The sequence below is a fragment of the Albibacillus kandeliae genome (genome assembly GCF_003116585.1).
Lineage (GTDB): Bacteria > Pseudomonadota > Alphaproteobacteria > Rhodobacterales > Rhodobacteraceae > Albibacillus > Albibacillus kandeliae.
Genome location: NZ_QEHM01000003.1, coordinates 111,084 through 168,272, shown reverse-complemented (window position 1 = coordinate 168,272; position 57,189 = coordinate 111,084). Strand labels below are relative to the sequence as shown.

The following is a 57,189-nucleotide window of genomic DNA, read 5'->3' as shown; positions in this document are numbered from 1 at the left end:
ACCGGTGGCCGGGGCCTTGGGCTGGGCCAGCGGGCCGCAGTCGGCGAATTCGCTCAGCGTCCGGTCCACCTGCGCGGCGGCAAGGAACACCGGGACAAAGTCGATCTTGGCGCCGCCTTCCAGCGCGCCGGGCAGGTCGGACCCGATGGCGGCCATGATCCGCTTCTGCTGGTCCTCATCCGGGGTCGAGCCGGTGACCTGCGCGCGGTTGCCCCGGATCGAGAGGCGCCATTCCGGCAGTTCGTCGATCTGGTCCACCGTCTGCATGACGTCATCGGCCCAGCTGTCGGCGATCTCGCCCGAGGCGAGCGTCAGGTCGGCCTCGCCGGACTGGCCAGTGATCAGGTCGCCCAACTGCTTCTGCATCGCTTCGCTCGGCACGTTGCCGAGCGCGCTCGGCGCGCCGCCCTCGGGCTTGGCGATCAGCAGGGTATAGGGCTCGGCGACCGGCAGGGCCGGACCCAGCACCGTGTCGAATGCGCCGGAGAAGTAGCCGCCGGCACCGGCTGCCGCCAGCAGCACCACCGCGACCCCGGCAAGCAGCGGCGTCCGCGACTTGCGCTGGGGCTCCTGCGCCACCGGCGCCGCCGCAGGCTGCGGTTGGGGCTTGGGCGGTACCGAGGACTGGGGTGCAGGCACCTCGGTCTCGGGTTTGCGCGGGGCCAGCGAGATGACGGTACGGTCATCGTCGAAGTCGTCGTCCGCCCCGGCGGCCCGGGGATTGTCGAGAAAGGCCAGAACATCGGCCGCGCTGGCCAGCCGGTTGTCCGGGTTCGGCTCGGTCATGCGGTCGATCAGCGTCTTCAGCGGCTCCGGCACGCCCTCGGTGTCCAACGGCAGGCTCTTGCGCTGGACCACTTCCATCGGGTTCTTGCCGATGTTGGGCGGCGCGCCCCGGAAGTTGGCCAGCAGCAGCGCCCCCAGCGCGTAGATGTCCGAGCGCGCGTCGGTCTGGCCGTTCAGCTGCTCGGGCGCGGCATAGGCGTATTTGCCCGCGAACTCGTTGCCGACGATCGTCTCGGCCCCGGGGTTGGTATCCTTGGCGATGCCGAAGTCGATGATCACCGCCTGCGCCGGGTCGCCATTGCGCAGGATGATGTTGTCGGGAGAGAGGTCGCGGTGGACGATGTTGCGCTTGTGCGCCGCCTGCAACCCGCCCGCCACGCGACGGCAGACGGTCATCAGGTCATCGGCCGACATCGGCCCTTCCTTCAGCCGCTGGTCCAGCCCCGGACCCTCGACATAGTCCATCATCAAATAGACCTGCCCGGTGGGCGTGCGGCTGCACTCGGAATAGCGCACCACCGCCTCGTGGCGGATGTCGCGGATTTCCTCTTCGCGGGTCAGGAGGACAAGGTAGTCGTCGTTGCCGGTGAACTCGGACTTCAGCACCTTCAGAGCCATCAGGCGCCCGGAGATCTCGCTCCGGGCCTTGTAGACGTCCGAGGTGCCGCCGCGGCCCAGCAAGGCCTCGATCCGGTAAGTATTGTTCAACAGCTCACCGGGCTGAAAGGCGTCGCCGGGGCGCGATTCAATCATGCGGATGCTCCAGCGGTCGTTTCATCCCGGGCAGGCCCGGAGCTTAGCCCAGGGCCTGGAATTCGACGCGGCGGTTCACATCTGCCCGCGGGTCGGTTGCGTCGAAGGGCGCGGATTCACCAAGGCCGACGGCTTCCAGCCGGTTGGCATCGATGCCGCAGTCGCTGACCATGTGACGCTTGACCTCTTCGGCGCGCAGCAGCGACAGGCGCTGGTTGTACTCGGCGCTGCCCGAGCTGTCGGTGTGGCCGATGATCTGGAACACCGAGACGTCGACGTCCTGCATCACCTGGCAGAGCGTCGCCAGCTTTTCCTTCTGGTCGTCGCGCAGCGTGGCGCTGTCGAAATCGAATTTGATCTGCACGTTGACTTGGTCGGCCTGGTCGACGGCGTTGTAAGCGGCCGGGGTGGTCGGTGCCACGGTGGTCGCGGCGGCTGTGTCGGAACTGGCCTGCTGCGACGACGGAACGATGACCAGCCCGCGGGTCTTCTGCTTCTTGAACGCCTCGGTAATCTGTTCGGCGGTCATCTGATCGGCAGTCTGGGACATTGCACCGGCGGGCAGGGCAACCACAAGAGCGACGGTCAGAGAATTGGCGATGAGCCTGGTAAAACGGACCATGGTTCGCTTTCCCCTTTTATCCATTTGGGTTACGTATCAAGTCTATACCCTCAGTGTATACGTCACAACGGAATTTGATTCAGTGAACTGCGTCACAAACCCCAAAATTTCGAGCTGAGCCGTTTGGGCCACTCACCGGGGTCCGGGGCGACCGGAACGCGAAACAATCCGGGGGCTGGGGGAGAGAAAGGGCAGAGAATGCGATTTGTACCGGCCATCATCATCGCCGTCGCGCTGGTTCTGGCACCCGTGATCTGGGTGCTGCTCAGCTATTTCCTGGCAGAAGAGGACTTTCAGGGGTCGGCAGTCGATTCTGGGGCCCGTATCGAGATCGAGGTTCTGCGCCAGCAGGTCGAGGACCTGCAGGAACGCCTGTCATCGCTGGAGACAGAGGTCGCCCGCCTGCCTTCGGGCGGTGCGGGCGGCGGGTTTCAGGTAGACCCCAACGACGAGGACGCGGTGCTGAACAGCGGCCCGAACAGCATCCTGAATGCCTATGCGCAGGTCGTGCTGATCGCCGGGCGGACCGAGGTGAACCGCGGGCTGGAGGTGGCCGGCCCCGACTACCTCGAAGCGAAGCTGGGGCGCCCCCGCGAGGTGCTGACCGATACCTGCGAGCCGATGACCAACGAGGCGCTGAAATCCAAGCTGGTGCTGACCCAGGTCGGCCCGATCATGGTGAACATGCTGGAACCGGCGGTCGAGTCGCTGCGCCGAGTCTTTGCCAATGTCGAGCGCGCCGACCCCGACCTCTACGCCCGCATCAACACCTCCGGCTCGCTCTGCGTCCGCCGCATCCGGGGTACGGTGGACCGGCTCTCGACCCACAGCTACGGGCTGGCGGTGGATCTCAACATCGACGGGCAGCTCGACAACTTCACCGATGGCAAGACGCAGCTGGGCCTGACCATCCTCGCCGACTTCTTCCACGCCGAGGGCTGGGTCTGGGGCGCGGGGTTCCGGCGCGAGGACAGCATGCATTTCGAGATCAGCCGCCGCCAGTTGGACGAATGGCTGGCCGCCGGCCTGCTCTGAGCGGCGGCGAGTGGGTGTAGTTCAACCGAGATTAACAGCGCCTCCTGCCCGGAGCGCAGGCAGTGGCGCTCGGCACTAGGTGGCAGTCTGGCCTTGGCACGAATACGGGGCTTGCAGGGGGCGCTGCCCCCTCTTGGCCCTGTGGGCCAATTCACCCCCGGGATATTTCGGACCCAAAGAAGGACGGCGGTTGTCTATTCGGTCAGGCCGTAGGCGAGGCGGATGCTCTTCTTGGTGCCGGGGCCGAAATCACCGTCGATGGCGCCGGCGTAGAGCTCGTGGGTCTTGAGCTGTTCCTGCAGCGCCTTGCGGGTCTCTGCGGTGAACATGTTGGGCCGGTCGCTGAGCAGGTTCAGCACGTCGGAACTGCCCGAGCGCAGAGCCTCGTAGAGGTAGCGCGCGGCGTCCTGCGGGCCCTTGGAGGGCACCAGCCCATCGTCGATCAGGGCGGCGAAGTTGAACTGGGCTTGGGGATGGCGCAGGTCGGCGGCGCGCTCGAAGAACTCCAGCGCGACCTTGGGATCGGCGGGGAGGCCGAGGCCGCCCTGGTAGTGCAGGAAGCCGAGGTCGTTGATCGCGTCGGCGAAGTCCTGGGTGGCCGCGGCCCGGTAGAGGGCGAGCGCGCGGGGTTCGTCTCGAGGGACGCCGGTGCCGCGCTCGTAGAGCTTGGCCAGTTCGAACTGGGCCTCGGGCGAGCCGGCATCCGAGGCGCGCTGGAGGAACTTCACCGCCTCCTGCGGGTCGAACCGGCCCTCGTTGGGGTTGAGGCGCATGTAGGCGAGACCCAGCATCGAGCGGGTGTCGCCGAGGTCGGCGAGGGCGAGGAGCTGTTCCTCCTGGTCGGGCTTGATCGCCGCCCAGGCGTCCGGGGCGTCCTTGCCGGTGACGCTGTCCTGCCCCTCGGCCGGGCCGGCGAGGTAGAAGGGCACGCCGGTCAGCGAGCCGTAGGTGTGCGGCTCCTGCAGGTTGTTGGTCATCTTGAGCACGCGGTCCCGGACCTGGCGGAACATCAGCGAGATCTCGAGCCCCGGTTGCACCATGGTTTCCATCAGGGCGGTGGCGAAGGGGCTGTTCTGGCCGGTGCCGTCGAGCGCGACCTGCCCGTCCTTGGCGGCAAAGGCCACCAGCGTGCCGCGGTCGGGGTCGGCGGCGGCCAGGCCGCCTGCGCCCTCGGTGTTGCGGGCGATGTTGCCGGACTGGTCGAGCTGGATCAGGTCGCCCAGCGGGTTGTCACGGCAGCTGTCGAGGATCACGATGCGCATCTTGCGGGCGTGTTCGACGGCGGTGAGCAGCTGCTTGAGCGAGATCGACTGGCGCTGGACGTCCTGGTTGGACGAGACCTTGGCGTCGACCGGGATCAGGAAGTTCTCGCCCTGCACCTCGACCCCGTGACCGGCGAAGTAGATCAGCGCGAGATCGGCGGTTTCCGAGCGGAAGGCGAAGTCGTCGAGCAGCTGGTGCATCTGCTCGGAGGTGGCGTCGAGCGAGAGGGTGACGTCGAAGCCGATGCTTGACAGGGTATCGGCCATGGCGGCGGCATCATGGCGCGTGTTCTCGAGCGGTTCGATGGTCTGGTAGGCGCCTTGGCCCAACACCAGCGCGACCCGGTCGGAGGCCGCCGAGGCCGCGCCGGAAACGACGCAGAATGCCAGAAGGGCGATGAGTCTTACCGCCGTACCCATGTTGGTATCCTGATTGCAAACGCCTGAATTTTCTTGGTCCATTCTAGCCAAGCCACATGCGAAACAAAACACACGAAATCGGGCGTGTCTGTGACCTGGATCGCTCTTGCAGGGGGGCGGAACCCGCCTTCGTCACATGCCGTCGACGTTGGCGCGCATGGTCCGCATCACCTTGAGGAACACCTCGAGGTCCTGCGGGGCGACCCCTTCGACCAGCCGGGATTCACGTTCGAGCGCGACGTCCAGCAGCTTGTCGTGGAGGGCCCATCCGGCTTCGTTCAGTTCCAGCGACTTGCGTCGCGGGTCGCTGGGCGAGGGGGTGGCGATGAGCAGGTCAAGCTGGTCGAGCTTGTTGATCGCCCGGCTGACCGCGCCCTTGTCGAGCGCGATGATCTCGCAGATGCGCGAGGCCGGGACGCCTGGTTCGGTCGCGATCCATGACAGGACGCGCCACTCGGTGACCCCGATGCCGAACTCGTTGAGGTACTGGGCCGAGGCGCCGCGGGACAGGGCGCTGTTCACCGAGGCGAAGTAGTAGGGCGCGTAGCCCCGGATGTCGATCACGGTGCGTCCGTCAGGGTTCTTCTGGACGGGTTCGGAGTGGCGCCGGGCCGGGCCTGCGCCGGAGGGATGGGGCATGCGCTGGTTCATCTCGGTTCAATCTGGGTCGGGTCGGTCGAATAATCCTGCCTTGACCCGTGCAAGTATGCGCCGGGCCGCCCGATAATTGCGGGCCAGGGGAAAATACGCCGAGAGCGGGCAGATTGAAAACCCCCTCGCACCGATCCTGTCGGGGACTGGTGCAAGGCTGCGCCAGCCCTAGTAGGGCAGGCCGACGTAGTTGCGGGCCAGCGCCGCCTGCGCCACGTCGCTTTCGCTCAGGTACGCGATCTCGGCCTGCTGCATCTTGAGGTCGAACTCGGTCTGTTCGGGGAAGCGGTGCAGCAGCGAGGTCATCCACCAGCTGAAGCGTTCGACCTTCCAGACCCGGGCCAGCGCCTTCTCGGAATAGCGCTCGATCCCCTCGTCGTCCTTGTCTTGGTAGTGCGAGAGCAGGCCGTGGTAGAGGTAGTGCACGTCCGAGGCGGCCGAGTTCAGACCCTTGGCGCCGGTCGGCGGCACGATATGGGCCGCGTCACCGCAGAGGAACAGGCGGCCCCAGCGCATCGGCTCGGTCACGAAGGAGCGCAGCGGGGCGATGGATTTCTCGATCGAGGGGCCGGTGACCAGCGCCTCGGCGGCTTCCTGCGGGATGCGGCGGCGCAGTTCGTCCCAGAAGGCCTCGTCGGACCAGGACTCAACCTTGTCGCTCAGGCTGCACTGGAGGTAGTAGCGGCTGAGATGTGGGTTGCGCATCGAACACAGCGCGAAGCCGCGGGACGAACTCGCGTAGATCAGCTCGTGGTTCACCGGCGGCGTTTCGGACAGGATGCCGAGCCAGCCGAAGGGATAGACCTTTTCGTACTCGGTCCGGACGGACTCGGGGATGGTCTTACGGCTGACCCCGTGGAACCCGTCGCAACCGGCGACGAAATCGCAGTCGAGGCGCTGCTCGCTGCCGTCCTTGACGTAGGTGACATAGGGCGCATCGCTGTCGGCGCCGTGAATTTCGACCCCTTCGACCTGGAAGATGGTCTGGGCACCGGCGGCTTCGCGGGCCTCGTAGAGGTCGCGGGTCACCTCGGTCTGGCCGTAGACGGTGACCGCGCTGCCCGCGTGCTTGCGGAAGTCGATGTGAACCTGGTCGTTGTCGTAGGACAGGATCGTACCGTCATGCAGCAGTGCCTCGCGCTCGAGGCGCGCGGAGACGCCCGCCTCGCGCATCAGGTCGACGAGGCCCTGTTCCAGCACGCCGGCGCGGATCCGGGACAGCACATGCGCCTTGGTCTGGCGTTCGAGGATCACCGCGTCGATGCCCTTGCGGTGCAGCAACTGGCCCAGCAGCAGGCCGGAGGGGCCCCCGCCGATGATGGCAACCTGAGTTCGCATGTCGTCCTCCCACTCGAATGCCGCCGGGCGACTCCGCCGGGGCGCCGCAAATCTGGCGGAAATGAGTTGACGTGTCAACTCTTTAGTTGTGAGAGAAGCCTGCTCCTGGCGCGATGGCCACCGCCGGAATGGGCCAAGCCCCTGCGCACAAAAGAAAAGGACGGCCCGAGGGACCGTCCTGAATTCTGCTGGATAAGCTGTCCGCCTGCGGCGATCTCAGCTCCAGGTGCCGGTGCCGAAGACCAGCTGGCCGAGATCCTTGCGCTTGAGACCGCGCTTGTCGAGCTCGGCGTCGCTCAGCGACATCAGGGCGTCAAGCTGGCTCAGCTTGGAGTCGGTGGTGAAGAAGTCGCGCAGGGAGGCGAAGGCGCCTTCGAGGAAGCTTTCGGTATGCGGTTCGGTCAGTGTAAATGCCATGTCATCCATCCTCGGTCGTCGTGATGCTGTCTTGTTCCGAATCTATGCTGCAGGTGCAGCATGATCCAGATGCGAAGACGCATATCGGCCTTGCGATCCGTGCAGGTCAGGCGCGGCGGCCCGGGTCATCCGAGCGTCGCACCAAACCGGATCACAGGTGCATCTGGTCCGCGAAAACGTGGTGCACGATCTCGTCGCGCTTCAGGCCACGGGCGGCCAGCTGTTCGTCGGAGAGCGCCTGGAGAGCGCGCACCTGGCGCAGTTTCGGGTTGTTTTCCGAGATGTTTGCCAACCAGGTCAGAACGCGGTCGAAGGTGCGGGAGATCGAGCCTGCTGCGGGAGCGGCGGCGGTGTGATGCGAAGTCGTGTAAGCCATTTTCATCTATCCGTATGGGGTCGGTTGTTCCGTCTTGCTGACATACCTAGGATGCTGCAGGTGCGAAGACCAGAGACGCATGGGAATAGCCGCACTGCAGCATTCGCAACGCTCCAGCGCCTGTTTTTCGTGCAATTGCGCCGGGCGGCGGCGCGCCCTAGGGTGGGGCAACAAGACCGGGGAGAGGCGATGGGCGGACAGACGGAAACGGTAGTGGCGGCGGTGCTCGATGCGATCGACCGGGGTGTCCTGAACCCCGGCGACGTGATCGAGGAGGGGGCGCTGATGGAGGCCCACGCGGTTTCGCGCACCCCGGTCCGGGAGTGCCTGATCCAGCTCGAGGCCGCCGGGCTCATCCGTCGCCTGCCGCGCAAGGGGGCGGTGCTGTTCAAGCCGACGCTTGAGGAATTCCTCGGCATTCTCGAAGTGCATTGCAGGCTGGAAGGGCAGGCCGCCGGGCTGGCGTCGCGGCGGCTGTCGCCCGAAGGCGCGCGCCGGATGGAGGCCGCCGTCCTCGCCTGCGAGGCCCATGCGGCCAAACATGGCGACAGCGACCCTGACGGCTATTACCAGTTGAACCTGCGTTTCCACGAGGCGGTGGGGCTCGGGGCCGGAAACCCCTTCCTGCTCGACATGATCAAGACCAACGCGCGCAAGCTGATGGCCTATTACCGTGTCGCCTATCGCTATCCCGGCGCCATCGCGAAATCGGCCGCCGAACACCGCGAGATCGCAACGCTGATCACCGGGCACCAGCGGGACGCGGCCGAGGCATTGATGGAGCGCCACATGGGGTTTGACCGTTCCGAGGTGATGGATTTGCTGTCGGCGCTTGGCTGAGAGCGGCACGCGGTCCCGATCAGGCGCGTCCCAAAACCATGTCCTGAAACGCGAATCTTGCAATGCTTGCCCTCTTGGCGTGGAATCCGTGAAATCCGGCCTTTTCAGAGCAAGTTCTTTCAATGACCCTGTCGCGACCCCAAAGGCGCCTCGCCGCGATCATGTCGATCGACGTGGTGGGGTATTCGCGCCTGATGGGCGCCGACGAGGAAGGTACGCTCACCAATCTGAACAGGCTGTTCCGGCAGGTCGTATCGCCCGAACTGGCCGCGCATCGCGGGCGGGTCGTCAAGCTGCTGGGCGACGGGGCAATCGTGGAGTTCAAGAGCGTAGTGGACGCGGTCTCGGCGGGAATCGCGATCCAGAAGCGCGGGCCCGCCTTCAACGAGAACCTTGCGCCGGATTCGGCGCTGATGCTCCGGATCGGCATCAACCTCGGTGACGTCATTCCCGAGGGAAAGGACATCTTCGGTGACGGCGTCAACGTGGCGGCCCGGCTTCAGTCGATCTGCACCCCCGGCGCGCTGGCTATCAGCGGCTCGGCACACGAGCACGTGTCGGGGCGGCTCGATGAATGCTTTCAGGATGCGGGAGAGCGGGAGCTGAAGAACATCGCCCGCAAGGTGCGGGTGTTCCGTTGGCCCGATGGCGAGACGCAGGCGGACAAACCCGCGCTCAGTCTGCCGGATAAGCCCTCGGTGGCCATCCTGCCCTTCGACAACATGTCCGGCGATCCGGCGCAGGAGTATTTTGCCGACGGCGTGGTGGAATCCATGACCGCCGCGCTGTCGCGGATCAGATCCTTCTTCGTGATCGCCCGCAACTCGGCCTTTGCCTACAAGGGCCGCCACATGAACGTGGTCGAGATCGGCCGCGAGCTGGGCGTGGCCTACGTGGTCGAAGGCTCGGTGCAGCGCGCGGGCGGGCGCATCCGGATCACCGTGCAGCTGATCGAGACTGCGGGCGGCGCGCATATCTGGGCCGACCGCTACGACGGCACCGACGAGGATCTGTTCGAGCTGCAAGACCGGATCACCGAGAAGGTGGCCGGGGCGCTGCAACCCTCCATCCAATGGGCCGAGATCGAGCGCACCGGTCGCAAGCCGCCGCAGGATATGGGTGCCTATGACCACGCGATGCAGGCTATGCGCCATGTCTGGATGCTGGAAAAGGACGAGGCCACGCGGGCGCTAGAGATTCTCGACGTGGCGCTGGCGGCGGACCCGGACTATCCGCTGGCGCTGGCTTTGGCGGCGTGGTGCTGGGCGCAGAGGTCCGTCTACAACTGGACCGAGGATTTCGAAGGTGCGCAAGGCACCGCACTGAAGATGGCGGAACGGGCGGCGGCCCTCTCCTCGGACGATCCGCTGATCCTCGCGGTTCTCGGCGCCGTGCATACTTTTGCCCGGAACTACGGAACCGCGCGGGTGCTGCTGGAGCGGGCAATCATGCTGGATCCCAATGCCGCCTGGGCGCTGAGCCGGCTCGGGTGGCTGGAGGTCTACACGGATCGCCCCGAAGTCGCCTTCGAGTACTTCGAGCACGCCATCCGGCTAAGTCCGCTGGACCCGCTGAACTTCAGCAACATGGTTGGCATCGCCCACGCGCACCAGATCGCGGGCGATTACGAACTGGCCGTGCGCAAGATGCAGCGCGCGCTGGAGGAACGGCCAAGCGCCTATTGGATCCATCGCCACCTCTGCGTCTCGCTCCTCGCCTGCGGGCGGCTGGAGGAGGCGAAGGCGTCGCGCGACATGCTGATGAAGGCCTATCCCAACGCCAGCATCACCTTGTTCCGCAGGGCGATGGTGTTCTCGCCGGACACCCTCGAAAAGATGCTGGGGCAGATGCGGGAACTCGGGATCCCCGAGTAGCGGTCAGCTTGCGGCCTGCTCGAAGAAGCGCGCGACGCTTTCGGCAAAGGGCTGTCCGTCTGCCGGGCTGTCCAGCGACCGAAGCGCGGCGTCGGTTGCCTCGGGCCCCAGCGTGTCCACCATTTCGCCGGTCAGGGCGGCGATGAAGTCGCGTGACATCTCGGGGTGGTGCTGGGTGGTGTAGACTTTGGTCCCGATGGCCATGCCGGTGACCGGGGCCGCCTCCGACCGGGTGAGAATGCGCGCCTCGGCGGGCGGAACCGTCACCTGTTCCTTGTGGCTGGCGTAGAGATGCAGATTGTCGGGCAAGCCATCCATCCACGGCATGCGGTTGATGACGTCGTTGCGGTCCAGCCCGTGCACGAAGCCGCCGGCGTTCGCCCCGACGCTGCCACCAAGGGCCTTGGCGACCGCCTGGTGGCCATAGCAGGCACCGAAGATCGGCACGCCCTCTGCGACCATCGCGCGGATCAAGTCGAGCAACCGCGCGGTCCAGGCGTCGCCATCGTTCACCGAGGCCGGGCTGCCGGTGATCATCACGCCGTCGAAGCGCGCCAGATCGCCGGGAAAGATGCCGTCCTTGACCGCGAAGACCTCGGTCGTCCAGTCCGGGCGCACCGAGCGGATCATGTCCGTGAACTTGGCCCCGTCGCGCGGATGGGCGTCGGCAAAGGCGCTTTCGTCCGTGTTCGTCATAAGGATCGCAAGGTGCATGAGGTTTTCCGCCGTCTCGGTGAGATTTTTATATACATATTTATAGATGCCATTAATATACAAATCAACGAGCCCGAAAACGGGCCGACATGCGTCTGACGCAGGTGAGGTAACATGACGATCTGGACCCCGACCGATGACGGCCATGCCGATCTGACGAGCCATGACACCTTCATGGCCGGTGCGCCGCTGAACACCTTCAAGCGGCTGCGCGACGAGGATCCGCTGCACTGGACCGAGTACGCCGACGGGCAGGATTTCTGGTCGGTCACCCGCTACGCGGACATCGCCGAGATGAACAAGCAGCCGAATATCTTCTCTTCGGCGCGGGGCATTCGCATGGAGGATCAGAGCTACGAGGAATACCTCGCGCGGCGGACCTTTCAGGAGACCGACCCGCCGGAGCACTCGCAGTCGCGGATGAAGCTGTTCAAGGCCTTCTCGCGCACCACGATGGAGCAATACGAGGACACCATCCGCGAGCTCTGTGTCGATATCCTCGACGAAACTCTCGACAAGGGCACCTTCGACGCGACCAAGGAGATCGCGCGGCAATTGCCGATGCGGATGCTGGGGCGGATCATCGGCACCCCGGACGAAGACCTGCCCTGGCTGGTCGAAAAGGGCGACGCACTGATCGCCAACACCGATCCGGATTTCACCACCCACGTCCTCGACAAGATGACGACGGACGAATTCCGCATGATGCCCTTCAACTCGCCCGCCGGGGCAGAGCTTTACCAGTACGCCAAGGAGTTGATGGACAAGAAGGCCGCGGCGAATGACACCTCGGGCGTGCTGAACCTGATCCTGCAACCGTCGAAGGACGGTTCGGTGATCTCCGAGACCGAGTTCCGCAACTTCTTCTGCCTCGTGGTGGCGGCGGGCAACGACACCACCCGCTATTCCATCGCCGCCGGGATACAGGCGATGCTGCACCAGCCGGAATTGCTGGCGCAGATGCAGGCGGGCGGTGACATCTGGGAGACCGCGCCGGACGAGATCGTGCGCTGGGCCTCGCCCGCGCTCTATTTCCGGCGCACGGCCACCGAGGACTACGACCTGCACGGCAAGACCATCCGCGCGGGCGACAAGGTGCTGCTGTGGTGGATCTCGGCCAACCGGGACGAAACCTACTTTGGCGATCCGTTGCGCGTGAACCTCTTCCGCACCCCGAACAAGCACATGGCCTTTGGCCAGGGCGGGCCGCATGTCTGCCTTGGCATGTGGCTGGCCCGGCTCGAGGTGCGCGTCCTGTTCCAGGAACTTGCCAAGCGACTGAAATCCATCGAACCTGCGGGCGATCACAAATTCCTGCGGTCCAACTTCGTCGGCGGGATCAAGGAGCTTCCCGTCACTGTCACCCGCGCCTGAAGGAGCCGACATGAAGACCCGCCTGCGTGCCCTGTTCTGCGATCACCTCTCGATCATGCGGGGCAAGTACCTGCCGCATTCCAAGATCGGCGACGGCAATACCCGGTTCTGCATGTCCGTCTTCGGGACCCACTACGACCGCGACCTGCTGGATGCGCCGGGTTCCAAGGTAAAGCAGGGCCTGCCGGACATGGAGTTGGTCTGGCGTCACGACGACATCCGCGATGGCTGGGAGCGCGATACCAAGGTGGTGCTGGGCGACCTGCTGGACGAGGAGGGGAAGCCGCTGGCGCTCTGCCCGCGAGGGGCGCTGAAACGCGCCGTGGCCGACTGGCAGAAGCTGGGGCTGACGCCCAAGGTCGGGATCGAGCTGGAAGCCTTTGCCCTGCAGGCGGACGAACAGGGGCGGCTGCGCCCCTACGACGCGCCGGGCGGTGTGGTCTATGGCACTGGCCCCTTTGCCGACCCGTTGCGGTTCAACGACCGGATCTGGGAGATGGCGGACGACCTCGGGTTCTCGCTCGACATGATCACGGCCGAGTTCGACACGCCGCAGTTCGAATACACGCTGACCTTCGACAACGCGGTGAAGGCGGTGGATGACATCGTGCTGTTCCGCCTGATGGCGCGCGAAATCGCGCTGGAATACGGGATCGTCCTGACCTTCATGCCGAAACCGGTGGCCGAGGCTGGCGGGTCGGGCATGCACATCAACTTTTCCTTCCTCGACCAGTCGGGCGGCAACGCGCTGTCGTCGGGGCCTAAGGGCGGGCCGGATCATCTGAACGACCTCGCGCGCGGCTGCCTCGCCGGGCTGGTGCATCACCACAAGGGACTTGCCGGGCTGATCGCGCCGACCGCCAACAGCTACATGCGGCTGCAGCCGGGCTCGCTCTCGGGCTACTGGCAGAACTGGGGCGGCGACCACCGCAACGTGACCACCCGGGTCAGCGGCGAGGGCGGGGCCAAGGCGCGGCTGGAGCACCGGATGGCGGATGCCTCGGCCAACCCCTACACCGCCGTGGCCGCCGTGCTGCAGGCGGCGCGGCTGGGGGTCGAGGGCAACCTGCAGCTGCCGCCGATCGAGACCGGCGACGGCTTCGACCGGACCGATGCCAGGGAGGGGACGGCGACGAACCTCAGGGGCGCGGTCGCGGATCTCGAGAAGGACGTGGCGCTGAGTGAGGCGGTGGGGGCGGGACTGGTCGCCAACCACGTCTACATGAAGCAGAAGGAAGTGAAGAAGACGCGCGACCTGGAAGGGGACGCGATGCGGGACTTCTACGTCTACTTCGTCTGAAGGCGGGCGAGGGGCGCTGCCCCTCGCGCTCCCCGAGATATTTTCAACCCAAAGAAGCGCGAGGGCGCGGGTACGTCAGGCGGTGGCGGCGGCCAGCCCCGCGTCGAGCGCATCGAGGATCACCTGGGCGTCCGCCTCGGTCAGGACCAGCGGCGGCGAGAGGATGATGTTGGGACCCGAGACCCGCACCATTGCGCCGGACCGGTAGGCGACCTCCTGCACGGTGTTGATGGTCTTCTTGTCGATGGCGGCCTTGGTGGCCCGGTCGCTGACCAACTCCAGCGCCAGCATCAGGCCGTGCCCGCCACGCACGTCGCCAATCACCTCGTACTTGTCCTGAAGCTTCAGCAGGCCCTGGTGCAACTGCTTGCCACGGGCGGCAGCGTTCTGGGGCACGTTCAGCTTGAGTGTCTCGGTCAGGCAGGCTAGCGCCGCCGCCGCACCGACCGGGTGGCCGGAGTAGGTATAGCCGTGGCCGATGGCCGCGCGGCCGCTCTCGTCACTCTCGAACACCTCCGCGACGTGCTCGGCGATCATCACCGCGCCGAAGGGGAAGTAGCCGTTGGTGATCGCCTTGGCGGTGCACATCAGGTCGGGCTGGACGCCCCAGTGCCGCGATCCGGTCCAGCTGCCGGTGCGCCCGAAGGCGGTGATCACCTCGTCGGCGATCAGCAGGATGCCATGCTTGGAGCAGATCTCGCGCACGCCCGGCATGAAGCTCTCGTGCGGGGGGATGACCCCGCCGGCGCCAAGGGTCGGCTCCATGATGAAGGCGGCAATGGTGCCCGCGCCCTGGAAGGCGATCTCGTCCTCGAGTGCCGAGAGGCATTTCTGGGCGAGCTTCGCCGGGTCCGTCTCGTCGAAGGGGTTGCGATAGGTGTAGGGGGCCGGGATGTGGTGGCAGCCCGCCAGCAGCGGTTCGTACTGAGTGCGGAAGTTGGCGTTGCCGTTGACGCTGGCGCCGCCGAAATGGGTGCCGTGGTAGCCTTTCTTGAGGCTCAGGAACTTGGTCCGCGCGGCCTCGCCCCGGACCTTGTGATACTGACGGGCAAGGCGCAGCGCGGTCTCGACCGAGTCCGACCCGCCCGAGGTGTAGAAGGCCCGGGTCAGCCCGTCAGGCTCGAAGAAGTCGCGCAGCTCCTCGGCCAGCTGGATCACCGCGTCGTTCGTGGTGCCGCGGAAGATCGAGTAGTAGGGCAGCCGGTCGAGCTGGGCCGCGATGGCGTCCTTGATCGGCTGGCAGGAGAACCCGAGGTTCACGTTCCAGAGGCCGCCGACTCCGTCGACCACCTCGTGACCGTCCACGTCGGTGATCCGCACGCCCTTGGCGCCGGTGACGATGGTCGGCGGATTGGCGAGGCTGTCGGCCGGGTGCGCCATCGGGTGCCAGAGCGAGCGGGCGTTCATTTCCTTGAGGTAGTTCGAGTCCTTCATGGCAGGCTCCATTCGGTCAGGCCGCGCAGGCGGCGGGAAAGGTGGGCGGGAGCAACCCGCCGATGGCTTCGGTCATGGCGCGGGCGCAGGCCGCCAGTTCGGTGCGGATCACCTGCTTCTGCTCCTCGGTGACCCGTGCGACCGGGGCGGCGACGGCGAGGGCGCCGATGGGGAGGCCTTCCGGGCCGAAGACGGGGGCGGCGTGCGAATGCACGTCGGCTTCGAACCCGCCGACGGATTCGGCCCAGCCGATTTCACGGATCGCGGGCAGCGCGGCGCGGATCTCGTCCGGGTCGATCTCGGTCTCGGGGGTGAAGCGGCGCAGCGGTTGCGACAGGATCCGGTCGACGAAGGCGTCGTCGGAGAAGGCGAGGATGGCAAGGCCCGAGCCGGTGGCATGGAACGACAGCACCTCGGCGTCCTCCATCATCACGCGGGTGGCGTGGCGCGGGCTGTAGGTGTGGCTCAGGGCGTTCAGGTTGTCGCCGCGCACCAGCGACATGTGCGCGGTTTCGCCCGTCGCATCCGCCAGCCGGTCGAGAATCCCGCGCGATACCGAGAGGATCGGCACCGTCGCCTCGCGCAGCGCGGCCAGGCGCAGAACCTCGGGGCCAAGGCGATAGGCCCGCTCGGTGCCGACCTGTTCAACGAATCCCTGCTCCTGCAGTTCGCTCAGCAGCCGATAGGTCGTGGCCTTGTTCAGGCCCGACATCCGCGTCAGCTCGCTCAGCCCGATGACCGGCTTCAGCTGCGTGAAAAGTCCCAGCAGGGACAAGGCTTTGCTGACGGTGCCCATGAGGCTGCAGGTGCTCCTTTCGGGGTCTCTCCCGCCGGGGCGGCGGGGTTTCTCGCGGGGTGCGGATGCAAAATTGTTGACAGACGGAACAGGGGGGTGTCAATCTATTTCAAACCAATGGTTCAAATAATGAACCGACACAACTGCCTTCAACAGGGGAGCCACCATGACCAAATCGACAATCCTCAAGGGTGTTCTGGCCTCGGCCATGATCGCCGCAAGCGCGGGGGCGGCCCTGGCCGAGTACCCGGAAAAGCCCGTGAACTTCATCGTGCCCTGGCCGCCGGGTGATCTCGAGGACGTGCTGACCCGGATGATCGCCGAGGACTTTCAGGAGAAGTACGGGATCGCGGCGGCAGTTGTGAACAAGCCGGGCGGCGGTGGCGGTCCCTTCCCGGGGGCCATCGAGGTGGCGAATGCCCCGGCCGACGGATACACCATCGGCTCCTTCGTGATCGGCGTTCCGGTGATCGGGCACCAGATCGACATCGCGCCGCTGACGCCTGCCAAGTTCGACCCGCTGGGCATCTTCCTGACCTATCCCTTTGTGATCGCGACCAGCAAGGACGCGCCCTATTCCTCGATGGAGGAACTGGCCGCCTACGCCAAGGAGCACGACGTGGCGCTGGGCCACTTCGGCGACGTCCTGACGCCGACACAGGTGACCAAGGCCTTCGCCGTGAACGCCGGGTTCTCCTATGCCTCCGACGCGGCCTTCGACGCGCTGGATTGCAACACGCTCGCCTCGGGCGATGCCGACGTGATCAACACCACGCTGCAACTGATCCTGCCCTGCCTGAACGACGTGAAGGTTCTGGTCTCGATCACCGACCAGCGGATCCCGATCATCCCCGACACGCCGACCATCGGCGAACTGGACCCCTCGCTGAACATTGCGCTGTGGAACGGGCTCTTCGTGACCAAGGACACCCCGCAGGACGTGCGCGACAAGATCATCGCCGTCGCCAAGGAAACCGCGCTGGGCGAGCGGGCCCAGAAGGTTGCCGCCGAAACCGGCGCGCTGGTCTACTGGCAGGACGCGGACGAGAGCGCCAAGCGGATCGAGACCGATATCGAGACCGTCGCGCGCATCGGCGAATTGCTGAAATGATCAGATCGCGGGCCGCCCTGCCGGGCGGCCCGTTTCGCATCCAGCGGATCCTCTCATCATGACAACTGAACGAGAACGCCGGTTCGTCGGCCCCCGACGGGGACAGCTGATCTTTGCGCTCGGCTTCCTCGCCGTCTCGGCGCTGCTGCTGTCGCAGATCACCGGCCAGACGACCTGGGTCGACAAGACCGCCTTCTTCGCGCAGCCCCGGTTCTGGCCGGCCATCGGGCTGGGCGGCATGGTGCTGCTGGGGGCGCTTCACCTGCGAAAGATGCCCTGGCGCCGGTTCACCGCGCAGGACCGCGACGAACTGATGAAATGGGCCCGCGTGATCGAGTTCGCGGGCTGGTTCATGGCCTACGTGCTGCTTGTCCCCGTGCTGGGCTACCTGCCGGCCACGCTGATCTTCGTGCCCCTGCTGACCCGCCGCATGGGCTATCGCGGCCCCCGCATGTTCTGGCTCAGCATCGCCTTTGCCCTCGTCGTCGTCGTGGTCTTCAAGACCTTCCTCTCGGTCAAGATCCCCGGCGGCATGATCTATGAATACCTGCCCGGCGGTCTGCGCGGCTTCTTCATCCTGTATCTCTGATGGATCTCCTTCTCTCCTCCCTCCACATCCTCATGCGCTGGGACGTGGTCTTTGCGCTTCTCGCCGGCTCGGTCGGCGGCGTCCTGATCGGCGCGATCCCCGGGGTCGGCCCGGCGGTGGCCATCGCCATCCTGCTGCCCGCCACCTTCTCGATGGACCCCATCGTCGGCCTCACCGTCCTGCTCGGGATCTATGGCAGTTCGATGTACGGCGGCGCGATCCCCGCCATCCTGATCAACACCCCGGGCACCGCGGTCAACGCGCTGACGACCTACGACGGCTATCCCATGACTGCGCGGGGCGAGCCGAGGCGCGCGCTGAGCCTCGCCTATTCGTCGAGCTTCTTCGGCGGCATCTTCTCGGTGCTCTGCCTGATCCTCTTTGCCCCGGTGCTGGCCAAGGTCGCGCCGATGTTCGGCAGCCGCGAGATCTTTCTCGCCGCGCTCCTCGGCATCATCCTCGTGATCGTCGCGCACAAGGGGCAGAGCCTGATCGCCGGGGCGCTCGCCGCGCTGGGCATCTTCATCCAGACCATCGGCATGGAACCGGTGAAGTACACCCAGCGCTACACCTACGACCAGCCGTTCCTGCAGAGCGGGGTGAACCTGATCGTGGTGGTCCTCGGGCTCTTCGCGCTGTCGCAGGCCTTTGTCCTGCTGACCAGCGAGGACGAGAAGATCCGCACAACCAAGCTGCGCGGCGGGTTGTTCCAGGGCCTGCGCGAACTGGGGCGCCATCCGCGCGTCGCCACGGTCTCGGCCAGCTTCGGCGTGCTGATGGGGATGATCCCCGGGGTCGGCGAGTTCACCGCGCAGTTCATGTCCTACACCTATGCGCAGCGCACCTCGAAACGGCCCGAGGATTTCGGCCACGGCTCCTCCGAGGGGCTGATCGCGGCGGAAACCTCGAATAACGCCGTGCCTGCTGCCGCCATGGTGCCGCTGCTCGCCCTCGGGATTCCGGGCGAGGCGCTGACCGCGATGATGCTGTCGGTCTTCTACGTGCACAACGTGGTGCCGGGGCCGGGGCTGTTCCAGAACCAGATGGACTTCGTCGTCGCGCTCTACATCGCGCTGCTGGTGCTGAACGTGCTGGTGCTCGTCTTCCTGCTGTTCGCCACGCGCCCGCTGATCCAGGTGGTGAAGATCCCCAACCGGTTCCTGGGCGTCTGCGTCCTCACGCTCAGCTTCGTGGGCGTCTACTCGCTGCGCAACTCGGCATCGGACTGCATGATCGCGGCCGGGTTCGGGGTGCTGGGTTACATCCTCAAACGGCTGGACGCGCCGGTGGTGCCGATCATCCTTGGCATGGTGCTGGGCAACATCATGGAGGTGAAGCTGCGCGCGGGCATGGCTCGGGTCAAGACGCCGTGGGATTTCATCGACCGGCCCATCGCCTTCATCCTTTTCATCGTCATCATCATCGTGCTCGTGAGCCACGTCCGCCGTATCTGGCTGGACCGGCGCGAGCTGAAGGAGGCCGAATGGCAGACCAAGACCAGATCGACACGCTTCGGCGGATTGCTGTCCCGCCGCAAAAACTCTTTGTTGAAGGCGCGTGGCAAGACGGTTCGGGGACGCCACTCGCTGTCACATCGCCAATCGACGGATCAGAACTGACAACACTGCAGGGCGCGTCCGAAGCGGACGTCGCCCGCGCGGTCGCGGCGGCGCGGCGGGCCTTCGACGACGGGCGCTGGTCGCGGGCTGCCCCGGCGCAGCGTAAGAAGGTGCTGCACGCCATCGCCGACCGGATCGAGGCCGAGGCGCTGGAACTGGCGGTGCTCGGCGTGCGCGACAACGGCACCGAACTCGCCATGGCGCTGAAGGCCGAGCCGGGTTCGGCGGCGGGCACCTTCCGCTACTACGCCGAAGCGCTCGACAAGGTGGCGGGAGAGATCGCGCCGACCGCGCCCGATGTGCTGGGCCTCGTTCACCGGATGCCGGTGGGCGTAGTCGGGGCCATCGTGCCGTGGAACTTCCCGCTGATGATCGGTGCGTGGAAGCTGGCGCCCGCGCTGGCGATGGGCAATTCCGTGGTGCTTAAGCCCGCCGAGACCGCCTCGCTGTCGCTGCTGCGGCTCGCCCAGATCTGCGCCGAATGCGGTTTGCCCGACGGGGTGCTGAACGTGGTCACCGGCTCGGGCGCCGAGACCGGCAACGCGCTGGCGCATTCGATGGACGTGGACGTGCTGGCCTTCACCGGCTCGGGGCCGACGGGGCGGCGCCTGCTGGAGGCCTCGGCGCGGTCGAATCTCAAGCGGGTCTATCTCGAACTCGGGGGCAAATCGCCCAACATCGTCTTCGCCGACGCGCCAGACCTCGCCCATGCGGCCAAGGTCTCGGCCATGGGCATCTTCCGCAACTCCGGTCAGGTCTGCGTCGCGGGTTCGCGCCTGCTGGTCGAGAGGTCGATCCACGACGAATTCGTCGCGCTGCTGCAGCGCGAGGCCGAGGCGCTGCGGGTCGGCGATCCGCTCGCTGCCGGCACCCAGATCGGGGCGGTGAACTCCGAGGCGCAGATGGCGCGTAACCTCTCCTTCATGGCAGGCGCCGAGGCGGAGGGCGGCGAGATCGTCACCGGCGGCGGGCGCATCCTCGAACACACCGGCGGCACCTACATGGCGCCGACCCTTGTCACCGGTGTCCGCCCCGAGGCGGCGCTGTTCCGCGAGGAAGTCTTCGGCCCGGTGCTGGCGGTGACCCCCTTCGACACCGAGGCCGAGGCGCTGGCGCTGGCCAATGCCACCGACTTCGGTCTCGCCTCGGCGGTCTGGACCTCCAACCTCTCGCGTGCGCACCGCATGGTGGCGGGCATCCGGGCCGGATTGGTGCACGTGAACACCTACGGCGGGGCCGACAACACCGTGCCGCTGGGCGGTGTCGGGCAGTCCGGCAACGGGCATGACAAGTCGCTGCACGCGCTGGAGAAATACGTCGACCTCAAGACGGCGTGGATCCAGCTTTGAGGTCGGGCCGCCTCCGGCGGGAGTATTTGAGAAGAAAAGATGCAGGGCGGCGCGCCGCCACGGGGAGTGATGCATGAAGACGATCCTGGTTGCCGGAACCTATGACACCAAGGACGACGAACTGGGCTATCTCGCCGGGGTGATCCGGGCGCAGGGCGGCGGCGTGCTGTCGATGGACGTGAGCGTGCTGGGCGACCCTTCGCAGCCGACCGACGTGAGCAAGCACGAGGTGGCCGAAGCCGGGGGCAGCTCGATCCGGGCGGCCATCGACTCGGGCGACGAGAATCACGCCATGCAGATCATGGCGGCGGGGGCGGCGGCCAAGGCGCTGGAGCTTTACCGCGCGGGGCGGATCGACGGCGTCATCGTGCTGGGCGGCACCATGGGCACCGACCTGGCGCTCGACCTCTGCGCGGCGCTGCCGGTGGGGGTGCCGAAATACGTGGTCTCGACGGTCGCCTTTTCGCCGCTGCTGCCGCCGGAACGGCTGGCGGCGGATATCCAGATGATCCTCTGGGCCGGCGGGCTCTACGGGCTCAACTCGGTCTGCAAGGCCTCGCTCAGCCAGGCGGCGGGCGCGGTGCTGGGCGCGGCCAAGGCGGTGGAGCCACCGAAGCGCGACCGTCCGCTGATCGGCATGACCTCCTTCGGCAAGACCGTGCTGCGCTACATGGTAAGCCTGAAACCGGCGCTGGAGGCGCGCGGTTACGAGGTCGCGGTGTTCCATGCCACCGGCATGGGCGGGCGCGCCTTCGAGTCGCTCGCCGCCGAGGGGGCCTTTGCCGCGGTGATGGATTTCGCGCCGCAAGAGGTCACCAACCATCTGTTCGACGGGCTCTCGGCCGGGGCGGACCGGATGACCAACGCGGGCCGCTCTGGAACCCCGCAGATCGTGGCACCGGGGTGTTACGACCTCGTCGACTTCATCGGCTGGAAACCGGCGCCCGCGCGGCTGGCCGAGCGGCCCACCCATGCCCACAACCGGCTCCTGACCTCGGCTGTGCTGGAGGCGGAAGAGCGCCGCGAGGTCGCCCGCGCGATCTGTGGCAAGCTGGCCCTTGCCACCGCCCCGGCGGCGCTGGTGCTGCCCGAGGGAGGCTGCAACGAGTGGGACCGGCCGGGCGCGGACCTGCACGATGCCGAGGGGCTCGCGGCCTTCTGCGCCGAGATCGGGGAGGGGTGCCCGGACAACGTGGACCTGCACCGGCTGGCGGCGCATATCAACGACCCGGCCTTCAGCGAGAAGGTGCTGGAGGTCTTCGATGGCTGGGTCGCCGCGGGGATCGTGCCGCCGGGCCGTCCGGGCTGACCTCTCACTCCTTCCCCTTCCCGTTCCATAACGCGCCGGCTGCCCGCGACGCGAGGTAGCAGGATTGTCCTGTTGTCGCCCTCCGAGATTTGTGGAATAGAGTTTCGCACGTCGGAATGGAGGGTGCGGTTGGGTTCTTGCAAACCCGGCGCGCGGCGTTAGGGTCTGGCGCGCCGGTGTCGCGGAGGTTACCGCCGGGGCCGGACAAGGAATCGCCCGTCGCGCGACGGGCTTATGTGGTGTCGCTGCGGCCGGTCGGCCCGCGCGCGCCGACTGGAGAGGAGAGACCGATGCCAGAGGCCATTTCTTACGAACGCGTTGGCGATATCGCCGTTCTCAAGGCGCAGAACCCGCCGGTGAACGCGCTTGGCTATGACGTTCGGGTCGGGCTGGTCGAGGGCATCGAGCGGGCCGAGAAGGACGAGGGCGTGCGCGCCGTGCTGATCTACGGCGACGGCAGCACCTACTTCGCCGGGGCGGATATCCGCGAATTCGGCAAGCCGCCGCGCCAGCCGCACCTGACCGAGGTCTGCAATCGCATCGAGTCGTCTCCGCTGCTGGTGGTCTCGTCGATCCACGGCACTGCGCTTGGTGGCGGGCTCGAGGTCGCGATGTCGACCCATTACCGGATCGCCGTGCCGTCGGCCAAGGTGGGCCTGCCCGAGGTGCTGCTGGGCGTGCTGCCCGGCGCCGGGGGCACCCAGCGTCTGCCGCGCCTGACCGGGTTGGATGCCGCGCTGGACATCATCACCACCGGCCGCCACGTGAAGGCGAAGGAGGCGCTGGACCTCGGGGTCATCGACAAGCTGGAAGAGGGCGAGCCGCGCGAGATCGGTCTGGCCTACGTGCAGGAACTGCTCGACAGCGGCGCGCCGCGCCGCGTGGTCAGCGAGCTGCCGGCTCCGGCGCCGATCGACTTCGACGCGGTCTACGAGTCCGTACTGAAGCGGGGCCGCGGTCAGATCTCCCCGGCGACCGCCGTGCGCGCGGTGCAGGGCTCGGTCGAGAAGCCCTTTGCCGAGGGCCTGAAGTACGAGCGCGAGCTGTTCATGGAACTGATGGGCACCGACCAGCGCCAGGGTCTGATCCATGCCTTCTTCTCCGAGCGGCAGGTCAGCAAGCTGCCCGAGCTGAAGGGTGTCGAGCCGCGTCCGCTGAACTCCATCGGCGTGATCGGGGGCGGCACCATGGGTGCGGGCATCGCGACCTCGGCACTGCTGGCCGGTCTGCCGGTGGTGTTGCTGGAGATGACGCCGGAAGCCGCGGCCGCCGCGCAGGGCCGGATCGAGGGCAACCTCTCGGGTGCGCTGAAGCGGGGCAAGATCAGCCAGGCCAAGTTCGAGGACATGACCCAGAAGGCACTGACGGTGTCGACCGACTATGCCGCGCTGTCGGACGTCGACCTCGTGGTCGAGGCTGTTTTCGAGGAGATGGGCGTCAAGAAGACCGTCTTCGGCAAGCTGGATGAGGTCTGCAAGAAGGGCGCGATCCTGGCGTCGAACACCTCCTACCTGGACGTGGACGAGATCGCTGCATCCACCTCGCGCCCCGAGGACGTGATCGGGCTGCACTTCTTCTCGCCCGCGCATGTGATGAAGCTGCTCGAGGTCGTGGTGGCCGACAAGACCGCCATCGACGTGGTGGCGACCGGGTTTGCGCTGGGCAAGAAGCTGGGCAAGATCTCGGTCCGTGCCGGGGTCTGCGACGGCTTCATCGGCAACCGCATCCTCAAGACCTACCGCACCGCCGCCGACCACATGGTGCTGGACGGGGCGAGCCCCTATCAGATCGACAAGGCGCTGACCGATTTCGGTTTCGCCATGGGCCCCTATGCCGTGGGCGACCTCGCCGGGCTCGACATCGGCTGGGCCACGCGCAAGCGGCTGGCAGGCAGCCGTGACCCGCGCGAGCGGATCTCGATCTACCCGGACAAGATGTGCGAGGCCGGCAACTTCGGTCAGAAGACCGGCAAGGGCTACTACATCTACGAGGCCGGCAAGCGCGCCGGCGTGCCGAACCCCGAGGTCATGGAACTGATTGAGGCGGAGCGGGCCGAGAAGGGGATCACCCCGCGCGCGTTCTCGGACGAGGAAATCGTGCGCCGCTACATGGCAGCGATGGTGAACGAGGGCGCCAAGGTGCTGGAAGAGGGCATCGCGCGGCGTCCGCTCGACATCGATATGGTCTTCCTCTTCGGCTACGGCTTCCCGCGCTACTACGGCGGCCCGATGAAGTGGGCCGACCTGCAGGGCCTGCCGGGCCTGCTGGAAGACATCAAGACCTATGCCAAGGAGGATGATTTCTTCTGGCAGCCCGCGAAGCTGCTGGAAGACCTCGTGGCCGAAGGCAAGACCTTCGACGATCTGAACCAGGCGGCCGGCTGAGGAGGGCCACCGCCATGAGAACCATTACCGGAGTGAGCTGATGGATCTGAACTACACCGCCGAGGAAGTCGCCTTCCGCGAGGAAGTGCGGGAGTTCCTGAAGGAGAAGCTGCCCAAGGAGCTGTCCGCCAAGGTCAAGGCGCGCAAGCACCTGAGCAAGGACGACATGGAGCGCTGGCACGCCATCCTGAACGAGAAGGGATGGCTTGCGCCCAACTGGCCGAAGGAATTCGGCGGCGCCGAGTGGAACGCCGTGCAAAAGCATATCTTCGAGGAAGAGACGGCTCGCGCCGGTTCGCCGCGCATCGTGCCGTTCGGCCTGTCGATGCTGGCGCCCGTGCTGCAGAAGTTCGGATCGAAGGAGCAGCAGGACTACTACCTGCCGCGCATCCTAAACGGCGACGACTGGTGGTGCCAGGGCTACTCCGAGCCGGGCGCCGGGTCTGACCTCGCCTCGCTGAAAACCCGCGCCGTGCGCGAGGGCGACCACTATATCGTCAACGGGCAGAAGACCTGGACCACGCTGGGCCAGTACGCGAACATGATCTTCTGCCTGGTGCGGACCGATACCGAGGTCAAGCAGCAGGAAGGCATCTCGTTCCTCTTGATCGACATGAACACCCCCGGCATCGAAGTGCGTCCGATCATCCTTCTGGATGGCGTGCACGAGGTGAACGAGGTGTTCTTCGACAACGTCAAGGTTCCGGTCGAGAACCTCGTCGGCGAGGAGAACAAGGGCTGGACCTATGCCAAGTACCTGCTGACCCACGAGCGCACCAACATCGCGGGCGTCGGTTACAGCCAGGCGGGGCTCGAGTCGGTCAAGCGGATCGCCCGCGCCGAGAGCGCCAACGGCAAGCCGCTGATCGAGAACCCCTATTTCGCCGCGCGCCTTGCGCAGGTGGAAATCGACCTGATGGCGATGGCGACCTCGAACATGCGCATCATCTCCAAGGCCGCCGCCGGTCAGGCGCCGGGCGTCGAGAGCTCGATGCTCAAGGTCAAGGGCACCATCATCCGGCAGGAACTGAACGACCTCGCCCGTCGCGCGGTCGGCCCCTACGCGATGCCGTTCCCGTCGGAATCTGTCGAAGGCGACAACGACCCGATCGGGCCCGACTACGCGGCGCCGGTTTCGGCGGCCTATTTCAACAACCGGAAACTGTCGATCTTCGGCGGCTCCAACGAGATCCAGCGTGGGATCATCGCCAAGGTAAAGATGGGAGGCTGAGGCGTGAACTTCGACCTGACTGAAGAACGGCAGATGCTGCAGGACACCCTGCGGCGCTACCTGTCCGACAAGTACGACACCGCGTCGCGCAACAAGATCATCGACAGCGACGCAGGCATGAGCGCCGAGGTCTGGGCCCAACTGGCCGAGCTGGGCGTGATCGGCGCGCTGTTCACCGAGGAAGACGGCGGCTTCGGCGGCAAGGGCTTCGACATCTCGACCGTGTTCGAGGAACTGGGCCGCGCGGGCGTGGTCGAACCGTTCCTGGATACCGCCATTCTCGGCGGCGGCCTGCTGGCCGCGATCGGCTCGGACGACCAGAAGGCGCTGGTGGAAGAGGTCATCGGCGGCGGTCTGCACCTTGCGCTGGCGCATGGCGAACCGGCCTCGCGCTTTGACCTCAGCCGTGTCGAGACCACGGCCAAGGCCGATGGCGGCGATATCGTCCTGAACGGCCGCAAGGCCGTGGTGGTGAATGCCGAAGCGGCAGATCACCTGATCGTCTCGGCCCGAGAGAGCGGATCGGCGGCAGACAAGGATGGCATCTCGCTGTTCCTCGTCGAGAAGGACGCGGCCGGGTTGACCATGCGTGGCTACCCGATGCTGGCCGGTGGCCGCGCGGCCGAAGTCACGCTGGATGGCGTCAAGGTTCCGGCCTCTGCCCGTCTGGGTGAGGCAGGCAAGGGCTTTGCCCCGCTGATGGACGTGATCGCAAAGGCCAACGTGGCTCTGGCCGCCGAGGCGCTGGGCGCGATGCACTCCGCCGTCGAGCTGACCCGCGAGTACCTGACGACCCGCAAGCAGTTCGGCCGCCCCATCGGTACCTTCCAGGCGCTGGCGCACCGTTACTCCGACCTGCTGATCGAGATGGAACAGGCGACCTCCGCCGTCATCAACGCAGCGGGCCATCTCGAGGTGGACGCAGCCGAACGTGACCGCCAGATCGCCTCGACCCGCAACCTGATCGGCCGCGTCGGCCGGCTGGTGGCCGAGGAGTCGATCCAGATGCATGGCGGGATCGCCATGACCAAGGAGTATGAACTCGCCCATATCGCCAAGCGCATCGTGATGACGGATCACCGCTTTGGCGATACCGACTATCACCTGGAGCGGTTCATTGAGCTCAGCGCGGCCTGAGATCGACGAGGCCGGTCTCATCCACGGCGAGACCGGCGCCCAACGCCTGATCGGCTGGACCACGGACGTGGGCCAGCCGGACGGGCGGGCGCGGCTCAGCCTCGACGTGGGACCGCAGCATTCCAACCGCCACGGCGTCCTGCACGGCGGGATCCAGGCGATGATGCTCGACAGTGCCTGCGGCTACACCGGCGCGCTCCACATGGACCGCGAGACGATGCCGCAGATGATGTCGCTTTCCTTCACCACCCAGTTCCTCGCCTCGGCCAAGCCCGGCCGGGTGATGGCGATCGGGCGGGTGACGGGCGGCGGCCGACGCACGCTCTTCATCGAGGGCGAGCTCTACGACGGCGAGGGCGATCTCGTCGCGACCAGCACCGGGGTCTACCGGCCGGTGCCTCAGAAAGGCTGAAGGAGGAGGGGCGCATGGCATTGGCCCGGGTGGAGGACAAGGGCGACCGCCTTGTCGTGGTGAACATGAACGCGTCCCGCCGGGGCGCGCTGACGCCGGAATTCTACGAAACCGTCATGGCGGCGATGGCGCAGGCCGCCGAGCCCCGTATCCGCGCGGTGATCATCACCGCCGAGGGCGGCTTCTTCTGCGCCGGGGGCGATCTGAACGTGCTGATCTCGCGGCGGGACCTGCCCGAGATGGAGCGGCGCGAGAAGGTCGACATGCTGCATGACATGATCCGCGCGATCCGGGGCTGCAAGGTACCGGTGATCGCCGCCGTCGAAGGCGGTGCCGCCGGGGCCGGGGCCTCGCTGGCGCTGGCCTGTGACTTCATCGTTGCCGACGAGGGCGCAAACTTCACCGCCTCCTACGTAAAGGCGGGTCTGGTGCCCGATGGCGGGCTGACCTCGGCCCTCTCGCGCCTGCTGCCGCGTGCGCTGGCGATGGAAATGTGCCTGCTGGCCCGCCCGGTCAGTGCGGCCCGGATGGCCGCCCTGGGCGCCATCACCGCGGCGGTTCCCGCAGGCACCGCCGATGCCGAGGCGATGGCGCTGGCCGACGCGCTGGCAAAGGGCCCGCGCGAGGCGCTCGGCGTCACCCGTCAGATGGTGGCCGGGGCCTACGAGGCGACCGAGGCCGCCCAGCTCGACCGCGAGCGCGACGCCATGGCCGCGGCGCAGGGCGGGGCGGAGGCGGCGGAAGGCATCGCCGCCTTCCTCGAGAAACGGAAACCGGACTTCACCAAGTGAGCGGCGCGGTGGACACGGGCCGCTGGCACGCTTTCCTCGACGCCCGCGTCGCCGACCGGGGCGACGCCCCGGCGGTTTCGGACTCGACCGGCGTCCGCTGGACCTACAGCGCGCTCGACGCCGCCTGCGAGGCAGTGCGCGCCCGGCTGGAGGAGGCGGGTGTCCGCGCGGGCGACCGGGTGCTCCTGCTCTCCGAGAACTGCGCCGCCGCCATGGCGGCGCTCTTCGCCTGCTCGCGGATGGGCGCCATCGTCTCGCCCGCCAACGCGCGGCAGTCGCCCTCCGAGATCGACCGCATCATCGCCCATGCCCGCCCCGCGGCGATCCTGTTCACCACCGGCGCCTCGCGTGACGCCCTGACCCATGCCGAGCGTCTGGGTGGCCAGCCGATCAGCGGTGCCTTCGGCGAGATGCATCTGGTGACGCCCTTCGACAGCAACCCGGACGACCTGCCGGACGTGGCCGTGCTGCTCTACACCACAGGCACGACGGGCGATCCCAAGGGCGTGATGCTGACCCACGGCAACCTGCGCTTCGGCGGGCAGAGCTCGGCGGCACAGCGCAACATGGTTGCCGAAGACCTGATCTACGGCGTGCTGCCGATCACCCATGTCTTCGGCCTGACCTCGATCACCACCGCCGCCACCGTGGCCGGTGCCCCGATCCATTTCGAGGCGCGCTTCTCCGCCGCCCGCCTTTACGAGGCGCTGATCTCCGGGGTCACGCTGTTCTCGGGCGTGCCCCAGATGCATGCGCTGTTGATGCAGTATGCCAAGGAGCAGGGGCACGACCGCCTGCCGGAGAACCGGCTGCGCTATGTCTCCTCCGGCGCCGCGCCGCTGGACCCGGCATGGAAGCGCAGGGCAGAGGCCTTCTACGGCGTCGCACTGCAGAACGGTTATGGCATGACCGAGACCACGGCGGGCGCGACCCTGACCCACAGCACGCTGGGCGACCCCGACGTGTCCTGCGGTCCGGCGCTGCCGGGCACCGGCCTGCGCATCGACGAGACGGTGCCGGGCGGGGGCGACGGTGTCGGCGAGGTGCTGGCCTGGGGCCCCAACATCATGAAGGGCTACTATCGCAACCCCGAAGCGACCGCCGCCGTGCTGGACGCCGAGGGCTGGCTGCGCACCGGTGACCTCGGCAAGATCGACGCCGAGGGCCGCCTGCACATCGTGGGCCGGTCGAAGGAGCTGATCATCCACGGCGGTTTCAACGTCTACCCGCCCGAAGTCGAGGCTGCGCTGAACGACCACCCGCAGGTGATCCAATGCGCGGTGATCGGGCGGCGGGTCGACGGGGACGAGGAAGTGCTGGCCTTCGTCCAGGCCGCGCCCGGAGATCTGCCGGAGGTCGCGGACCTGCGCGCCTTCGCGGCCGAGCGGCTGGCGGGCTACAAGCGCCCGTCGAGGATCATCGTGGCGACGGACCTGCCCGCCGCCCCGACGGGGAAGATCCTCAAGCATCGCCTGCTGGAGGCCTTCAGGGACCAGCTCTGACCGCGCCGCCGGGCGCGGCGGGGCTTCAGGCGTAGACGCCCTCGGCCGCCGCGCGGATGGCGCGGATGTTCTCGCCATAGGGCGCGGGGTCCTTCACCGATCCGCCCTTGAACACGGCGGAACCGGCCACCAGCACATCGGCCCCGGCCTGCGCCACCAGCGGCGCGGTCTTGGGATCGACGCCGCCATCGATCTCGATATGCACCGGACGATCGCCGATCATCGCCCGCAGTTCCCTGATCTTGGACGACATGTCGATGAACTTCTGCCCGCCGAAGCCGGGGTTCACCGTCATCACGCAGATCAGGTCGGTCAGGTCCAGCAGGTGCTCGACCGCCGAGGCCGGGGTGCCCGGGTTCAGCGCCACGCCCGCCTTGGCGCCCGCCGCGCGGATCGCCTGAAGCGTGCGGTGGATGTGCGGCCCTGCCTCGACGTGGGCGGAGATCACGTCGGCGCCCGCCTGCGCGAAGGCGTCGATGTAGGGATCGACCGGCGCGATCATCAGGTGGACGTCCATCACGCCCTTGATATGCGGCCGGATCGCCGCGCACATGGCCGGGCCGAAGGTGATGTTCGGCACGAAATGCCCGTCCATCACGTCGACATGCACCCAGTCGGCGCCCTGCGCCTCGATGGCCTCGCATTCCGCGCCGAAGTTGGCGAAATCGGCGGCGAGGATGGACGGGGCGATCTTGATCTTGCGGTCGAAGGACATGGCGGCACCTCTCTGGCTCGGGTCAGCGCTGCATATACGCATCGGGGCGCCCCTTGCCCAGAGGCAGTTCAGCGAACCCCGCGTCGTACGGGTGGCGCATGGCGCGCATTGAGTATTTTCAGAGAAAAGATGGGCTGCTCCGTTCATCTTTTCTCTTCAAATACTCGAACCCGAACCTCTCGGCGCGCGCGGCCTCAGGCAGACGGCAGCCCCGCCAACCGGCGCCCTTCCTCGGTCTTCAGCGAGAAATCGGTGCCGAGGAAGGCATCGCCGCCCGGCGTGCAGAGGAAGGCGAGGCCCTTGGCCACGTATTCGGGCGGGATGTGGACCGAGAAGTCGAGCTGGCTGACCGGGTTCACGCCGGAGGCCTTGATCTGAACCTGCATCTCGGTGGCAACGGTGCCCGGGCTGAGGCCCATGACGCGGATGCCGTGATCGCGGTACTCGGTGTCGGTGCATCTGGTCAGCGAGAGCACGGCGGCCTTGGTGGCGCAGTAGTGGCTCCAGCCCTCCAGCGCGCCGGTGGCGGCGCCGGAGCTGATGTTGATGATGGTGCCGCCGCCCTGACCCAGCATCACCGGCAGTGCGGCGCGAATGCCGTGGTAGACGCCCTTGAGGTTGATGTCGACGACCTTGCCCCATTCGGCCGGATCGCTCTCGTCGAGGCGAGCAATGGGTTCGATCACCCCGGCGTTGTTGATCAGGACATCCACCGTGGCAAAGGCCTCGCGCGTGCGCGCGACAAGGGCCGAGACCGAGGCCCAGTCGGCCACGTCGCAAGGCACGGCAAGGGCCCGGCCGCCGGCCGCGTTGATCTCGTCGGCGATGGCTTCGATCGCGGTTGCACCGCGGGCCGCGAGGACCACGCGGGCCCCGGCCTCGGCGAAGTGGCGCGCCGTGGCGGCGCCGATCCCGCGGCTGGCGCCGGTGATGATGACGGTCTTTTCCGAGAGGGTCATTGGGTGGTCCTTTCGATCAGGTGGGGTCAGCCGCCTAGCGGGAAGCGGCGGATCAGGTGAAAGCGCCCGTCCGGCGCCTCGCCGGCGAGGGCGATGTCGTGGATGGGGAACGGGGCGGGCAGCATCGGCGAGAGGGCGTGGTCCAGTGCTGCCTGCACGGCGGCGAGATCGCCCTTGCCGAGGCGGCCCGAGAGGGTGACGTGGAAGCGGAAGCTCTCCATGACATAGGGATAGCCCCAGCGCGCGAGGTTGTCTTCCTGCGCCGCCGAGAGCCCCGCGGCGCGGCGGCGTTCCAGCTCCTCCGGCGGGGCCGGGGCGCGGAAGGCGTCGAGCGCCTCGACGCAGGTCGCCGCCAGCGCGTTCATCGGGGCCGCGTCCCCCTCGATCTGCAGCGCGAGAAAGCTGCCGAGGCGCTGAAGCGACAGGCCGTCGAGGTCGAAGGGCGAGAGACCCGCCGCCATCGTGGCGCAGGCCGTCTCCAAGGCCGCCGCGTCCTGCCCTTCGGCCAGCCGGAACGGCGGTTTCAGCGTTGCGTGCAGCCCGTACTTGCGCGGGGTCTTGGTGATCTCCTCGACCGGCAGCGGCAGGCCGGACAGCTCCGGATGCGGCGCGGGGGCGGCGGCTATCATGTCCCAGCCGAGCCAGGAGGTGCAGAAGCGCGCCCAGTCCGCGCCCTCGTCGGGGACGTAGTAGATGGCGTAGCGTGTCGGGGTCATGGGAACCTCAAATTCGCGCCCCCTCAGGCGCGGTAGAACATGTAGCGTTGCGAGGGGATGCCGGGCGGGCCGACGATCTCGGTGAAGCCGACCAGCGGCTGGCCCGAGACCAGCAGGCCGCCCGGCACCATGAGTTTCGCGATCAGCGGCGAGAGGCGCGCGGATTCGGCCCAGTCGACGGCGTTTACCCCGTGGCCGAAGTCGTAGTGGGCGAGGGCGAATTTCACCCCCTTCGCGATCAGGATTTCCATCATCGCGTCGGCCTCACCCCGCAGGAAGTTCTCTTCGGGCGGAATGCAGGAGGGGTGGCAGTTCTGCTCGCGGTCGAAGACCCAGATGGTGCGGTCGGGCATCAGCTCGCGGATGTGGTCGTAGGTGCGCCCGTTGCCGAGGCCGTACTCGCCGATGTCGCCGGGGAGGTCGCCGAGTTGTCCGGCGACCCAGTTCAGGCCGTCGCGCTGTGCGGTCAGGCGGCGCAGAACGCTGTCCAGTCGGCTCATCGCGGGGTGTCCTCCAGTGTCAGGGCCGACCAAGGCGTGACGGGGCCGTCCATCAGGCGTGTCAGCAGGGCGTCGACAAACCCCCAGATCGCCTCGTCGTGGACGAGGTGGTGAGTCAGCAGACCGTAGGGTTCGCCATTGTCGTGGCGCCCCGCGCGCCGCGCGCAGAGGTCGGCGACGAGCTGAGCGAGGAGGTCTGCGGCCGGTCGCAGCGAGCGGGTGCCGTGCCAGTCGATGGGATCAAGATGGGTGTTGACCGCCAGCACCCCGGGCGCCACCTCGGGCGTGCTGCGCGGGCCGAAGGTCGAGAGCGCGGCATAGCCCGCCTCGGGCAGCGCGGCGGCCATGTCGGCTCCGATGCGGTTCCAAGGCGGCACGAAGAGCGGTGCCGGGGCCATGCCCAGCACCTCGGTCAGCCGCGCCATGCCCCGGCGCGCCTCGGCAAGGCGTTCGGGCAGCGGGCGGTGCGGGCGGAACTCGGATTTCTTTTCCCCGGCCGGGGCGTGGTTGGCATGGGCCCAGCCGTGCACGAGGGGGATCATCCGGTGGGCGCGGAGCGGGGCGGCGAGGCCCGGTTGCGCGCCCGCCGGGATGATGGCGAGGTGCACCGGCAGGCCGTGCCGGATCGACAGGGAACCAAGCCGGTCGAGCGCCGCCGTGTCTTGCACCGCGTCGTCGTCGCGCCACCACAGCGGCAACGTGAGCCCCGCGTCGCGCCAGAGGGCGAGTTCGGTGTCCAGCGCCTGCCAGTCGAGGGTCATTGCCGTCCTTCCGCCATGTCCACCGCGATTGCCACGGATCGCGCCGCGCCGTCAAACTGGCCGAGGTCGACCGGGCGGCGCGGTGCCTGCCGCACCAGCTCCACTGCGCGCAGCAGCGTATCGGGGCTCAGGTCTGCCGAGGCGAGCACGCTGAACCCCGGGAGGCGGGCGAGAGAGTGCGCCCTCAGCCCCTGTTCCACCTCGTTCCCCGCGTCGAAGGGCACCAGTACCGCCGGGGTGCCCGCCATCAGCAGGTCGATCGCGGTGTTGTAGCCGCACATGCTGACCGAGGCCGCGGCGCGCGGCAGCAGCTGCCGGAAGTCGCTGCGCGCAGGTTCGACGATGCTCGCCGTTCCTTCGACGAGGGCGCGCAATTCGACCACCAGCGCGCCGTGATCGGCACCGCCCACGAGGATGCGCCACGTTTGGTCGGGCTGCTCTACGGCGGCCCGCGCGGCGGCGCGGAACAGGGTCTCTCCAACGGCACCGCCGCCCGCGCTGACCACGATCTCGCCCGTGCCCGTCCCCTCGGGGTGAGGCTTGGCCGGGGCCGGGGCGACATAGCCGGTGTAGCGCAGCAGAGGCCGGACAGTCTCGCTCACCGGCCAGCTTGCCTCTAGCGGCATGGTCGCGGCGTCGGAGTGCACCAGGACGCCGTCGTACAGGTTGGCGAGGATCTCGGCGGCGCGTTCGGCGCGCGCGGGCTTGGACGGCGGGGCAAGGATGTCACGGACCGAGGACAGCACCAGCGGCGGCTTGGTCAGCGCTGCGGCGCTCTCCAGCAGGGCGAGGAACTCGTCGGTCAGGATGCGGCGGCCAAAGGGGAAGAGCTCGGTGATCAGGATGTCGGGCTGAAACGCCAGCACCGTCACCGCGAGGGCATCGCGGCGGGCGGTCAGCAGGTCGGGGCCGGCGACGGCGCTCTCGGCGTCAAGCAGGCGGCTGAAGTCGGTCCCGTCCGAGCGCAGCGGGGGGAGCTGCTCCAGTTCGATGCCGTCCGAGACGAGCTGCGGCGCAGGCATCCCGCCCGAGACGACGCGAGCCCGGTGCCCCGCTGCCACGAAAGCGCGCGCAAGGGTCAGGGCCCGCGACAGGTGCCCCGTCCCGAGGAGGTGGGTGACGACGATCAGGACCTTCACCCGGCGTCCTCCCTCGTGACCAGCCGCACGGGGTCGCCCTCCGGACGCAACCGGTTGCCGTCGAACGTCAGCACGAATAGGCGGTTGCGCTTGACGCGGAAGGGGGCGGGGCCGTCGAACTCCCAGTCATGTGCGCGCGCCAGCAGGATGCGCATGACGCCGATGTGGCAGACGGCCACCGCGTCGCCGGTCAGCCCCACAAGCCAGGGTTCGAGCCGGATCCACAGGTCGCGCGGGGACTCGCCTCCGGGCGGGCGATAATCCCAGCCCCAGTTCTCGATATCGCGGAACCCGCTCTCCGGGTCGGCCAAGAGGTCGGCGCCGTGCAGCCCCTCCCATGCGCCCCAGTTCATCTCGATCAGCGCCTCGTCGGTACGCGGCGTCTGCCCGGTCAGCAGTTCGGCGCTCTGGCAGGCCCGCAGCAGAGGGCTCGACCACAGCTCGGCGCGGTTCCACGGCTCGGGCAGGCGAAGCCCGGCGAGGGCCTCGGCGCCCTCGGCATCCAGCGGGATGTCGCTGCGGCCCTGGATCCGGTGGGCGCGGTTCCACGGGGTCACACCGTGGCGCAACAGGGCAAGCCGGATCATGCGGTCGCCCCCGCGAGGGCCCGGATCGCGGGCAGCAGGGTCTCGCGCGCGGCGGGCAGCAGGTGGTGCGCGGCCACATGGGCGCGGGCGCGTTCGCCTTCAGCCTGTCGCGCCGTGCGGTCCGCCAGCAGCGCGTCGATCCGCCGGGCGACCGCGGGGGCACCGTCCTCCAGCGGAGTACCGGGAGTGGCGAGCACGTCGCGCACCCCGGGGCGGTCCTGCGCCACCACGGGCAATCCGGCAGCCTGCGCTTCGAGATACACCATGCCATAGGCTTCGTTCACGCCGGGCCAGACAAAGGCGGCGGCGCGGGCATAGGCGGCGGCCAGATCCGGGCCGTCGAGCCGGCCCAGCTGGCGCACACGGTCACCGTATGGCGCCATCAGCGCGGCGATTTCGTCTCGGGCATCGCCATCGCCGACGATCTCCAGCCGCCAGTCGGGGTGGCTGATCAGGCCCAGTACCTCGGCGATGACGCGGTAGGAGGCGAGCTTGTCGCCCTGCCGCATCATGCCCACGGCCAGCAGGGTGGCTTGGCTGCCCGCGTCGGCGGCAGGCGAGGGCAGCGACTCCAGCGGCAGGAAGGGGTGGAGGTGGCGCAGGTCCTGCCCGGCGGGACGGTCGCGCTCCAACGTGGCCCGGTCCTGCTCGGTCAGATAGAAGATCAGGTCGGCGGCATCGCTGGCGGCCTCGGCGGCTGAGGCAAAGCGCGCCCATGGGCCGGTCAGGCGGCTCTTCGCCCGCGTTGCCTCGATCAGCACGTATGGCAGGTTCAGCGCCTTGCAGACGGCGGGCCCGACGAGGTCGGGCGCCTTGTAGTAGTTGTGATAGGTCACCCAGGCCTGCGGCGGCGCGCCGGTCAGGGCATCGACCAGCCGAGCGGCCTCGTCCCGGGCGGCCTCGAACAGGCGGTCCTGCGCCCCGGCATCGCCCGCAGGATCGTAGAGACGCAGGTCGGACACGGTCTCGCGCTCTCCGAGCGCCAGCATCAGGTTGCGCGCCATCGCCCGGTCGCCCGAGGGCGTCGGATGGCCTGGGGGCTTCATCGGGGCGTAAAAGGCCAGCTTCATGCCTCGGCTCCGCAGCCGATCAGCGCATTCAGCCGCGCGCCCAACAGTGCGATCCCGGGCTGCATGGTGAAACTCTCGTACAGGCGACGGTGCGCGGCCTCGGCCATGCGGCGCGCCTCGTCCGGGTGATCGGCCACGCGGAGGATCGCATCGGCAAGGTCGGCGGGCGTGTCAGAGACCAGCAGGCCCTGCGCGCCACTCTCGATGAACTCGGGGATCGCCGAAACCGGCGTCGACAGGATCGGCAGCTTCTGCGAGGCCGCTTCCATCAGCACGTTGGGCAGCCCGTCCCGGTCGCCATCGCGCGCCACGCGGCTCGGCAGAACAAAGAGGTCGGCGTCGCGCATGGCCTCGATCACGTCCGGCTGGTCACAGGCCCCGCGCCAGTCGATCCGGTCGGCGACACCACGTGCCTGCGCAAGCTCCGCCATCTCGCCGGCCAGCGTGCCGCCGCCGATATGCACCCAGCGCCAGTCGAGCCCGGCGGGCAGCAGGGCCAGCGCCTCGATCAGACGATCGAACCCCTTCTTTTCGACCAGCCGGCCCACCGAGAGCATGTTCATCCGGTCACCGGCACGGCGCGGGGGGCGGTCCGGGGCCGGGGGAAAGCGCGACAGGTCCAGCCCGTGATAGACAAGGTCGATCCGGTCGGGCGCCTGTGACAGGTCGCGCAGGTGCTCGGCGTTCAGCGCCGTGCAGGTCGCGCCGAACCGCGCGCCGCCCGCATCGGTTGTCAGCTTTTCCCGCAGCTCCCAGTCGGGCGAGGTCCAGATGTCCTTGGCATGGGCGGAGAAGGCCCAGGGCAGGCCGCGCATCACCGCCGCATAGCGCGCGACCGAGGCGGGCGTGTGCAGGAAATGGGCGTAGATACCCCGCACCTCCGGCGGCAGTTCGGCAGCCAGGACACAGGCCTGGCCAAAGCGACGCACCCGGTTGGTGCTGGTGTCACGTCGCAGGTCGGCGCGCCAGAGCGCCAGCGCCTGCGCATAGCCGGGCAGCTGCTGGGCCACGGCCCGTGCGCGCCAGACCCGTTCGGGTTCTTCGTGGAGATACTCGGGAAGGTAGTTCACCGGCGCGTGCAGCCGGTCGTGCAGCGGGTGGGTCTTGCGGTCGGTCGGGTGTCGCAGCGACCACAGCTCGAACCGGTGCCCGGCCTCCTCCAGCGCCACCAGTTCCTGCGCGATGAAGGTTTCCGACAGGCGCGGCCAGCCCTTCAGCACGACCGCGAGCGGCGCTCGGTCCTGAATCATCCGGCGGCCCGCTCCGCCTGTCCCGAGAGCAGCACCCTGATCCGATCGGTCACGTAGTCCAGCCCGCCCAGCAACTCGTCCGAATGGGCCTCGGAGGGCAGCGGCTGGTGTGGCAGGTTGCGGATGGCCGCGATCATCGAGGCCACGGTCATGCCGTCGCGCGTTTCGTCCAGCATCCGGATCAGGCCAATGTCCTCGGCCTGGCTCGCCCGCAGCCACTGTTCCAGCCGCGGTACGGTCCGGGGCACGATCACCGCGCGCTTGTCGAAGGACAGCACCTCGCAGAAGGTGTTGTAGCCGCCCATGCAGACGACGCCCTGCGCGCCCGCGAACAGGTTCTCGATCCGCGATTCGAAGCCGACGGCACTCACCCGCCCGCCAAGCGCAGCGACACGGACCTCGAACTCCGCGCGGACCTCGCCGGAAAGGAAGGGGCCGTAGACCAGCATGGCACGGGGCCCAAGCTCGGGGTCGGTCTCGTAGGCGGAGAGGACGAGGTCGACCATCGCCTGCCCGTCACCGCCGCCGCCGGGCGTGATCAGGATATAGGGCTGTTCCGGCGGTTCGACCGGGCAGGGCAACTCGCGCCGCAGGTAGCCGGTCCAGTGCATCCGGGCGCGCACGGCCGGGCTCAGCGGCAGACCGGCGGTCGGGTCGTAGATCGAGCGCGGGCCATAGACCCAGATCTCGTCATAGAACCGCTCGGTCGCTTCGACGGCGTGCTTGCGCTCCCACTCGGCCGCCAGCACCTCGGGTTCGTCGAGGACATCGCGCAGGCCCAGCACCAGCATCGTCCGCCCCTCGGCGTGCAGCATGTCCAGCGTCGGTATCAGCTCGCCGCGAAATCCGGTGGGCTCCTTGTCGACGATCAGCACGTCGGGGTCGTACTGCTCGGCGGTCGAGCGGATCAGGGCCGAGCGCAGCTCGGTCGTCTCGTCGATGTCCATGCCCATGGTCTGACTGACATAGGAGCCGTCCCGGCGCTTGGTGACACCGGGCAGGCGCACGTGGTCGACCCGGCGCGGAAAGTCGAACCGTCCGGCCACCGGCGAGCCGGTCAGGATCAGGGCCGAGGCCGCGGGGTCCGCCTGCGTGATCGCCTGCGCCAATGCGCGCGAGCGGCGCAGGTGCCCCAACCCGAAGGTGTCGTGGCTGTAGAGCATGATGCGGGGCGGACGGGCCGTGCGCCGTTGGGAAACGAGGGTCATCGTCACTCCGCAATCCGTAACTGGGGTTCAGGTGCCGACCCTGGCAATGACAGGGCCGCGACCGTTCTTTCGAACTTTCGACAACGCGTGGCCATCATCTGTCCCTCGCCCCGGTCGGTACTGCGTTTTGCCGGTCCACAGGACCAACGGTTGGCGCCACTCGTTCGGTCCCGGCTCCGGTGACGGATCGGGCTTTGGCCCCCTCCTAGCCAAAACCGGGTGGTTTGAAAACATGTAACCCTGCCCGATCCCGTCTGTGCAACCCCTGATCGTAAAGAACTGTTGCGTGGAGGCCAATTGCGCGAAACCGAAGGCTTCTGTAGCCTGTATCCGGCAGTCGAAAAGATGAGGAAAAGATGTTTAAATTCACCGGGCGTATCCTGGCATTCCTCTGCCTTTTCCAGCTCCTGCCGGTCCTGGCCTCGGCCCAGATTTCCCAACTCACATCGCGGGGGTCCGATACGGCGGAAACGGCGGACGCCGAGGGGGCGCAGGCCGGGGAAGGTTCCGACAACGCGCTGGCCGATGCGATCCGCGAGGCGGCGCGGAGCGGCGTCAGCGTGGTGATCATCGACCGCGACGGCAACCTCGTCTCGACCGCCGCGCCGGCGGGAACCACGGCTGACGGAGCCGATGCAGCGGGGTCCGCACCGGGCACCGCGCCCGCCGCGGACCCGAGCAGCAGCATGAAGGGGGCCTCGGCCCTGATGAAGGCGCAGGCCGGGATGTCGCAGTTCCGCCAGACCCTTCGCGATCGGGTCGATGCCCTGCCGAACTCGCTGAACGAGGTCCGCTACATCCTGCGCGCCACCAGTCCGACCGGCGAGATCACCACTTACGTCCGGGTGTTCCTGTGGTGCGCCTTGTTCCTCGTGATCGGCCGCTTCGCCGCTGTCGAGATCTACGGCAAGCGGCTGGTGCGGCGGTTCGTCGTCGGACGGGTGCAGGAGAACCCGCAGGGCTACCTCGAAAAGATGCCCTTCCTCGTGTTCCGCTTCTTCATGGGGATCGGCGGCACGCTGTTCGGGATGCTGGTCGCCTACATCCTGCTGACGATCTTCTTCGGAACCACCGACGACCTGTCGATTCAGTTCACCGTGGCCTCGATCTTCCTCGTCTGGTTCCTGGCCCGGATGGTGTCTGACGTCTGGCGGATGATCCTCTCGCCCTTCCTGACCCAGTACCGCATCCCGGTCTTCTCGGACGCGGACGCCAAGAAGCTCTACTACTGGGCCGCGATCCTTGCGGGCTATGCCGCGATCACGGTGCTGTTCAGCACCTGGATCCACGACTTCGGGCTCAACTACAACGTCTACGCGATCCTCTACGGGCTGCTGTCTCTTGTCGGGGCGCTGCTGCATATCCTGATGATCCTGTTCAACGCCCGCGCGATCACCAATGCACTGCGCGGCGGCAAGCCGGTGGAAGACCTGACATGGGTCACGCGCACCGTGTCCCATGCCTGGGCGCCGGTGCTGATCTTCTACATGGTCGTCGGCTGGCTCGACCTTGCCTACAAGCTGGTGCTGGAACTGCCCGAGTCCCTGCCGATGGTGGCGGGGGCCTATGGCGTCTTCCTCTCGGGCATCGTCGTCTACGGGGTGATCAACTATCTGATCGAGCGCTACTTCGACCGCCGGATGCAGCGCGAGCGGGTCAATGCCCAACTGGCCGAGGCCGAGGCCGCCGAGGACATGGAGGGGCCGCACCCGCGCTGGCGGCCCGACCTCAACACCTACGAGGACCTTGCCCGCCGTGTCGCCGGCATCCTCGCCTTCGTGGCGGGGGCCTATGCGCTGCTGCGGATTTGGGACCCGAAGAACTCGGTGCTGAACGAGAATATCATCGAGAACCTGCTGGACGTCATCGCGATCCTGTTCATCGGCTACGTGATCTATCACTTCTTCCGCATCTGGATCGACACCAAGATCGCCGAGGAGTCGGTGGATGCAGGTGTGGCGGAACTGGGCGACGAAGGCGGCGCCGGAGGAGCCAGCCGCCTCGCGACGCTGCTGCCGCTGTTCCGGGGCGCCATTCTCGCCGTGGTCGTCGTGTCCATCGGTCTGATCGCCCTGATGGAGCTTGGCGTCAACGTCAGCCCGTTGTTCGCGGGCGCCGGGGTGGTCGGCCTCGCGGTCGGCTTCGGCGCGCAGACGCTGGTGCGCGACATCTTCTCGGGCGCGTTCTTCCTGATCGACGACGCCTTCCGCAAGGGCGAGTACATCGACATCGAGAGCGTGAAAGGCACGGTCGAAAAGATCTCGGTCCGCTCGTTCCAGCTGCGCCATCACCTCGGCGCGCTGCACACCATTCCCTTCGGCGAGATCAAGGTGCTGACCAACTACTCGCGGGACTGGGTGATGATGAAGCTGCCGCTGCGGGTGACCTACGACACCGATGTCGAGACCGTGCGCAAGCTGATCAAGAAACTGGGGCAGGAACTGCTCGACGATCCCGAGATCGGGCCGACCTTCCTCCAGCCGCTCAAGTCTCAGGGCGTGATCGAGATGCAGGACAGCGCGATGATCATCCGGGTCAAGTTCATGACCAAGCCGGGCGATCAATGGGTGGTGCGCAAGAAGGTTTACGAGCGCATCCGCGAACTCTTTGCCGAGAAGGGCATCCGCTTCGCCCACCGCGAGGTGACGGTCAGGCTGGCCGATGGCGAGGTTGCGCACCTGAGCGATGCAGAGCGCAAGGCGGTGACCGGTGCGGTGCAGGCGGCGATGGACGAGGATATGATCGACGACGCGATGTCGGGCGACGAACGCTAGGGTCGTGTCGGATCACTCGGGCTGACGACGGGAGACGAGACGCCCGGTCTCGGCCTGCACAGTGGGCTTGCCAAGGCGTTCGGTCAGAACGGCGCGCGAATGGCCGAGCGAGGCGCAGGTGCAGAGGGAAACGCCGGTCAGTTCGTTGACCAGCACCAGCCGGTCCTCGTCAAAGCGCAGGTGAAACCCGCGCTCGTCCAGTGCCGCGATCAGACCGTCCCAGTCGGTCGCATTGGTGAAGGCCGAGCTGACATGGCAGGCGAGGGAAATGGCGGATTCGCTGTCCAGCGCGGTTTCCATCGTGCCCCGCACGCGGTCGCTCCAGACCGTCGGCATCGGCTGGTTGGCCGGGAAATCGGCAAGATCGAAGGCGTAGTCTTTCATGTCGGACCTCATAACTTTCTCGCTTTCACAACGGTACTCGGTAACTTTGGTTCCTCTGCATCCGGGGTGGGGTCATTCTGGGCCGGAACTGTGACCCTGTCTGTGAACCCGGACACAAAGCCTATCCGGCAGTATGAGGACCGCGCGGCAAATCCCCAAAACCCGGGGCGGGAAAAGGCCCGGATTGGACTGGGAAAATTCCCAATTTCTCTAAATTTAGGAAAATTGTGCGATAATTTGGGACGGTAACAGCTGTGGCGCAATGATGGCGGGCCGCCGGGGCCCGCCGCATTGGATCAGCTGTGATAGGGGTCCAGCGAGTCGCGCAGACCGTCCCCGAGGAAGTTGAACGCCAGCACCACGATGATGATCGGCAGCATCGGGATCGCCGTCCACCAGTAGAGTTCGACGTTCACGAGGTTCTGCGCGTCGTTCAGCATGACGCCCCAGCTGACCGCCGGGGCACGCAGGCCCAGCCCGAGGTAGGACAGCGCGGTCTCACCAAGGATCATGGCCGGGATCGACAGCGTCGCCGAGGCGATCAGGTGCGACGTGAAGTTGGGGATCAGGTGGCGCCGGATCACCCGTCCGGAACTGGCGCCCATCATCTCGGCTGCGCGCACGTACTCCTCCTCTCGCAGGGCAAGGAACTTGGCGCGGACCGAGCGCGCGAGGCCGGGCCAGTCAAGGATGCCGAGGATCACCGAGATGATGAAGAAGACCGAGACCGGCCCCCAGTTCGACGGCACCGCCGCCGAGAGTGCCAGCCAGAGCGGCAGCTCGGGCAGCGAACGCAGGATCTCGATGGCGCGGTTGATCACCCAGTCGATGCCGCCGCCGAAGTACCCGGCGATGGATCCAAAGAAGATGCCGAGCACGAAGGAGACGGTGATGCCGATCAGGCCGACGGTCAGCGACAGCTGCGCGCCGTAGAGGATGCGGCTGAACACGTCGCGTCCCAGCCGGTCCGAGCCCCAGACAAAGACGGTCGAGCCCTCCGGCGCGCAGAACAGGTGAGTATCGCTCGGGATCAGCCCGGCAAGCTTGTAGGTCGATCCCTCGCAGAAGAACCGCAGCCTTGCCGGGTTCTCGGTGTCTGGCACGAACTCCCACTTGAAGGTCTCGAGGTTGGCCTTCGAGGTCATCGGGTAAACATGAGGTCCGATGAACCTGCCCTCGTGCCACAGGTGAATGCCCTGCGGCGGAGCGTAGAGGTGATCGGAGTGCCGTTCGTTCGGGGTGTAGGGCGAGATGAAGCCCGCGATGGGCAGCATCAGGTAGCAGAGCAGCAGGAAGACGCCCGAGATCAGGCCCAGCTTGTGCTGCCGGAACCGGCGCCACACCAGCAGCCAGTTCGGGGCGTCGAGGTCGGCGCGCTCGATCTGGCGGATCGACTGTTGCGGATCATACGGCGCGTCATCGACGAACCGCCCGTCGGGAAGCTGGGTCATGCCTTGCGTCCCTCGTAGCGGATCCTCGGGTCGAGCAGCATCAGAAGCACATCCGAGATCATGGTTCCGACAAGTGTCAGCAGCGCCACGAACATCAGGACGAACCCGGCGAGGAACTGGTCCTGTGTCTTCAGCGCGGTCAGCAGGGTCGGCCCGATGGTCTGCAGGCCGAGGACGACCGAAACCAGCACCGAGCCGGACACCATCGCGGGCAGCAGGTTGCCGATATCGGCGACGAAGGGGTTGAACGCCATCCGCAGCGGGTATTTCACCAGCATCCGCGGCGGGCTCATGCCCTTGGCGATGGCGGTTTCGACGTAGGGCTTGCCAAGCTCATCCAGCAGGTTGGCCCGCAGCCGCTGCATCATCGCCGCCGCGCCCGAGGTGCCGATGACAAAGGTCGGCACGATCAGGTGCAGCAGGATCGACTGGACCTTGTCCCAGCTCATCGGCTGACCCTCGAATGCCGGGTCCATCAGGCCGCCGATCGGCAGGTTGAACCAGCGGTGACCATAATAGAACAGGATCAGCGCCAGGAGGAAGTTGGGCGTGGCGAGGCCGAGGTAGCCGACGAAGGCCGAGGTGTAGTCGACCCAGGTGCGCGACCGCGCTGCGGCCAATACCCCGAGCGGCAGTGCGACGAGGTAGACGAACAGCACGGCGGCGAGGTTCACCAGCACGGTCAGCCACAGGCTGTCGCCCACGATCTCGCTCACGGGGCGGTCGAATTCGAAGGACCAGCCGAAGTTGCCCTGGATCAGGCCGGAGAATCCCTGCGGCCCCGGGGCAAAGCCGACCCAGATCAGGTATTGCTCCCAGAGCGGCCGGTCGAGCGCGTACTCGGTCCGCAGGAACTCGGCCTTGGCGACACCGGCGGTCTGGCCGGTCGAGCGCAACTCGGCGATCTGGTTCGAGAGGTAGTCCCCGGGCGGCAGATTGATGATCAGGAAGATCAGCGCCGACACGACCACGAGGGTAAGCAGCATGGTCGCGAACCGGTAGAGCGCATAGCGGAGAATGGCCATCAGCCGCCGCCGCCGTCTTTGAAGAAGAACTCGTCGGGCCGCTGGATGCCGAAATGGGCGCCTGGGTCCCAGGCCCAGGTCGCCTGCGTCGGCACGTTCATCAGCCGGTCCGAAACCACCACCGGCTGCGGCGCCTCGGCGAGAATTCCGATGCCGAAGACGTTGTCGGCGTGGATCTTCAGCATCTCGCGCCAGACCTTGCTGCGCTCTTCGTCGGTGGTCGCGACCTCCCACTCGTGCGAGAGGTCCATCAGTCGGATGGCGGGCTCCATGTCGGGCGCTTCACCCACCTCGCCGCCAGTCTGGTAGAACTGCCCCCACATCGGCCAGGCAAAGAAGTCCTGATAGCGCGGCGCGAGGTAGTCGGGCGAGGTATAGGCCTGCGGAATGCCGTTGTCCCAGCCGTACCAGACGCCGGCCATGGTGGTGCCGGCGTAGATCCGGTTGCGCAGGATGTCGCGATCCAGCGGGCGCATCACCAGCTTGACGCCGATATCCTTCCACGTGTCGGTGATGATCTGCAGGGCGTTCTCCACCTCCTGCCGCTCGCCAGCCGTCTCGACCACCAGTTCCATCGGGCGGCCGTCCGACAGCAGGCGGATGCCGTTGGCGTCGCGCTTGTCGAGCCCGGCGGCGTCCAGCAGCTGGTTGGCCTGCGCCGGATCGTAGGCGGCCCAGGCTTCGCGGTTGGCGACGTCAAAGAAGGGGCTCTGCGGTAGCACGGTCATGGCGCCGGGCTTGCCCAGCTGGAAATAGAGCGCGCGGTTGATGGTGTCGCGGTCGATGCCCAGCGACAGCGCGCGGCGCACGTTCACGTCGCGCAGCACGGCGCGCCACACCGGGTCGGAATAGTTGAGGTTCGGGTAGATCGCGATCTGGCTCGCTGTCCCGTTGGGCCAGAGCAGGGTGTGGTAGTGCCCGCCTTCCTCGCCCTTCTTCAGGATGGGGATATCGCGGAAGTCGAGCCCGCGCGCCTGCAGGTCGGTCTCGCCCGCGTTGCTCTTGGCCGCGACCAGCCCGCCGCTCACCACCTCCATCTCGACCCGGTCGATATAGGGCAGCTGCATCCCGTGGCTGTCGAAGCGGTGGAAATAGGGGTTGCGCACGAACTCGTGGCGGATCTTCTTGCCGTCGCTCACGTTCACCCAGGGCTGCAGCGTCGGCAGGTCCGGGTTGTCGAAGTTGTACATGTTGTCGAGCTTGTTGTGCAGCGCGGCCCAGCTGTTCACGCGTGCATCCTTGACCTCGGCCTCGAGCTGCTCGGGCGCGACGTACTTGGCGTGGAACTGCTTCATGTAGTGGGCGGGGCGGTAGATGAACGGCGGCCGCGCCTGTGCAAGGCTCTGCAGAAAGTTCGGGTTGGGCCGGTTCCACGCATAAATCACGGTGGTCTCGTCCGGGAAGGTGACGGTGGGCCATTCGTCGCCGGAGCGCAGGAAGTCGGGGGCGCCGGAGGGGCTCAGCTTGTCGTTGTTGGCCACGTCCTCCCACCAATAGCGGAAGTCCTCGGAGGTGAAGGGCGCGCCGTCCGACCAGCGGTGCCCGGGCCGCAGGTGGAGCGTAAAGACCTTGTTGTCCTCGTTGTCCACGCTTTCAAGAATGTCGGGCACCAGCTCGTATTTCTCGTTGTACCCGACAAGCCGGGCGTAGCCGTAGACCACCATCATCCGGATATCGCGGTCACGTGCGACGAGGGTCGAGAGGGTTCCGCCGGGCACACCGAACTGCCGCCCCTTCGCCTCGAGATCGACGAAAAGCGGATGGGCCGGGGCGCGCTCGCTCACCGGCGGCAGGGCGCCGCTGGCGACCTGCACCTTGGTAAAGTCGCTTTCGTCCAGGGTCGGGTCCGCGGCGGCGCGGAAGGGCAGGGCGAAGGTCGCGGCGAGGGCAAGCGCGGTGATGGATCGGATCATTCTAGACATGGCAGCGTACCTTGTGACCAGGTTCGTACGACGTAAGCGACGGTATCACGGAGCCGGTGAAACGGAAGGCTTCGGGCCAGCTGTCGGGAGACCCGGCGCCCTGGGCAACCAGTTTCAGGTTGATCGGGCGTGAAATGTCGGGCGTCGGCTGTGCGGCGATCAGGGCCTTGGTGTAGGGATGACGAGGGTTGTTGAACAGCACGTCCGGCGGGGCCTGTTCGACCACCAGCCCCTGACGCATGACCGCGACTTCGTCGGCGATGCGGGCAACCACGGCAAGGTCGTGGCTGATGAACAGGTAGCTCAGGTGCAACCGGTCGCGGATATCTTCCAGCAGCGTCAGGATCTGGTCCTGCACCGAGACATCGAGCGCCGAGGTCGGTTCGTCGCAGACCAGCAGCGCCGGGTCGAGCATCAGGGCACGGGCGATGGACAGGCGCTGGCGCTGCCCGCCGGAAAAGGCGTGGGGATAGCGCTGCATCATGTCCTTGCCGAGTCCGACCTGCTCCAGCATGGCGGCAGCACGGTCGCGCCGCTCGCTCCTCGATCCGATCCCGTGAATGTCGAGCGGTTCGGACAGCGCATCGGCAACGCGCATCCGGGGGCTCAGCGAGGAATAGGGATCCTGGAACACCATTTGCGCCTTCTTCTGGAAGGCGATGCGCTCGGCGCGGGTCATGTCGTGGACGGGCAGGGGCTTTGCCCCGCGCGCCTCGCGAAACAGCACCTCGCCACCCGGATCGGGCAGTTCGGCGCCAAGGGCGATGCGTGCGGCGGTGGTCTTGCCCGAGCCGCTTTCGCCGACGATGGCCAGCGTGGTACCGCGCGCGAGGGCGAGGTCGATGCCCCGGCAGGCCTCGATGGTGACCGGCGGCTTCATCATCGACTTGCTGCGGACCTGGTAGGTCTTCGAGACCGACCTGAGTTCGAGGATCAGGTCGGTGGGTTCCTCGTCGGCGCTGTGGTCCACATCCTCGGGGATCGAGGGCGCGGCGTTGAACAGCTGCTGGGTGTAGGGATGCGCGGGAGACTGGATCACCAGCTTGGCCGGGCCCGACTCCATCATCCTGCCCTTGTGCATCACCACCACCTGCTCGGCCATGTTCGCGACCACGCCGAGGTCGTGGGTGACAAGGATCATCGCCATCCCGGTCTCGGCCTGAAGCTCCTTCATCAGGCCCAGCACCTGCGCCTGTGTGGTGACGTCCAGCGCGGTCGTGGGTTCGTCGGCGATCAGCAGTTCCGGTTTCGACACCATCGCCATCGCGATCATCGCGCGTTGGCGCATCCCGCCCGAGAGTTCGAAGGGATAGGCCCGGTAGGCCCGCTCGACATCGGGAAAGCCGACGCGCTCGAAGGTCTCGAGCACCTGCTTACGCGCCGCGTTTTCGCTGCACCCCTTGTGCAGGCAGAGCACTTCGCTCACCTGGCTGCCGATCCGGTGCAGGGGGGAGAGCGACCGCATCGGCTCCTGAAAGACCATGGACACGAGGCTGCCGCGAACCTTGCGCATCTTGCGCTCGCTCAGCTTGGTCAGCTCGATGGGGCCCTTGCGGCTGTTCAGGATGATCGTTCCCGACCGGATGCGGGCCACCCGGGGCAGGATACGCAGGATCGCACGGCAGGTTACCGTCTTGCCGGACCCGGACTCCCCGACCAGCGCGAGGGTCTCACCCGGCGCGACGGAAAAGCTCACATCTCGCACGACCGGATCGAGATTGCCGAAAGCAATGCTCAGATCCTCCACTGTCAACAACGGGGCCATAGGCCGGTCTTCACTCCCTTCGGTCATGCACGTCGCGGCACGATCCGTTTTTATCATTATGTCTTTTTGTCACCTTCACGCCCAGTCCGCGTTTCGTCAAATCCCAATTGCATAAGAACGTTACGGCGCGGCAACAGCCGCACTACACTTTTTGCAGCGGTTTTGGCATGAGTGGGGGCGTCGCGCCGGCGTGGCCGGGTACAGCAAGGGAGCCGCACATGAGCCGTCTTGATCTTTTCATCGACCGGATGGTCTCTCAACGTGCCTGCCTCGATGCCTCGATCGAGGCGACCGCCGCGATGGAGGGGCCGGTGTTCGAACTGGGCCTCGGCAATGGCCGCACCTATCACCACATGCTCGAACGCATCCGGGGGCGTGATATCTACGTCTTCGAGCGTGCGATTGCCTCGCACCCGGATTCCACGCCGCCCGAGCCAATGCAGATCCTCGGCGACGTGACCGAGACACTGCCCGCCGCGCTGCGCCGCTTCGGCCCGGTGGCGAGCCTCGTCCACGCGGACCTCGGCGGGCACAACCGGGCCAAGAACGACGATTTCGCCCGCCTCATCTCGCCGCTGGTCGAACCGCTGCTGGCGCCGGGCGGGCTGATGGTGTCGAGCGACCGGATGTACTTCGACAGCCTTGTCGAACTGCCGCTGCCGTCGGGGGCTGTCGAGGGGCGCTGCTTTATCTATCGCCGCTGAGGTCGTCCGCGCCGTCGGTGTTGACCCAATAGGCTGCGATGTAGACCTCCTTGCGGTCGAACCCGGCCTTGCCGCGCAGGTACTTGCGGGCGCGGTCGGCCTGCGATTTCTCGGCAGCGAACCACGCGAACCGGCCCTCGCCCTCGGGCAGCGTCAGCGCCTCCAGCGCGTCGGAGAGTTCCGGATCGCGCCCGCGCAGCAGCCATGTCACCGTGATACCCTCGGGCGCCGCCAGCGGCTGGATATCCCCTTCTCCATCTACCTGGATCAGCGCCTCTCCGACGGTGTCGGGCGCACAGCTTTCGAGGATGCGGGCGATGGCGGGCAGGGCGGTTTCGTCTCCCAGCAGGGTCAGCTTGCGCCCCTCCGGAAGCCAGCCGCCGCCGGGCCCGCTGAGTCCGACGATGGCGCCTTCCTCGACCGTTTCGGCCCAGGCGCAGGTCGGGCCGCGCCCGTGGATCAGGATATCTGTGTCGAAGTGGCCACGCTCGGCGTCGATGGCCCGGATCGTATAGGCCGGGGTGTGCAGCGCATCCTCGCCCTCGGGCCAGAGGGTCCGCCCGTTGGCACCGATCACCGGCCATTTCGGGTCGCGGCGGGCGGGCGGCAGCAGCAGGCGGTAATGCAGGCCGGAGCGGGCGAAGTCCTCAAGGTCCGGCGCGGCGAGGCGCAGACGGATGAAGCTGGCGCCGATGCGCGACTTGGCCAGCACGGTCGCCACGCGGAAGTTCGGCGGATGCCGTTCGGCGTCGGGCGCGTCAGCCCAGTCGAGCGCGGCCTGCTCGGGCAGACCCAGCTGGTCGAGCTGCCAGGTGATCCCCTCGCGCAGCATGTGCAGGTTGCCAGCGCTGTCGGCTTCGAGGTCGATGGCAAGCCCGCCATCGCTCGACCGCAGCCGGATCAGGCCAATCCCGGTGTCGTAGTCGAGCCATTGCGCGGGGTCGGCCCGATAGGGCTGATCCATCTGGTCGAGGCCCGCGCCGACCCGCGCGATGATGTCGGCGGGATCTGCGCCGTCGAGCCGGGCAGAGGCGGAATGGATGGTCATGGCGGTTCCTCGGCAATCCGTTGCATGTCTCGGTTGCTGGGCCATTGCCGTGCCGGGCTGCCGTTTGGCCGAGTCCTAGGCAATATCGCGCCACAGGGGAAGGCAAAAACTCACGCGACCTGGCCCGCCTGACGGGCAAAGGAAAAGGGCGGCACGTTGCGGTGCCGCCCTTCCTGTTCTGCCCTTCGGGGCGGCCTCAGCCCATGCGCTCGGAGGCGTAGGAGCCGGGCGAGGCCGGGAACACGACGGTCTTGTTGCCGTTCAGGAACACGCGGTGGTGGATGTGCGCGTGGATCGCGCGCGACAGCACCGAGGATTCCACGTCGCGGCCAAGGCTCACGTAGTCGTTGGCGCTCTGGGCGTGGGTGATGCGCACCACGTCCTGTTCGATGATCGGGCCCTCGTCGAGGTCGGCGGTCACGTAGTGCGAGGTGGCGCCGATCAGCTTCACGCCCTTCTCGAAGGCCTGCTTGTAGGGGTTCGCACCCTTGAACGAGGGCAGGAACGAGTGGTGGATGTTGATGATCCGCCCCGACATCTTCTGGCACATCTCGTCGCTCAGGATCTGCATGTAGCGCGCCAGCACGATCAGTTCGGCCCCGGCCTCCTCGACAACCCGCATGATGGCGGCCTCGGCCTCGGGCTTGTTGGCGGGCGTCACCTTGATGCAGTGGAACGGGATGTCCTGGTTCACCACGACCTTCTGGTAGTCCATGTGGTTCGAGATCACGGCGACGATCTCGATCGGCAGGGCACCGATGCGGGTCCGGTAGAGCAGGTCGTTCAGGCAGTGCCCGAAGCGCGAGACCATGATCACCACCTTCATCTTGGCGGCCTCGTCATGGAAGGCATAGTCCATCTCGAACGTCTCGGCGACAGGAGTGAGAGCCTCCTGCAGTTCGGCCATCGTCGTGCCCGTCTCGCTCACGAAACTGGTGCGCATGAAGAAGTTGCCGGTACCCGGGTCATCGAACTGAGAGCTGTCGGTGATGTTGCAGCCCTTCTCGGCGAGGAAGGTCGAGATGGCGGCGACGATCCCACGGCGGGAGGGGCATTTTACGGTCAGGGCGTATTTTGTCATGGAGATCGGGTTCTTCTTGCTGTTGGTCCGGTCGGTTTCCGGCCGGACGATGCGTTTCGGGACCGGGATGCGGACTCTGTCTCGGTTTGGCCGGATACTTTCCGCGATCGCCTCGCCCGGCAAGGCGCGTTCCGGCATTCTCTGGCTGTTTTGCGTCACCGGATGACGCGGGATGGCACCAAAGTCGCCGATAGGAACGGGCCGTCTATCATCCGGACCACGACGGGGCTGGTCATTGGGCTTGCACGCCCTCCGGGAACCGGCTAGCAGCGCAGGCTTTCCCGCACCGAGGAGGCCCGCCATGACTGCCCCCACGCTTGCCGTCGATTTCGGCACCTCGAACACCGCCGCCGCTGTTCTGCAGGATGGCCGCCCCTGCCGCATCGCCATCGAGGAAGGCTCGGAAACCCTGCCCACGGCGGTGTTCTTTCCCGCCGACGCCGGGGTCATGCGCATCGGCGCCGCGGCATCGGACGCACTGATCGCGGGAGAGGAAGGGCGCTACATGCGGGCGCTGAAATCGGTGCTCGGCACCTCGCTTTTCCACGAGACGCGCCGCATCGAGGGCAAGCGCCGCACCCTCGCCGATACCGTCACCGCCTTTCTCGTCGCGCTCAAGTCCCGTGCCGAGGCCGAAACGGGCGAGCGCTTTTCGCGGGTCCTGTCGGGGCGGCCGGTCCACTTCCACACCGCCGACCCGGAACGCGACGCGCGGGCCGAGGCCGACCTGCGGGCCTGCTACCACGCCGCCGGGTTCGAGAGCGTCGAGTTCCTGTTCGAACCCGAGGCCGCCGCGCTGGCCAGTCACGGCCTTGGCACAGCGGGCGACATCGGCCTGATCGTCGACATCGGCGGCGGAACCTCGGACTTCTCGGTGTTCCGCACCGAGAACGGTCGCCCGCGGATCCTCGCCAGCCACGGCATCCGGCTGGGCGGTACGGATTTCGACCACGCAGTGTCCATGAGCCACGCGATGCCGCTGCTGGGTCTGGGCGGAGAGCTGCGCCGCGATTTCGGAGAGGGCCTTCTGCCGGTGCCGCGCGCGATCTACATGGACCTCTCGACCTGGGCCAAGATCCCCTTCCTCTACACGCGTGAGACCCTGTCTGCGGTGGCCGACATGGTGCGGCTGGCGGTCGACGCGCCGGCGATGCGGCGGCTTGAAAAGGTGCTGGGCGACGAACTTGGCCACGACCTCGCCTTCTCGGTCGAGGAGGGCAAGATCGCAGCCAATGCCAACCGGGCCGGGGCCCGCATCGGCATGGCCCAGATCGCGCCGCGCCTCTCGGCACCCATCGACGGCGACTCGCTCGATGCGGCGCTCGAAACCTACCGCGCGCCCCTGTCCGAGGCCGCGGCCGAGACCCTGCAGGCCGCCGGGATCAGCCCCGCGCAGGTGGGCACTGTCATCCTCGTCGGTGGCTCCAGCCTGATGAACATGGTGTCGGATGGCATGCGCGCGCTCTGCCCCGGTGCCGAGCAGCGCTATTCCGAGGCCTTCACGGCAGTGGTCGACGGACTGGCGTTGGCGACGGAACAGGCATAGGCGCTCCTCTCGCACCTCCCTTTCGCGGAGGCGCTGCACGCGCTCTTGCCCAACTGCGGGTTTCGGTTAACGTCCGGCGCGGGGCGCTCCGATTGTCCGGGCGCCGCAGCAAGGGGAAGTGCCGATGACGGAGCGCGCGGATATCTGGATGCCGGACTGGACAGACCGTCCCTACTGGCTGGACGGGGTGTCCGCCCCGGTCGCAGAGGTGAAGCCCCTGCCGTCGCGGGCCGATGTCGTCATCGTCGGCTCGGGCTATACCGGGCTGAACGCGGCACTGGAATGCGCGCGCGGCGGGCGCGAGACCGTTGTGCTGGAGGCTGGCACCCCCGGCTTCGGGTGCAGCACGCGGAACGGCGGCCAGATCAGCACCAGCATCAAGCCCTCGCTCGCGGCCCTTGCGGCCAAGCACGGGGCTGAGCGCGCGAAGGCGATCCGCGACGAGGGCAAGACCGCGCTGCGCTGGATCGGCGAACGCATCGCCGACGAGAAGATCGACTGCGCCTTTTCTCTCGTGGGCCGGTTCCACGCGGCCCATTCGCCAGAGAAGTTCCGCGAACAGCTGACCGAGGTCGAGACGCTGAAGCGCGAAGGGATCACCGCGCATCCCGTTACCCGCGCCGAGCAGCACGATGAACTCGGCACCGACATGTACCACGGCGGGCTGGTGTTCCCCGACCACGCCTCGCTCGACCCCGGCCGCTATCACCGCGGCCTGCTGCGCCGGGCCATCGAGGCAAAGGTCCAGGTGCACGGGCAGTGCAAGGTGACGTCGATCGCCCGTGACGGCGACAGCTTCGTGGTGTCCTCCGAGCGCGGCAGCATCATCGCGGACAAGGTCATCGTGGCGACGAACGGCTATACCACCGGGCTGACCCCGTGGATGCAGCGCCGCGTCATCCCCATCGGCAGCTACATCATCGCGACCGAACCGCTCCCGAAGGAGCTGATGGACCGGCTCTGCCCCACCAACCGCGTGATTTCGGACACCCGCAAGGTGGTCTACTACTACCGGCCCTCGCCGGACCGGACCCGCATCCTCTTTGGCGGCCGCGTCTCGGCTGGCGAGGTCGCCCCCACCGTCAGCGGCCCGCGCCTCTACGAGGACATGTGCCGGATCTTCCCGGAACTGCGCGGCTATCGCATCTCGCATTCGTGGATGGGCACCGTCGCCTATACCTTCGACGAACTGCCCCACGTCGGTGTGCACGAGGGCATCTACTACGCGATGGGCTACTGCGGCTCCGGCGTTTCGCTGTCGAGCTATCTCGGGATGCGGCTGGGCCAGCAGGTTCTCGGGCTGGCCGACGGCGCGACGGGTTTCGACGGCCTCCCGTTCCCGACCCGTCCGCTCTATACCGGCAAACCGTGGTTCCTGCCGGCGGCCGTGGCCTGGTACCGCTGGCGCGACCGGCGCCAGTACGAGCGGGCGAAGGTCGCCTAGCCGCCGCAGACCCGCACTCGGGTTTCCCAGCCCTCGCAGGCGTCCTGCAGGGCGGGCGGCACGGGCCGGTCGGTAAAGAACACGTCGACTTCCGACAGCGAGCCGATGCGCGCCGGGGCGTTACGCTGGAACTTGGCGTGGTCGGCGACAAGGAACACCTGCCGCGACTGGCGGATGATGGTGCGGCTGACCCCGACTTCCTGAATGTCGAAGTCGAGAATGTCGCCCTCCTGATCCAGCGCCGAACAGCCGATCACCGCGTGATCGAACTTGAACCGGCGGATGGTCTCGACCGTCAGGTCGCCGGTCAGCCCGCCGTCCGAGCGCCGCAGCGCGCCGCCGGTGACGATCACCTGGCAATGGGGATTGCCGGCGAGGATGTTGGCCACGTTCATGTTGTTGGTGACCACAAGGATGTTGCGATGCCCCAGCAGTTCGGCGGCGACCGCTTCGGTCGTGGTTCCGATGTTGAGGAAGATCGAACAGTTCTCGGGCAGTTCCGCCGCGCAGGCGCGCGCGATGTCGACCTTGGCCGCCTGGTTCAGCCCGCGCCGTTCTTCGTAACCGATATTGGCGGTGCCCGAGGGCAGGATCGCCCCGCCGTGTACGCGTTCGAGCTTGCCGCTGTCGGCCAGTTCGCTCAGGTCGCGGCGGATGGTCTGCAGGGTGACGCCAAAGTGCTCGGACAGGCGCTCGACCGTGACCTTGCCCTCGCGGCGGGCGATCTCGATGATTTCTGGCTGGCGAAAGGACTGGACCATGGTGGTTCTCTGGCGGCTTCTCCTGCCTAGCCGCTGAGGATACGCTGAACAAGACGTTTCGCCCGTGCGCGAATGCTTTCCGTTTCAGACCATAGCGAAACCGCCGCAGAGGGGCGGTTTTGCGGATCTTCGGCTGGGGTCTGCCCCCGGAATACCGCCAGATTGCATAGGGATCGGCAATATGCCGGAATAACGAAAGAAAACGAATATTTTCCTATTCCATTTTGATCGCATTGGGGCATATCTGCGGTATGGCGCAAAACAGGAGCGTGACGTGACCCAGTCGGCCGGCAACGAGGACATCTGCGACCTCTTCATCATCGGCGGCGGCATCAACGGCTGCGGCATCGCCCGCGACGCCGCAGGGCGCGGGCTGTCGGTCAGGCTGGCCGAGAAGGGTGACCTCGCCTCGGCGACCTCCTCGGCTTCGACCAAGCTGTTTCACGGCGGGCTGCGCTACCTCGAATACTTCGAGGTGCGGCTGGTCCGCGAGGCCCTGATCGAGCGCGAGACGCTGCTCCGCGCGATGCCGCATATCAGCTGGCCGATGCGCTTTGTCCTGCCCTATCACCGCGACATGCGTTTCGAGAGCGAGACGCCGGTCTCCCGCCTGCTCGGCGGCCTGATGCCATGGATGAAAGGGCGGCGCCCGGCGTGGCTCATCCGCATGGGCCTGTTCCTCTACGACAACCTCGGCGGGCGGAAGATCCTGCCGGGCACGCAGACATTGGACCTGACCGGATCGCCCGAGGGGCAGCCACTTCAGGATCGGTTCCAGACGGCCTACGAATACTCCGACTGCTGGGTCGACGACGCCCGGCTGGTCGCGCTCAATGCCCGTGACGCCGTCGCGCGAGGCGCCGATGTCATGGTGCAGACCGAGGTGATCGCCGCGCACCGGGTGGACGACCTCTGGGAGATCGAGACCCGCGACACCGCCAGCGGCGCCAGCCGCACGCACCGGGCGCGGATGCTGGTGAATGCAGGTGGACCCTGGGTGGGGCAGATCATTCACGACCGCATCCACGTGGAGACCAAGGAGGGCGTCCGGCTGGTCCGGGGCAGCCACATCGTCACCCGCCGCCTCTACGATCACGACAAGTGCTATTTCTTCCAGGGCACCGACGGGCGGATCATCTTTGCCATTCCCTACGAGCAGGATTTCACCCTGATCGGCACCACCGACGCGGACCACGACGACCCCGAGCGGAAACCGGTCTGTACCGAGGCCGAGCAGACCTACCTGCTCGATTTCGCCAACCAGTACTTCAAGCGGCAACTGACGCGGGACGATATCGTCTGGACCTATTCGGGGGTGCGCCCGCTTTATGACGATGGCGCGCGCTCTGCCACGGCGGCGACGCGGGACTACACCCTGCGCGTGGACGCAACGGGCGGCGCGCCCGTGCTGAACGTGTTCGGCGGCAAGATCACCACCTACCGCCGCCTTGCCGAGAGTGCGCTGGAAAAGGTCGGTCACCACCTGCCGGACCTGCCGGGCCCGTGGACCGCCGGGGTCGCGCTTCCCGGCGGAGATTTCACCGTGGCCGGGGTGCCGGACCTGCTGCAGAAGCTGCGGGTGGACTATCCCTTCCTCTCCGATTTCTGGTCGACCCGCCTGATCCGCGCCTACGGGACCGACGCATGGAGCGTGCTGGGCACCGCTGACAGGGCCGAAGACCTCGGCGTCGACTTCGGTGCCACCCTGACCGAGGCCGAGGTGCGCTGGCTGATGACACAGGAGTTTGCGCGCGCGGCCGAGGACATCCTCTGGCGCCGCAGCAAGCTGGGACTGCGCATCGACGCTGGCGGGGCGGCGGCGCTGGCCGACTGGATGCGCAGGCATGGCCCCGTCGTCACCGGGCAGGGCTGAGCGCGCCGGGGCTCGACCCTTTGCCGCCGATCGGTCAGGGTGCGGGCAAAGGACCGGAGGGGAGGAACCATGACCTACGTTCTCGCCATCGACCAGGGGACGACCTCGACCCGGGCGATGATCTTCGACGCGGCACTGCGCGTGGTCGCGGTCTCGCAGGAGGAATTCGACCAGCATTTCCCGCGCTCGGGCTGGGTCGAACATGACGCGGGCGACCTCTGGACCAGCACGGCGGCGACCTGCCGGGGCGTGATCGAGAAGGCCGGTATCGCCGCGACCGAGATCGCGGCCATCGGCATCACCAACCAGCGCGAAACCACGCTGATCTGGGACCGCAAGACCGGCAAGCCGATCCACAAGGCCATCGTCTGGCAGGACCGGCGAACCTCGGACCTGTGCCGCAGGCTGCGGGAGGAAGGGCACGAGGCCACGGTGACCGACCGGACCGGCCTGCTGCTCGACCCCTACTTCAGCGCGACCAAGGTGCGCTGGCTGCTCGACAACGTCGACGGCGCGCGGGCGCGGGCCGAGGCGGGCGAACTGGCCTTTGGCACGGTCGACAGCTGGCTGGTCTGGAACCTGACCGGCGGCAGGGCGCATGTCACCGACGCGACCAACGCGGCGCGGACCATGCTCTACGACATCCGCAAAGGACGCTGGAGCCGGACGCTGTGCGAAATGCTCGACATTCCCATGTCGCTGCTGCCCGAGGTCCGCGACTGCGCGTCGGACTTCGGAACCACGCGGCCGGATCTGTTCGGTCGCGAGATCCCGATCCTCGGCATCGCGGGCGATCAGCAGGCCGCGACGGTGGGGCAGGCCTGTTTCCAGCCCGGCATGATGAAATCGACCTATGGCACCGGCTGCTTCGCCCTTCTGAACACCGGCGATACGGCGGTGACCTCGCAGAACCGGCTGCTCACCACCATCGCCTACCAGTTCGAGGGCAAACCGACCTACGCGCTGGAAGGGTCGATCTTCATCGCCGGCGCAGTGGTGCAATGGCTGCGCGACGGCCTGCGCCTGATCCGCGACGCGGGCGAGACGCAGGGGCTGGCCGAACGCGCTGACGCGGGGCAA

At 67.2% G+C, this 57,189-nt stretch carries 50 protein-coding genes (2 of these 50 running past the window's edge); 22 read left to right on the top strand and 28 right to left on the bottom strand.

Going from position 1 to position 57,189, the window contains the following annotated elements; all coding sequences use genetic code 11:
- Positions 1-1,539 carry the 5' portion of a serine/threonine protein kinase gene (locus DDT93_RS06750; protein ID WP_109465051.1) on the bottom strand. 657 nt of this gene lie to the left of the window's left edge, so 1,539 of the gene's 2,196 nt are visible here — the first part of the coding sequence; its start codon is at positions 1,537-1,539; the stop codon falls past the left edge of the window.
- Positions 1,540-1,582: 43 nt separating this feature from the next.
- Positions 1,583-2,161, bottom strand: a complete 579-nt coding sequence (locus DDT93_RS06745; RefSeq protein WP_109465050.1) for an OmpA family protein — start codon at positions 2,159-2,161, stop codon at positions 1,583-1,585.
- A gap of 198 nt (positions 2,162-2,359) precedes the next feature.
- Here DDT93_RS06745 and DDT93_RS06740 point away from each other — a divergent pair, with 198 nt between their 5' ends.
- Entirely contained in the window at positions 2,360-3,196 is an 837-nt protein-coding gene (locus DDT93_RS06740; RefSeq protein ID WP_109465049.1) for a M15 family metallopeptidase, read from the top strand.
- Positions 3,197-3,390: 194 nt separating this feature from the next.
- Here the strand turns inward: DDT93_RS06740 and DDT93_RS06735 are convergent, their stop codons facing one another.
- From DDT93_RS06735 to DDT93_RS06715, 5 genes are all read right to left on the bottom strand, one after another.
- Positions 3,391-4,878 carry a caspase family protein gene (locus DDT93_RS06735; RefSeq protein ID WP_109465048.1) on the bottom strand — a complete coding sequence of 496 codons (1,488 nt, stop codon included), beginning with the start codon at positions 4,876-4,878 and terminating at the stop codon, positions 3,391-3,393.
- 132 nt (positions 4,879-5,010) lie between these two features.
- Positions 5,011-5,517 carry a MarR family winged helix-turn-helix transcriptional regulator gene (locus DDT93_RS06730; protein WP_157960119.1) on the bottom strand — a complete coding sequence of 169 codons (507 nt, stop codon included), beginning with the start codon at positions 5,515-5,517 and terminating at the stop codon, positions 5,011-5,013.
- A 180-nt stretch (positions 5,518-5,697) separates the two neighbouring features.
- The gene (pobA, locus tag DDT93_RS06725) at positions 5,698-6,867 is read right to left on the bottom strand and encodes a 4-hydroxybenzoate 3-monooxygenase (protein WP_109465046.1); all 1,170 of its coding nucleotides are present in this window, start codon (positions 6,865-6,867) and stop codon (positions 5,698-5,700) included.
- 216 nt (positions 6,868-7,083) lie between these two features.
- Positions 7,084-7,284: a hypothetical protein gene (locus DDT93_RS06720; protein ID WP_157960118.1), complete on the bottom strand. Its 201-nt coding sequence runs from the start codon at positions 7,282-7,284 to the stop codon at positions 7,084-7,086.
- 151 nt (positions 7,285-7,435) lie between these two features.
- A complete protein-coding gene (locus DDT93_RS06715; RefSeq protein ID WP_109465044.1) occupies positions 7,436-7,660 on the bottom strand; it encodes a DUF1127 domain-containing protein in 225 nt (74 codons plus the stop codon).
- Between the two features lie 189 nt (positions 7,661-7,849).
- On the opposite strand from DDT93_RS06715, the gene DDT93_RS06710 reads away from it, so the two are divergent.
- Positions 7,850-8,500: a GntR family transcriptional regulator gene (locus DDT93_RS06710; RefSeq protein WP_109465043.1), complete on the top strand. Its 651-nt coding sequence runs from the start codon at positions 7,850-7,852 to the stop codon at positions 8,498-8,500.
- Between the two features lie 122 nt (positions 8,501-8,622).
- Positions 8,623-10,374 carry an adenylate/guanylate cyclase domain-containing protein gene (locus DDT93_RS06705; RefSeq protein ID WP_109465042.1) on the top strand — a complete coding sequence of 584 codons (1,752 nt, stop codon included), beginning with the start codon at positions 8,623-8,625 and terminating at the stop codon, positions 10,372-10,374.
- A gap of 3 nt (positions 10,375-10,377) precedes the next feature.
- Here the strand turns inward: DDT93_RS06705 and DDT93_RS06700 are convergent, their stop codons facing one another.
- Complete coding sequence (locus DDT93_RS06700) at positions 10,378-11,088, bottom strand: type 1 glutamine amidotransferase (protein ID WP_109465041.1); 711 nt, start codon at positions 11,086-11,088, stop codon at positions 10,378-10,380.
- A 114-nt stretch (positions 11,089-11,202) separates the two neighbouring features.
- On the opposite strand from DDT93_RS06700, the gene DDT93_RS06695 reads away from it, so the two are divergent.
- Together DDT93_RS06695 and DDT93_RS06690 are read left to right on the top strand one after the other, a co-directional pair.
- Entirely contained in the window at positions 11,203-12,462 is a 1,260-nt protein-coding gene (locus DDT93_RS06695) for a cytochrome P450 (RefSeq protein WP_109465040.1), read from the top strand.
- Between the two features lie 10 nt (positions 12,463-12,472).
- The gene (locus tag DDT93_RS06690; protein ID WP_109465039.1) at positions 12,473-13,762 is read left to right on the top strand and encodes a type I glutamate--ammonia ligase; all 1,290 of its coding nucleotides are present in this window, start codon (positions 12,473-12,475) and stop codon (positions 13,760-13,762) included.
- 75 nt (positions 13,763-13,837) lie between these two features.
- Here the strand turns inward: DDT93_RS06690 and DDT93_RS06685 are convergent, their stop codons facing one another.
- Both DDT93_RS06685 and DDT93_RS06680 read right to left on the bottom strand, forming a co-directional pair.
- Positions 13,838-15,196: an aspartate aminotransferase family protein gene (locus DDT93_RS06685; RefSeq protein ID WP_109465766.1), complete on the bottom strand. Its 1,359-nt coding sequence runs from the start codon at positions 15,194-15,196 to the stop codon at positions 13,838-13,840.
- 16 nt (positions 15,197-15,212) lie between these two features.
- Positions 15,213-15,992, bottom strand: a complete 780-nt coding sequence (locus DDT93_RS06680) for an IclR family transcriptional regulator (protein ID WP_109465038.1) — start codon at positions 15,990-15,992, stop codon at positions 15,213-15,215.
- 166 nt (positions 15,993-16,158) lie between these two features.
- Here DDT93_RS06680 and DDT93_RS06675 point away from each other — a divergent pair, with 166 nt between their 5' ends.
- From DDT93_RS06675 to DDT93_RS06625, 11 genes are all read left to right on the top strand, one after another.
- Positions 16,159-17,103 carry a tripartite tricarboxylate transporter substrate binding protein gene (locus DDT93_RS06675; RefSeq protein ID WP_109465037.1) on the top strand — a complete coding sequence of 315 codons (945 nt, stop codon included), beginning with the start codon at positions 16,159-16,161 and terminating at the stop codon, positions 17,101-17,103.
- 58 nt (positions 17,104-17,161) lie between these two features.
- On the top strand, positions 17,162-17,692 hold the full coding sequence (locus DDT93_RS06670; protein WP_109465036.1) for a tripartite tricarboxylate transporter TctB family protein: 531 nt from the start codon (positions 17,162-17,164) through the stop codon (positions 17,690-17,692).
- Complete coding sequence (locus DDT93_RS06665; protein ID WP_109465035.1) at positions 17,692-19,311, top strand: tripartite tricarboxylate transporter permease; 1,620 nt, start codon at positions 17,692-17,694, stop codon at positions 19,309-19,311. Before DDT93_RS06670 ends, DDT93_RS06665 begins: the two co-directional genes overlap by 1 nt.
- On the top strand, positions 19,194-20,660 hold the full coding sequence (locus DDT93_RS06660) for an aldehyde dehydrogenase family protein (protein ID WP_232825420.1): 1,467 nt from the start codon (positions 19,194-19,196) through the stop codon (positions 20,658-20,660). The genes DDT93_RS06665 and DDT93_RS06660 overlap by 118 nt, the downstream gene beginning before the upstream one ends.
- Positions 20,661-20,733: 73 nt before the next feature.
- Positions 20,734-21,969: a Tm-1-like ATP-binding domain-containing protein gene (locus tag DDT93_RS06655; protein ID WP_109465034.1), complete on the top strand. Its 1,236-nt coding sequence runs from the start codon at positions 20,734-20,736 to the stop codon at positions 21,967-21,969.
- Positions 21,970-22,259: 290 nt separating this feature from the next.
- Positions 22,260-24,353, top strand: coding sequence for a 3-hydroxyacyl-CoA dehydrogenase NAD-binding domain-containing protein (locus tag DDT93_RS06650; protein ID WP_109465033.1), 2,094 nt, complete (start codon positions 22,260-22,262; stop codon positions 24,351-24,353).
- Positions 24,354-24,393: 40 nt separating this feature from the next.
- Entirely contained in the window at positions 24,394-25,584 is a 1,191-nt protein-coding gene (locus tag DDT93_RS06645) for an acyl-CoA dehydrogenase family protein (protein ID WP_109465032.1), read from the top strand.
- A 3-nt stretch (positions 25,585-25,587) separates the two neighbouring features.
- The gene (locus tag DDT93_RS06640) at positions 25,588-26,721 is read left to right on the top strand and encodes an acyl-CoA dehydrogenase family protein (RefSeq protein WP_109465031.1); all 1,134 of its coding nucleotides are present in this window, start codon (positions 25,588-25,590) and stop codon (positions 26,719-26,721) included.
- Positions 26,702-27,133: a PaaI family thioesterase gene (locus DDT93_RS06635; protein ID WP_232825390.1), complete on the top strand. Its 432-nt coding sequence runs from the start codon at positions 26,702-26,704 to the stop codon at positions 27,131-27,133. Before DDT93_RS06640 ends, DDT93_RS06635 begins: the two co-directional genes overlap by 20 nt.
- A 14-nt stretch (positions 27,134-27,147) precedes the next feature.
- The gene (locus tag DDT93_RS06630) at positions 27,148-27,924 is read left to right on the top strand and encodes an oxepin-CoA hydrolase, alternative type (RefSeq protein WP_109465030.1); all 777 of its coding nucleotides are present in this window, start codon (positions 27,148-27,150) and stop codon (positions 27,922-27,924) included.
- Positions 27,921-29,426, top strand: coding sequence for a class I adenylate-forming enzyme family protein (locus tag DDT93_RS06625; RefSeq protein WP_232825389.1), 1,506 nt, complete (start codon positions 27,921-27,923; stop codon positions 29,424-29,426). Before DDT93_RS06630 ends, DDT93_RS06625 begins: the two co-directional genes overlap by 4 nt.
- 25 nt (positions 29,427-29,451) lie before the next feature.
- Here DDT93_RS06625 and rpe read toward each other — a convergent pair whose 3' ends face one another.
- The 10 genes from rpe to DDT93_RS06575 all read right to left on the bottom strand — a co-directional run bounded on the left by rpe (position 29,452) and on the right by DDT93_RS06575 (position 38,331).
- Positions 29,452-30,141 (bottom strand): ribulose-phosphate 3-epimerase, encoded by a 690-nt coding sequence (gene rpe / locus DDT93_RS06620; RefSeq protein WP_109465029.1) that lies wholly within the window; start codon positions 30,139-30,141, stop codon positions 29,452-29,454.
- A 194-nt stretch (positions 30,142-30,335) separates the two neighbouring features.
- Entirely contained in the window at positions 30,336-31,100 is a 765-nt protein-coding gene (locus DDT93_RS06615) for an SDR family oxidoreductase (protein WP_109465028.1), read from the bottom strand.
- Between the two features lie 26 nt (positions 31,101-31,126).
- On the bottom strand, positions 31,127-31,816 hold the full coding sequence (locus tag DDT93_RS06610; protein WP_109465027.1) for a DUF1045 domain-containing protein: 690 nt from the start codon (positions 31,814-31,816) through the stop codon (positions 31,127-31,129).
- 23 nt (positions 31,817-31,839) lie between these two features.
- Positions 31,840-32,316 (bottom strand): class I SAM-dependent methyltransferase, encoded by a 477-nt coding sequence (locus DDT93_RS06605; protein ID WP_109465026.1) that lies wholly within the window; start codon positions 32,314-32,316, stop codon positions 31,840-31,842.
- Entirely contained in the window at positions 32,313-33,077 is a 765-nt protein-coding gene (locus DDT93_RS06600) for a polysaccharide deacetylase family protein (protein ID WP_109465025.1), read from the bottom strand. The genes DDT93_RS06605 and DDT93_RS06600 overlap by 4 nt, the downstream gene beginning before the upstream one ends.
- Complete coding sequence (locus tag DDT93_RS06595) at positions 33,074-34,216, bottom strand: glycosyltransferase family protein (protein WP_109465024.1); 1,143 nt, start codon at positions 34,214-34,216, stop codon at positions 33,074-33,076. The genes DDT93_RS06600 and DDT93_RS06595 overlap by 4 nt, the downstream gene beginning before the upstream one ends.
- Positions 34,213-34,803 (bottom strand): histidine phosphatase family protein, encoded by a 591-nt coding sequence (locus DDT93_RS06590; RefSeq protein ID WP_109465023.1) that lies wholly within the window; start codon positions 34,801-34,803, stop codon positions 34,213-34,215. Before DDT93_RS06590 ends, DDT93_RS06595 begins: the two co-directional genes overlap by 4 nt.
- Positions 34,800-35,873, bottom strand: coding sequence for a glycosyltransferase family 4 protein (locus DDT93_RS06585; protein WP_232825388.1), 1,074 nt, complete (start codon positions 35,871-35,873; stop codon positions 34,800-34,802). The genes DDT93_RS06590 and DDT93_RS06585 overlap by 4 nt, the downstream gene beginning before the upstream one ends.
- A complete protein-coding gene (locus tag DDT93_RS06580; protein ID WP_109465022.1) occupies positions 35,870-37,123 on the bottom strand; it encodes a glycosyltransferase family 4 protein in 1,254 nt (417 codons plus the stop codon). Before DDT93_RS06580 ends, DDT93_RS06585 begins: the two co-directional genes overlap by 4 nt.
- Positions 37,120-38,331, bottom strand: coding sequence for a glycosyltransferase family protein (locus DDT93_RS06575; protein ID WP_109465021.1), 1,212 nt, complete (start codon positions 38,329-38,331; stop codon positions 37,120-37,122). Before DDT93_RS06575 ends, DDT93_RS06580 begins: the two co-directional genes overlap by 4 nt.
- A 356-nt stretch (positions 38,332-38,687) precedes the next feature.
- Between DDT93_RS06575 and DDT93_RS06570 the strand changes: the two genes are divergently transcribed.
- A complete protein-coding gene (locus DDT93_RS06570) occupies positions 38,688-41,105 on the top strand; it encodes a mechanosensitive ion channel family protein (protein ID WP_109465020.1) in 2,418 nt (805 codons plus the stop codon).
- Positions 41,106-41,117: 12 nt separating this feature from the next.
- On the opposite strand, the gene DDT93_RS06565 is transcribed toward DDT93_RS06570, so the two are convergent.
- The 5 genes from DDT93_RS06565 to DDT93_RS06545 form a co-directional block, all read right to left on the bottom strand.
- Positions 41,118-41,489, bottom strand: coding sequence for a hypothetical protein (locus DDT93_RS06565; protein WP_157960117.1), 372 nt, complete (start codon positions 41,487-41,489; stop codon positions 41,118-41,120).
- A gap of 296 nt (positions 41,490-41,785) precedes the next feature.
- Positions 41,786-42,940, bottom strand: a complete 1,155-nt coding sequence (locus DDT93_RS06560; RefSeq protein ID WP_109465018.1) for an ABC transporter permease — start codon at positions 42,938-42,940, stop codon at positions 41,786-41,788.
- Positions 42,937-43,965 (bottom strand): ABC transporter permease, encoded by a 1,029-nt coding sequence (locus tag DDT93_RS06555; protein ID WP_109465017.1) that lies wholly within the window; start codon positions 43,963-43,965, stop codon positions 42,937-42,939. The genes DDT93_RS06560 and DDT93_RS06555 overlap by 4 nt, the downstream gene beginning before the upstream one ends.
- Entirely contained in the window at positions 43,965-45,878 is a 1,914-nt protein-coding gene (locus DDT93_RS06550) for an ABC transporter substrate-binding protein (protein ID WP_232825419.1), read from the bottom strand. Before DDT93_RS06550 ends, DDT93_RS06555 begins: the two co-directional genes overlap by 1 nt.
- A 1-nt stretch (position 45,879) precedes the next feature.
- The gene (locus DDT93_RS06545; RefSeq protein WP_109465015.1) at positions 45,880-47,652 is read right to left on the bottom strand and encodes an ABC transporter ATP-binding protein; all 1,773 of its coding nucleotides are present in this window, start codon (positions 47,650-47,652) and stop codon (positions 45,880-45,882) included.
- A 218-nt stretch (positions 47,653-47,870) separates the two neighbouring features.
- Here DDT93_RS06545 and DDT93_RS06540 point away from each other — a divergent pair, with 218 nt between their 5' ends.
- Complete coding sequence (locus DDT93_RS06540; RefSeq protein ID WP_109465014.1) at positions 47,871-48,356, top strand: class I SAM-dependent methyltransferase; 486 nt, start codon at positions 47,871-47,873, stop codon at positions 48,354-48,356.
- Here DDT93_RS06540 and DDT93_RS06535 read toward each other — a convergent pair.
- Positions 48,340-49,404: a siderophore-interacting protein gene (locus tag DDT93_RS06535; RefSeq protein WP_198654800.1), complete on the bottom strand. Its 1,065-nt coding sequence runs from the start codon at positions 49,402-49,404 to the stop codon at positions 48,340-48,342. The genes DDT93_RS06540 and DDT93_RS06535 overlap by 17 nt on opposite strands.
- Before the next feature lie 196 nt (positions 49,405-49,600).
- Positions 49,601-50,485: a formyltetrahydrofolate deformylase gene (gene purU / locus DDT93_RS06530; protein WP_109465761.1), complete on the bottom strand. Its 885-nt coding sequence runs from the start codon at positions 50,483-50,485 to the stop codon at positions 49,601-49,603.
- Positions 50,486-50,786: 301 nt separating this feature from the next.
- Here purU and DDT93_RS06525 point away from each other — a divergent pair, with 301 nt between their 5' ends.
- Both DDT93_RS06525 and DDT93_RS06520 read left to right on the top strand, forming a co-directional pair.
- Positions 50,787-52,031, top strand: coding sequence for an Hsp70 family protein (locus DDT93_RS06525; protein WP_109465012.1), 1,245 nt, complete (start codon positions 50,787-50,789; stop codon positions 52,029-52,031).
- A 124-nt stretch (positions 52,032-52,155) separates the two neighbouring features.
- Positions 52,156-53,475, top strand: a complete 1,320-nt coding sequence (locus tag DDT93_RS06520; protein ID WP_109465011.1) for an NAD(P)/FAD-dependent oxidoreductase — start codon at positions 52,156-52,158, stop codon at positions 53,473-53,475.
- Here the strand turns inward: DDT93_RS06520 and DDT93_RS06515 are convergent.
- On the bottom strand, positions 53,472-54,236 hold the full coding sequence (locus DDT93_RS06515; RefSeq protein WP_109465010.1) for a DeoR/GlpR family DNA-binding transcription regulator: 765 nt from the start codon (positions 54,234-54,236) through the stop codon (positions 53,472-53,474). The genes DDT93_RS06520 and DDT93_RS06515 overlap by 4 nt on opposite strands.
- A 274-nt stretch (positions 54,237-54,510) precedes the next feature.
- Here DDT93_RS06515 and glpD point away from each other — a divergent pair, with 274 nt between their 5' ends.
- Complete coding sequence (gene glpD / locus DDT93_RS06510; RefSeq protein ID WP_109465009.1) at positions 54,511-56,109, top strand: glycerol-3-phosphate dehydrogenase; 1,599 nt, start codon at positions 54,511-54,513, stop codon at positions 56,107-56,109.
- Between the two features lie 69 nt (positions 56,110-56,178).
- Positions 56,179-57,189, top strand: partial view of a glycerol kinase GlpK gene (gene glpK, locus DDT93_RS06505; RefSeq protein WP_109465008.1) — the 5' portion only. 483 nt of this gene lie beyond the right edge of the window; 1,011 of the gene's 1,494 nt are visible here — the first part of the coding sequence; the start codon lies at positions 56,179-56,181; its stop codon lies off the right edge, out of view.

Coding starts and splice junctions, on each gene's coding strand:
- DDT93_RS06745 (WP_109465050.1), bottom strand. CDS start 2,161: ATGGTCCGTTTTACCAGGCTCATCGCCAATTCTCTGACCGTCGCTCTT.
- DDT93_RS06740 (WP_109465049.1), top strand. CDS start 2,360: ATGCGATTTGTACCGGCCATCATCATCGCCGTCGCGCTGGTTCTGGCA.
- DDT93_RS06735 (WP_109465048.1), bottom strand. CDS start 4,878: ATGGGTACGGCGGTAAGACTCATCGCCCTTCTGGCATTCTGCGTCGTT.
- DDT93_RS06730 (WP_157960119.1), bottom strand. CDS start 5,517: ATGCCCCATCCCTCCGGCGCAGGCCCGGCCCGGCGCCACTCCGAACCC.
- pobA (WP_109465046.1), bottom strand. CDS start 6,867: ATGCGAACTCAGGTTGCCATCATCGGCGGGGGCCCCTCCGGCCTGCTG.
- DDT93_RS06720 (WP_157960118.1), bottom strand. CDS start 7,284: ATGGCATTTACACTGACCGAACCGCATACCGAAAGCTTCCTCGAAGGC.
- DDT93_RS06715 (WP_109465044.1), bottom strand. CDS start 7,660: ATGGCTTACACGACTTCGCATCACACCGCCGCCGCTCCCGCAGCAGGC.
- DDT93_RS06710 (WP_109465043.1), top strand. CDS start 7,850: ATGGGCGGACAGACGGAAACGGTAGTGGCGGCGGTGCTCGATGCGATC.
- DDT93_RS06705 (WP_109465042.1), top strand. CDS start 8,623: ATGACCCTGTCGCGACCCCAAAGGCGCCTCGCCGCGATCATGTCGATC.
- DDT93_RS06700 (WP_109465041.1), bottom strand. CDS start 11,088: ATGCACCTTGCGATCCTTATGACGAACACGGACGAAAGCGCCTTTGCC.
- DDT93_RS06695 (WP_109465040.1), top strand. CDS start 11,203: ATGACGATCTGGACCCCGACCGATGACGGCCATGCCGATCTGACGAGC.
- DDT93_RS06690 (WP_109465039.1), top strand. CDS start 12,473: ATGAAGACCCGCCTGCGTGCCCTGTTCTGCGATCACCTCTCGATCATG.
- DDT93_RS06685 (WP_109465766.1), bottom strand. CDS start 15,196: ATGAAGGACTCGAACTACCTCAAGGAAATGAACGCCCGCTCGCTCTGG.
- DDT93_RS06680 (WP_109465038.1), bottom strand. CDS start 15,992: ATGGGCACCGTCAGCAAAGCCTTGTCCCTGCTGGGACTTTTCACGCAG.
- DDT93_RS06675 (WP_109465037.1), top strand. CDS start 16,159: ATGACCAAATCGACAATCCTCAAGGGTGTTCTGGCCTCGGCCATGATC.
- DDT93_RS06670 (WP_109465036.1), top strand. CDS start 17,162: ATGACAACTGAACGAGAACGCCGGTTCGTCGGCCCCCGACGGGGACAG.
- DDT93_RS06665 (WP_109465035.1), top strand. CDS start 17,692: ATGGATCTCCTTCTCTCCTCCCTCCACATCCTCATGCGCTGGGACGTG.
- DDT93_RS06655 (WP_109465034.1), top strand. CDS start 20,734: ATGAAGACGATCCTGGTTGCCGGAACCTATGACACCAAGGACGACGAA.
- DDT93_RS06650 (WP_109465033.1), top strand. CDS start 22,260: ATGCCAGAGGCCATTTCTTACGAACGCGTTGGCGATATCGCCGTTCTC.
- DDT93_RS06645 (WP_109465032.1), top strand. CDS start 24,394: ATGGATCTGAACTACACCGCCGAGGAAGTCGCCTTCCGCGAGGAAGTG.
- DDT93_RS06630 (WP_109465030.1), top strand. CDS start 27,148: ATGGCATTGGCCCGGGTGGAGGACAAGGGCGACCGCCTTGTCGTGGTG.
- rpe (WP_109465029.1), bottom strand. CDS start 30,141: ATGTCCTTCGACCGCAAGATCAAGATCGCCCCGTCCATCCTCGCCGCC.
- DDT93_RS06615 (WP_109465028.1), bottom strand. CDS start 31,100: ATGACCCTCTCGGAAAAGACCGTCATCATCACCGGCGCCAGCCGCGGG.
- DDT93_RS06610 (WP_109465027.1), bottom strand. CDS start 31,816: ATGACCCCGACACGCTACGCCATCTACTACGTCCCCGACGAGGGCGCG.
- DDT93_RS06605 (WP_109465026.1), bottom strand. CDS start 32,316: ATGAGCCGACTGGACAGCGTTCTGCGCCGCCTGACCGCACAGCGCGAC.
- DDT93_RS06600 (WP_109465025.1), bottom strand. CDS start 33,077: ATGACCCTCGACTGGCAGGCGCTGGACACCGAACTCGCCCTCTGGCGC.
- DDT93_RS06590 (WP_109465023.1), bottom strand. CDS start 34,803: ATGATCCGGCTTGCCCTGTTGCGCCACGGTGTGACCCCGTGGAACCGC.
- DDT93_RS06585 (WP_232825388.1), bottom strand. CDS start 35,873: ATGAAGCTGGCCTTTTACGCCCCGATGAAGCCCCCAGGCCATCCGACG.
- DDT93_RS06580 (WP_109465022.1), bottom strand. CDS start 37,123: ATGATTCAGGACCGAGCGCCGCTCGCGGTCGTGCTGAAGGGCTGGCCG.
- DDT93_RS06575 (WP_109465021.1), bottom strand. CDS start 38,331: ATGACCCTCGTTTCCCAACGGCGCACGGCCCGTCCGCCCCGCATCATG.
- DDT93_RS06570 (WP_109465020.1), top strand. CDS start 38,688: ATGTTTAAATTCACCGGGCGTATCCTGGCATTCCTCTGCCTTTTCCAG.
- DDT93_RS06565 (WP_157960117.1), bottom strand. CDS start 41,489: ATGAAAGACTACGCCTTCGATCTTGCCGATTTCCCGGCCAACCAGCCG.
- DDT93_RS06560 (WP_109465018.1), bottom strand. CDS start 42,940: ATGACCCAGCTTCCCGACGGGCGGTTCGTCGATGACGCGCCGTATGAT.
- DDT93_RS06555 (WP_109465017.1), bottom strand. CDS start 43,965: ATGGCCATTCTCCGCTATGCGCTCTACCGGTTCGCGACCATGCTGCTT.
- DDT93_RS06550 (WP_232825419.1), bottom strand. CDS start 45,878: ATGATCCGATCCATCACCGCGCTTGCCCTCGCCGCGACCTTCGCCCTG.
- DDT93_RS06545 (WP_109465015.1), bottom strand. CDS start 47,652: ATGGCCCCGTTGTTGACAGTGGAGGATCTGAGCATTGCTTTCGGCAAT.
- DDT93_RS06540 (WP_109465014.1), top strand. CDS start 47,871: ATGAGCCGTCTTGATCTTTTCATCGACCGGATGGTCTCTCAACGTGCC.
- DDT93_RS06535 (WP_198654800.1), bottom strand. CDS start 49,404: ATGACCATCCATTCCGCCTCTGCCCGGCTCGACGGCGCAGATCCCGCC.
- purU (WP_109465761.1), bottom strand. CDS start 50,485: ATGACAAAATACGCCCTGACCGTAAAATGCCCCTCCCGCCGTGGGATC.
- DDT93_RS06525 (WP_109465012.1), top strand. CDS start 50,787: ATGACTGCCCCCACGCTTGCCGTCGATTTCGGCACCTCGAACACCGCC.
- DDT93_RS06520 (WP_109465011.1), top strand. CDS start 52,156: ATGACGGAGCGCGCGGATATCTGGATGCCGGACTGGACAGACCGTCCC.
- DDT93_RS06515 (WP_109465010.1), bottom strand. CDS start 54,236: ATGGTCCAGTCCTTTCGCCAGCCAGAAATCATCGAGATCGCCCGCCGC.